Raw genomic sequence first — 55,756 nt, forward strand, 5'->3', positions numbered from 1 at the left:
GTCAGCGGGAGGCGAATTCTACAGCGTTACAACCGCGTGTCAAACTCTTTTTTCTCACCGCTGTCGATTCAGACAAACTCGACCGACTTCCTCGCTGACTTCATTCGATAAACCCTTGTAACTCATTGAACTACAAGGCTTTTTCGTTTCCGTCTGCGCCGGAAGTGGGGCGAATTATAGACACCTCAACGAGCGCGTCAACCGTTATTTTGAACTTTCTTCAGAAACGAGAGTAACGCGCCCGAAAGCCTTCTTGCCGGCCTGGCAGATATGCGTCGAACCCAGTTTGAAGATAAAGCCGCGATCCACGACCTCTCCATCTATACGCACACCACCGGAAGCCAGCAGATCACGAGCAACAGCTGCGTTCTTTACCAGGCCAGCCTTATTAAGGATGGCCGAGATCGGCATATCTTCAGCAGCGCTTACCGATATCTCCGGCAGATCGTCAGGCAGCTCGCCCTCCTTCATACGGTTGCCCGCAGAGCGGTGCGCATTGGCGGCAGCTTCTTCGCCGTGAAAACGCGCAACCAACTCTTCCGCCAGCTTGATCTTGATGTCGCGAGGATTGGCACCCGCCTCACAATCAGCCTTGAGACCCTCGATCTCCTCCATGCTGCGGAAGCTCAACAACTCGAAGTAGCGCCACATCAAAGAGTCAGGCATCGATACCAGCTTGTTGTACATGATGCCCGGCGCTTCCTGGATACCGACATAATTACCCAGCGACTTGGACATCTTCTTGACGCCGTCCAGCCCCTCGAGCAATGGCATGGTCAGGATGCACTGTGGCTCCTGCCCGTAAGCACGCTGCAGTTCACGCCCCATCAGCAGATTGAATTTCTGATCAGTACCGCCCAGTTCGATATCGGCGCGCAACGCGACCGAGTCGTAACCCTGAACCAGCGGATAGAGGAATTCGTGAATCGCGATCGGCTGACTGCCTTTATAGCGCTTGTCGAAATCATCACGCTCGAGCATGCGAGCGACCGTGTACTGCGAAGACAGACGAATGAAGTCGGCAGGACTGAGCGCATCCATCCAGGTGGAGTTGAACGCCACCTCGGTTTTGGCAGGATCGAGAATCTTGAACACCTGAGCCTTGTAGGTCTCGGCGTAGTCCAGAACCTGCTCACGGGTCAATGGCGGACGAGTGGCGCTCTTGCCGCTCGGATCACCGATCATGCCGGTGAAGTCACCTATAAGGAAGATGACCTGATGGCCCAGCTCCTGGAACTGACGCAGCTTGTTTATAAGGACGGTATGACCCAGGTGCAGGTCGGGCGCCGTCGGATCGAATCCGGCCTTGATACGTAGCGGCTGGCCGCGCTTGAGTTTGGCGACCAGTTCGGCCTCGACCAGGAGTTCATCCGCGCCGCGCTTGATCAGCGCCAGCTGCTCTTCAACCGACTTCATATCAGCCCCCAATTTAAAGGGAACCAACCATACAAGATCAGAGCCCAATTACAAGTTTTTGCCCAGCACACGCCTACGATTCCAGAAGGGATTCGTGGGGAGGGTTGCTTCGGGCAGGTTTTGGTTATATTTTATACAGTTATTTCATCTTCATCATGTCATTCATCTTTTCCATTTCACCTTTTTCAAAGTCAAAATTACCTATGATAGACACACCGCCTAAAGCGCCCCCGCTTTATCCGAAGAGTCACCTGCTCGCTGCAAGCGGCATTGCTGCCCTGCTGAGCCTGGCTCTCCTCGTTTTCCCATCCAGCGAAGTTGAAGCCAAACGAACCAATCTGGCACTCGATCTGGAAATGCCTGCAGATCCGAACGCACAAGACCAAGACGCTCCAGAAGCGGCTCAAGCCACACCTGAAAATGCCGAATCGCCCTTCGCTCAGATCGACAACGGCGAAGAGCAGACCTCCGAGACCGCCAGCAAGCAGCCCGAGCCAGCCAAAGCGGCACCGGAAGCAGCCAAGAATCCGAATCATCGGGAAGTAATCGTCGCCAAGGGCGATACCCTGTCCACCCTGTTCGAAAAGGTGGGGCTTCCGGCAACTACCGTCCATGAGGTACTGGCCAGCGACAAGCAGTCCAAGGAGTTCAGCAAGCTGCAGAACGGTCAGATCCTGCAGTTCGAGCTCACGCCGGACGGCCAGCTCAAGAATCTGCACACCAGGCTCAGCGAACTCGAAACCATCAGCCTGTCCAAATCGGCGGGCGGTTTCACTTTCAGCCGCGAAGTCAGCAAGCCCAATGTTCGTAACGCGTACGTCCATGGCGTCATCAACAGCTCGCTGTCGCAATCCGCACAGCGGGCCGGGCTGACTCACAGTATGACGATGGACATGGCCAACATTTTCGGCTACGACATCGACTTCGCTCAGGACATCCGCAAGGGTGACGAGTTCGACGTGGTCTACGAGCAGAAAGTGGTCAACGGCAAGCCTGTCGGCACCGGCAATATCCTCTCCGCCCGCTTTACCAACCGCGGCAAGACCTATACAGCGGTTCGTTATACCAACAAGCAGGGCAACACCAATTACTACACCGCCGACGGCAACAGCATGCGCAAGGCATTCATCCGTACGCCGGTGGACTTCGCCCGCATCAGCTCGATGTTCTCCATGGGCCGCAAGCATCCTATCCTCAACAAGATCCGCGCCCATAAAGGCGTCGATTACGCTGCGCCGCGTGGCACGCCCATCAAGGCAACCGGCGATGGCAAAGTCCTTCTCGCAGGTCGTCGTGGCGGCTACGGCAACACCGTGATCATCCAGCACGGCGATACCTACCGCACGCTGTATGGCCATATGCAGGGCTTCGCCAAAGGCGTACAAACCGGCTCATCGGTGAAGCAAGGCCAGGTGATCGGCTATATTGGAACAACCGGCTTGTCGACAGGCCCGCATTTGCACTATGAATTCCAGGTCAACGGCGTACACGTCGACCCACTGGGCCAGAAACTTCCGATGGCGGATCCGATCGCCAAATCCGAAAAACAGCGGTTCATGCAGCAAAGCCAGCCGTTGATGGCGCGCATGGATCAGGAAAAGGCCACCACGCTGGCCTCGAATAAAAGGTAATCCATGGCCTTCTTCTATATAGGTGTGATGTCCGGCAGCAGCCTCGATGGGATTGATATCGCCCTATTGGAGCAAGACGACCGGCCAAGACTTCTGGCAACACACTACATTCCGATGCCGGAAGACTTGCATGCGGAATTGCTGGGACTTTGCTCAAGCGGTACGGATGAACTGACACGCGCGGCAATTGCCGAGCAGAAGTGGTGCCACCTCGTGGCCAAAGGTGTTCTGCAACTGCTGGAAGAACAGAACATGGTCGCCGGTCAGATCCGCGCCATCGGCAGCCATGGTCAGACCATTCGCCACGAGCCAGCACGCGGCTTCAGCATTCAGATCGGCAACCCTGCGTTGCTGGCAGAGCTGACCGAAATCACGGTAGTCAGCGACTTCCGCCGTCGTGACATCGCAGCCGGAGGTCAGGGCGCGCCCTTGGTGCCAGCCTTCCACGAAGCGCTGTTCGACGACAACAAGGAACACCGTGCAGTGCTCAATATCGGCGGGTTCAGTAACCTGAGCCTGATCGAGTCCGATCGCCCGGTGACGGGTTTCGATTGCGGCCCCGGCAACGTCTTGCTCGATGCCTGGATTCAGTCGCAGCGCAATCTGAGCTTTGACAAGGACGGTGCCTGGGCCGCCAGTGGCCAGGTAGACCCGGCACTACTGAAAACGCTGCTGAGCGACCAATTCTTCCTGACCAAGGGTCCGAAGAGTACCGGCCGTGAAGTGTTCAACCTTGGCTGGTTGCATCATCATCTGTTCCAGTTGCCGACCCTGGCACCGGAAAACGTTCAGGCGACACTGCTTGAGCTGACCGCGCTGACCATTACCGAATCGCTACAGTCGGCTCAGTCGAGCACGATGGAACTGCTGGTCTGCGGCGGCGGCGCTCACAACACTGCGCTGATGAATCGACTGGCCGAGCTGTTACCCGACACCCGTGTCAGCAGCACAGCAAAATTCGGTGTCGATCCAGACTGGGTTGAAGCGATGGCGTTTGCCTGGCTGGCACATTGCTGCCTGGAAAGCGTACCGGCCAACCGTCCAACGGTGACCGGTGCCAGAGGCTTGCGAGTACTGGGCGCCATCTACCCTGCCTGATGCAAAGCGCCAGAACAAAAAACGCCGCTCAATGAGCGGCGTTTTTGTAACTGCAGCGTGCGATCAGATAGAGAACGATGAACCGCAACCACAGGTCGTGGAAGCATTCGGGTTCTTGATCACGAAGCGCGAGCCCTCCAGTCCTTCCTGATAGTCCACCTCGGCACCCGCCAGATACTGGAAGCTCATCGGATCGACCACCAGACTGACGCCCTCGCGTTCGACGATGGTGTCGTCGTCTGCAACGTCTTCATCAAATGTGAAGCCATACTGGAAGCCGGAGCAACCGCCACCCGTCACGAAGACACGTAGTTTAAGGCGATCATTGCCCTCTTCATCGACCAGAGACTTCACCTTGTGCGCTGCACCTGGGGTGAATTCCAAAGCCGTCGGAGTGAAGGATTCGACACTCATGTCAGATATCTCCCGGCGATAAGCCGTCGTAATGCGTAATGACGGGCATTATCCGCTTGTCCTAGAAAATCGGTCAACTATTTGCAGAGCAGCGGCAAGTGAAGCAAAACCTCGCTTGCCGCTTGATGCAGACTCTTAGGGCATCATACCGGCATGAGACAGACCCAGCCGTTCGTCCAGACCAAACAGGATGTTCATGTTCTGAACCGCCTGACCTGAGGCGCCTTTGACCAGATTGTCGATGACGGAGAGCACGACAACCAGATCACCGCCCTGCGGACGATGCACGGCAATCCGGCAGACGTTTGCACCGCGAACGCTGCGAGTTTCCGGATGGCTGCCTGCTGGCATCACATCCACAAACGGTTCATCGGCATAGCGTTTCTCGAACATCGCCTGCAGATCAACCGACGTGTCAGTGACTGTCGCGTAAAGCGTGGAGTGGATACCGCGGATCATCGGCACCAGATGCGGAACGAAGGTCAGACCGATATCACCGCCAGCCGCGCGACGCAGGCCTTGAGTGATTTCAGGCAGATGACGGTGACCTTTGACGGCATACGCCTTGAAGCTTTCGTTGGCTTCCGAGTACAGCGAACCTATGCTCAGGCCGCGCCCTGCACCACTGACACCAGACTTGCAGTCAGCGATCAGACGGGTGTTGTCGGCGATGCCTGCTTCCAGCAATGGCAGGAAGCCCAGCTGGGTTGCTGTCGGGTAGCAGCCAGGAACCGCAATCAAGCGCGCATTTTTGATTTGCTCGCGATTGACTTCCGGCAGGCCATAGACCGCATCCTGCAACAATTCAGGTGCGCCGTGAGGCTGGCCATACCACTTCGACCACTCGACAGGATCCTGCAGGCGGAAGTCCGCGGACAGATCGATCACCTTGGTGCCGGCCGCCAGCAACTCACCAGCAAGTGCGTGAGCCACGCCATGAGGTGTTGCGAAAAACACCACGTCACAGGCGCCCAGTGTTTGAACATCAGGAACGCTGAATGCCAGACCGTCGTAATGGCCTCGCAGGTTCGGGTACATGTCGGCGACGGGAAGACCGGCCTCCGAGCGGGAAGTAATCACCACCACTTCAGCCTGCGGATGCTGTGCCAACAGACGCAGCAACTCGACTCCGGTGTAACCCGTGCCGCCGACGATACCGACCTTGACCATAACCTGCCCTCAACGAAACAACTGGAAAGCGGTCGATAATATGGGCCTATGGCCTCTGCGACAACCGACAACGTGACGTATGGACACTCTAGCCTCTACTATTCGGCCACCGTGAACCTGGGAATAACCAAAAATGCTCTATCTATGGATCAAAGCGCTGCACATCATCTCGATGGTCTGCTGGTTTGCAGGTCTCTTCTACCTGCCACGACTGTTCGTTTATCACTCCATGAGCGAAGACACCATCAGCCGCGACCGTTTCTGCATCATGGAACGCAAGCTGTACAAAGGCATCATGGGCCCGGCAATGATCGCGACCCTGATCTTCGGCGGCTGGCTGATCAGCTTCAATCCGAGCGGTTACTTCAGCCAGGGCTGGATGCACGTCAAGCTTACGCTGGTGGTGTTGCTGATCGGTTACCACCATGTGTGCGGCGCGCAAGTCAAACGTTTCGCCCGGGGCGAGAACGGTCGCAGCCATGTGTTCTACCGCTGGTTCAATGAAATCCCGGTACTGATTCTCCTGGCGATCGTGATTCTGGTGATCGTCAAACCGTTCTGATACATGACTGGATGACGCTCACCCGGACGTCATTCAGATGACAGGCGCTCTGCGCTTTGCAGATGCGCCTGGCTCGCTCTCACTTCAAGACAAGGAAGCTCTATATGGCCGAAACCCACTTCAAGATCGTTTTTGAAGGACAGGTGCGTGATGGCGTAGAGCCCGAGATCGCGAAAGCCAATCTAGCGCGACTGTTCAACAGCGAAACCGCGGCTGTCGAGAAGCTGTTCAACGGTCAGACGGTCGCGCTCAAGCGGGGCTTGCCCCACGCCGAGGCCGAGCACTATATAAAAGCGCTGCACGAAGCCGGCGTCGAGGCGCGGATCGAACCGGATCCGGCGATCACCCTCACCGTCAACGAGAAAGACCTGCCCGCACCGGCCTCTCCCTACGCGCCACCTAAATCACATGTGGACCCTGCCGAGTTCGCTGAATACTCCACACTCAAGGTATTCAGCATCACCGGACGCATCGGGCGTTTGCGCTACCTGGCGTGGACACTGGTGCTGAGCGCCGCAAGTCTGGCTCTGCTCTCCATTGCCATCATGGTCATGAGTCAGTCGCTGATCGCAGGCGGGCTGCTGATCGCGATCATCGCGATGGCATTCGTGGTCATCAGCTCACTGATGGGCGTTCAGCGACTGCACGACATCGGCTGGTCAGGCTGGCTTCTGCTTCTGAATCTCGTGCCTTTTGTGAGCAGTGTTTTCCCCATACTGATGACCGTCATGCCCGGCACCAAAGGGCCCAACCAGTACGGGGCACCGCAGCCGCCCAACTCACGCGGCGTCAAGGCTCTGGCCGGGCTGTGGCTGCTGTTGATTCCCGTCATCCTCATCAGCGTCATTTCTGGAGGCATGAACACACTCAAGGAAGAACTCGAGGTGCAGACCGACGAGTACGAGCAGTCCTTGCCTTATGACGATGCCGCGCCACGTGAGAGCGTCCAGCCCAACCAGGCCGAGACCGAAAATGCGCCGGAAGAAGACAACGACCCGCAATAAAATGCGCATGGCCCGGTAGACTGCCGACCGCACTACGTTCAATGGAGAACTGCATGACCCGTTACGCCCTGATCACCGGTGCATCCAGCGGCATAGGCCTGGCCATGGCCGAAGCACTGGCGCGCCGTGGTCGCAGCCTCATTCTGGTTGCTCGCCAGCGAGATAATCTGGAAACCATCGCTCTGGAGCTGACGCAGCGATTTGGCGTGGAAGTGCTGTTTCGCGCATGCGACCTGGGCGAGCCTCTGCGGCTCTCGGGGTTTCTGCTTGAACTGGAAGACGGCGCGCATCAGATCGACCTGCTGGTCAACGCAGCAGGCATCGGTACCTGCGGCCCCTTCCTGGCGCAGGACTGGGGCGTCGAACAGGACCTGATCGACCTGAACATTCTGGCGCTGACACGTCTGTGCCACACCGTCGGCAATCTGATGGCGATTCAGGGTGGCGGACAGATACTCAATGTCGCGTCGGTGGCTGCATTCCAGCCCGGCCCATGGATGAGCACTTATTACGCAAGCAAGGCTTACGTCCTGCACTTTTCCGAAGGCTTGCGCGAAGAAGTGAAGAAAACCGGGGTCAAGGTGTCCGTGCTCTGCCCCGGTCCGACCCGGACGGCTTTTTTCCGCACCGCTCAGCTCAAGGTCGACATCGAGAAGATGATGAGCCCCGAAGAAGTTGCGCTGTATACCGTGCGCGCTCTGGCAAAGAACCGAGCCGTTATCATACCGGGCTGGCGCAACAGGCTCTGGACGTTCAGTCCACGCCTGGTTTCACGCTGGCTGGCCAGGCAGGTCAGCGGCTACATCAACAAATCCTGCTGCCCGCGCTGATCGACAAAATGGCTGGGCGAGCACTGTCTCGCTCAGTACACTCTATCGCTCTGATACCCGCACGCACCATCAACCGATAAGGAGCATACGGCTGTGGATACTTTGTTCACCAAGATCATCAATCGGGAAATCCCGGCGAAGATCATCTACGAAGATGATCAGGTGCTGGCTTTTCACGATATCGCCCCTCAGGCCCCTGTGCACTTTCTGGTCATCCCCAAGAAGTCGATCCGCACGCTCAACGACCTGACCGAAGAAGACAAAGGTCTGGCCGGACATATCCTGTTCACGGCGCAGCGTCTGGCAGTAGAACTGGGCTGCGAAGAAGGATTTCGTGTGGTCATGAACTGCAACGAGCTGGGTGGACAGACCGTCTATCACATTCATATGCACGTGCTGGGACAGCGCCAGATGAACTGGCCGCCGGGCTGAGTCAGCTTTGCGGCCCGATACACCCTTCCAGCTTCCGGCACCGAGAAGCTGGCAAGGCGGTACCCTGCCCCGCTGATTCGGTTAAACTCCTTCTCAGGATCTATCCGGAGGTGCCCATGGCTACCGAACGTCACTACTCCCCCATTGACCGCCTGTTATTGCAGGCCGACAGTGCGATGCGCACGCTGCTACCTTCAAGCGGCCACTCCCGGCGGCCGTCACCTGCGGTCGTGCAAACTGATCACAAGATGAGCGATGTCGATTCGCGCCATGTCGCGGGTCTGATGCGCATCAACCATACAGGTGAAGTCTGCGCCCAGGCGCTGTATCAGGGTCAGGCGCTGACCGCCAAGCTGCCCAAGGTGCGCAAGGCCATGGAGCACGCAGCCGAAGAAGAAATCGACCATCTTGTCTGGTGCGAACAACGCATCCATCAGTTGGGCAGTCACACCAGCGTGCTCAATCCGCTGTTCTACGGTCTGTCATTCGGAATGGGTGCAGCGGCCGGCATCATCAGCGACAGGGTGAGTCTGGGTTTTGTTGCCGCGACTGAAGATCAGGTCTGTAAACACCTCAGCGAACATCTGGAACAACTGCCCGTCGAGGACAACAAGTCCCGGGCAATTCTCGAGCAGATGCTCAGCGACGAGGAACATCACGCGGAGTCGGCACTGGAAGCGGGAGGCTTTCGCTTTCCGGCACCGATCAAGTTTGGTATGAGCATCCTGGCCAAAGTCATGACCAAGAGCACATATCGCATCTGACAAGACGTCACGCACAAAAAAGGCGCCCTTGAGAGGCGCCTTTTTTGGTGACGGCTGCTGGCCGATCCGAGTCTGTAATCAGACCGCTACGTTACGACCGTAGAAGATTTCCAGCATCTCGTGCTTGACCTTCGCGGTTACCTGCTCACGCTGCTCGGTGGACAGGTTGCTGGTCGCGTCGCCGAACAGGTAGTTATCCAGTTCGAACTCCTTGAGCAGCATTTTGGTGTGGAACAGGTTTTCCTGATACACGTTCACGTCGGTCATCTGGTAACCGTTGCGCGTGTCTTCGGACAGGTAGTTCTGGATCGAGTTGATTTCGTGGTCAATGAAGTGCTTCTTGCCTTCAACGTCACGGGTAAAACCGCGCACGCGATAATCGACGGTCACGATATCCGACTCGAACTTGTGAATCAGATAGTTCAGGGCCTTGAGCGGTGAAATGACGCCACAGGTCGACACATCGATATCCACGCGGAACGTGGCGATGCCGTCTACCGGGTGAATCTCCGGGTAGGTGTGAACTGTGATGTGGCTCTTGTCCAGGTGGGCCAGAATGGTTTCCGGCAAAGGACCTGGCGACTCTTCGATCTGGCTTTCGGTAGGCGTCACCGGCTGCTCGGAGATCAGAATGGTCACACTGGCGCCCTGAGGATCGTAATCCTGACGCGCAATGTTCAGGATGTTGGCACCAATGATATCGACAACATCGGTCAGAATCCGCGTCAGGCGTTCTGCGTCATACACACTGTTGATGTATTCGACATAAGCCTGCTGGTCTTGCGGTGTTTCCGCATAGCAGATGTCATAAATGTTGAAGCTCAAGGTCTTGGTCAGGTTATTGAACCCGTGGAGCTTGAGTTTGCTTTTCACCGTTAAAAACTCTCTATATGTGTGCGGCGCCGGCCGCGTGATCAAGCATGCCCGTCAGATGAGTCCGGCTCAGCTGCGTAGGACGGTTAACACCTCTTCGCGTTGGCGATTTTGGTTGTCTGTTCGGGCGCAACAGCAGATAACCAATGCACGCTGCGCCCTGAAAAAGTGGCGCATTATGCAGACGTCCGAAGCCGTCTGCCAGAGTGTGCGCCGTTTTTATGATCGTTGGATGTCTGAAGGTCAGGCCAGTTCGACAATTTCATAATCGTGGGTAATCTTCACACCCGCATTGCCAAGCATGATCGAGGCAGAGCAATACTTTTCTGCGGACAGCTCGATAGCCCGTTTGACCTGGGCCTCTTTAAGCCCGCGACCCTTGACGACAAAGTGCAGATGGATTTTGGTGAAGACTTTCGGATCTTCGTCTGCCCGCTCTGCCTCGAGGAAAGCTTCACAGCTCTCGACCGGTTGGCGGGATTTCTTGAGGATGCTCACCACGTCGTAATTGCTGCAACCGCCCAGACCTATCAGGACCATTTCCATGGGGCGAACGCCCAGGTTACGACCGCCACTTTCGGGCGGGCCATCCATGACCACTACGTGACCGCTGCCGGATTCGCCGAGGAACATGGCTTCGCCAGCCCATTGAATGCGTGCCTTCATCGCCAAGACTCCACTGCTGAAAAAGGGGCGCCAGCTTAGCACAGGGCCACCTATTACCTTGATCAACTGATGAAAAACGCGTTTTGCCGCTAACGTGTAGGAATATTCGCAAAATAGGCCTGCCGCTCGTCGAAAAGCTGGCGAGAATGCAGGTGCAGCCGATACCTACAGGTATGCCATTTGGCGCAGGTCCTTATTTCGGAAGTCACGCATGGCCGCAATCACACTTGCATCTAAAACAAAGAATCTGGAAAAGCTTCTTCCTCACGCACAACGCCGTCGCTACGCCGCAAAGAGCAACATCATCAATGCCGGTGATGGCTCCGATTCGCTGTTTCTCATCATCAAGGGATCGGTCACGATTCTGATAGAAGACGACGACGGGCGCGAGATGATCATCGCCTACCTCAACAGCGGCGACTTCTTCGGCGAACTCGGCCTTTTCGAACAAGCGGGTCAGGCGTCCGTGCGCAGCGCTTGGGTAAGAGCGAAGACCGAATGTGAAGTGGCCGAGATTGCCTACGGCAAGTTTCGCGAACTGACGCAGCAGGAGCCGGAGATTCTCTACGCGCTGAGCAGCCAGATGGCGGATCGTCTGCGCAACACGACGCGCAAGGTGGGTGATCTCGCGTTTCTGGATGTGACCGGGCGTGTCGCTCGCACCCTGCTGGATCTCTGCAAACAACCCGATGCGATGACGCACCCTGACGGCATGCAGATCAAGATCACCCGTCAGGAGATCGGTCGCATTGTGGGCTGCTCACGGGAAATGGTGGGACGAGTGCTCAAGGCGCTCGAAGAGCAGAGCCTGATCGATGTCAAAGGCAAGACCATGGTGGTGTACGGCACACGCTGACGTGCAAACGGGTCAGATATCCGCCAGCAACTGCCGATAGGCCGCAAGCAGCCTCGACATATCCGCCTCGGGAAACGCCTCATGCAATGCGATATGGCTTTCGGCCCGGACGCGCGCATCGAGCTCGCATATCAGGTTGAAGCGATTGACGGCCGCGACCATCTGCACCCGTTCATCGTCCACCAACAAGGCGGCGTGAGCCAGTACAACAGGCCGCGCGCCGCCCTGACTCTGACGCCAGCGCTGGGCCGTGCCAACCATCTTGCGGCCGTCAAGGTTGACGTTGAAACGACCGTCGCAAAACGCGCCAGCGACTTCACCCAGCGATGCCTGACCGCCAAGCTCATTCAGCGTATCAAGAATGGGCTGGCACAGGCGGCGGTAAGCGGTCTCGATACGGTCCCGGTCAAGGTCAGTCGAAGGCTGTGCGTAGACCAGCGCTATGTTAACGGTGGCAGATGACTGTGGTACCGGCTCGCCGCCGGTTTCCCGCAACAGGATTGGCCATCCGTTATCCGCTAGGGTTTCACTCGCTTCAACGAAGCCGGGAAGCCGACTCAACCGACGCGGCATGACCAGCGCCTGATCGTTGGGGCGCCAGAACAGCACCCCATGTTCAGCCTCGCCTGCACACACAGCAGCCAGAAGATCCTGCTCGGCCTGCAATCCTTTTTCGACACAGATGTCGATGATCGAGTCTGACATGCGCCACCTGGCTCCTGCTGCGTGTGAAGCGATCAGTCGAGTGTCGAGCCGCTCACCGGTACGCCACGCTCGGGGAAGAACAGGCGTTGCAATTCAGTACCCGGGTGTTCCGCACGCATGAATGCCTCGCCGACCAGAAACGCATACACATCGCTGATTTCCATCAATTCGACGTCGGCACGGTTGAGAATGCCGCTCTCAGTGATGACCAGACGGTCGCGAGGAACACGCGGCAGCAAATCCAACGTCGTTTCCAGGCTGACATTGAACGTATGCAGGTTACGGTTGTTGATACCGACCAGTGGGGTGTCCAGCGTCTTGAGTGCGCGATCCAGCTCATCACCGTCATGCACTTCAACCAGTACGTCCAGACCGAAGCCTTTGGCAACGGCTGCCAGCTCGGCCATCTGCACATCGTCCAGTGCCGACACGATCAGCAGGACACAGTCCGCACCCAGTGCACGGGCTTCGACGATCTGGTAAGGATCGATCATGAAATCCTTGCGGATCACTGGCAGGTTGCACGCCGCCCGGGCTTCCCGAAGATACGCATCCGCCCCCTGAAAGAAGTCGATGTCGGTCAGCACTGACAGGCAAGTTGCACCACCGGTCTGGTAGCTTTTAGCGATCTCGGCAGGCAGAAAGTTTTCCCGGATCACGCCTTTGCTGGGCGAGGCCTTCTTGATTTCGGCAATGACTGCAGGCTGCTTTTTCATGGCCTGCTCCATCAGCGCGCGGGCGAAGCCACGCGCAGGATCGGCTGCGGCAGCTTGTTGTTCAAGCTCAGCCAGGCTTACGACAGCGCGGCGGGCGGCGATTTCCTCGGCCTTACGGGCAAGGATCTTTTCCAGTACGGTTGGTACGCTCATTCTTCGTTCTCCTGCTTGAACACTGCCGTAAAGGCGCCCAACTCTTCCAGTTTTTCCCGGGCAAGGCCGGTGTGCAGCGCGTCATGCGCCAGCGCTACGCCTTCCTTGAGGCTCGTGGCGTGGTCCGCAGCATAAAGCGCAGCCCCAGCATTGAGCACAATCATTTCAGCTGCTTTCTGACCGTTCTCGGTCTTGCGGCGCCCCAAGGCATCACGGATCAATTCAAGCGATGCCGCCGGGCTTTCCACCGCCAGGCCATACAGGCTCTGGCTCTTGATGCCCAAGTCTTCAGGCTGCACCCAGTATTCGGTCACTTCGCCATTCTTGAGTTCCGCGACGAAGGTCGGTGCGGCCAGACTGAATTCGTCCAGCCCGTCCTGCGAGTGCACCACCAACACGTGCTTGCTGCCCAGACGCAGCAACACTTCGGCCAGAGGACGGCACAGCGCCTGATTGAATACGCCGACGACCTGATGGCGTACGCCGGCCGGATTCGTAAGCGGGCCGAGCATATTGAACAGGGTGCGCAGGCTCAGGTCACGACGCGGGCCTGCGGCGTGCTTCATTGCGCTGTGATGCGACTGAGCGAACATGAAGCCGATGCCGACGCTGTCGATGCAACGCGCGACTTGAACCGGCGTCAGGTTCAGATAAACACCTGCGGCTTCCAGTAGATCGGCACTGCCGCTCTTGCCCGAAACAGCGCGGTTGCCATGCTTGGCGACTGTGCAACCCGCTGCTGCAATCACGAATGCGGATGCCGTAGAAACGTTGAAGATGTTGGCACCGTCGCCGCCGGTGCCGACGATATCGACCACGCCGTCAAGCGACTGCAACTGAACCTGATCGGCCAGCTCGCGCATGACCGACACCGCACCGACGATCTCGTCGATGGTTTCGCTCTTCATGCGCATGCCCATCAGAAACGCACCGATCTGCGCCTCGGTGCATTGCCCGGTCATGATTTCACGCATGACATCGCGCATTTCGTCAGTGGTCAGGTCCAGCTGATTGACCACACGATTCAGCGCAGTCTTGATATTCATGGGAGTATTCATAAAGAGTCCTTAACCCTGACGACGGCCGCCGCGCTGCTTGAGGAAATTGGCGAACAGCTCATGGCCCTGCTCGGTCAGGATCGACTCGGGGTGAAACTGCACCCCCTCGACGTTCAGTGTCTTGTGACGCAGGCCCATGATCTCGTCAACCGAGCCGTCGTCATGTGCAGTCCAGGCCGTCACTTCCAGAACGTCAGGCAGCGTGTCCCGTTTGACCACCAGCGAGTGGTAACGCGTGACGACCAACGGATGGTTCAAACCTTCGAACACACCCTGGTCCTCGTGGATAACCGGGCTGGTCTTGCCGTGCATGACCTGGCGCGCGCGCACCACGTCACCACCGAATGCCTGGCCAATGGATTGATGCCCCAGACAGACGCCCAGAATCGGCAGTTTGCCCGCGAAGTGATTGATCACCTCCAGCGAGACACCGGCTTCATTGGGAGTACAAGGACCGGGCGAAACGACGATGCGCTCGGGGTTCAGGGCTTCGATCTGCGCGATGGTCAGCTCGTCATTGCGGATGACCTTCACGTCGGCACCCAGCTCGCCCAGGTACTGCACGACGTTGTAGGTGAAGGAATCATAGTTATCGATCATCAGCAGCATTTTGCTATTAACCTTTTGAATTTACTGACTTCGTTTACGCCTTCAGATCGCGACTCGCTCAAGCATCCGCCTTTCAGCCACATCGAATGCGGTGACAGTGGCGGGAGAACATGACGAATTGAAGACATACAGGTGCGGATCCGGCAGGGCCGGCAAGGAAATAGTCAGGCGCGCCAACGCCAGCGGGCGTGAGCCTTGATAACGCGCATCAAGAGTTTGCTGACAATCGTCACGGGAAGGGGTCTCATCGGTACGTTTCGGGACATTAGCGTACCGATGAGAGCGGTGCAATATGAATGTATCGGGCGCAGCGCTCGATAACGTCGATGAGCGAGCCTTTAAAAGGCTGCAAAAAGGCCGCGCCTCCGTGCGGAGGCGGGAAGGAGACAGGTTGTTCAGAACGCGATCTCGCGCACATAGGCCTGGCAGGCCTTGAGCGCAATCAGTCCTTGGTCGCCGTCGTCGGTGACGGCGACAATTCGTTGAGCAGCCGTTGGGTCAAGTTCGGCTCGCGTGCCTCCATGAACCAGGCCGCCGGGGTGGGTGGAGGCTGACAATCCAGCACCACCGCTCGGGGTGGCAAGGAGGACTGACAGCCGCAGATCAGCAGTAGCCAGGCGATCACGCAGGCGGACCTGAGCAGTCTGTGCATCACTCAATTCCTTGTGAAGGGTTGTGTCATTGTTTTGCAGGCGGACTTCCAGCGCCCGTCGCCTGGCCTGTTCAGCGGTTTGCCAGTCGATGGCTGCCTTGGACGCCAGTTCGCGCTCTCGCAGACAGGACATCGCCTGCTCAGACAGTTGCCGCTCGTAACGCGTGGCCTGCCATTCCCAGGCAAGCCACGCACCCATCCCGGAGCCGACCACAACCGCCAACATCACCAGGCGCAGATCCAGAGTATTCACGGCAGCACCTCCAGAGCACGTTGATAAAGCGCCTGACGATCGGCCAAACCATTGGTGCCGCCATTGATACGCCGGGTGATCATCAAAAAATCGCCCTTGTCCGCGAGCGCGTTCAGGTTGGCGCGATCCCAGAACCATGCCGCTGACATCGCAGCATGGTCGGGCCTTTCGAGCAGCTCGGGCTGGCGCAACAGATCCAGCCCCAGCGCCTCCCCGCACGCCTCATAGTTGGCCCGACCCGTGACCTGAATCAGCCCGCGACCACGGTAAAGCTGGCCGTCGCCGTCGGCGTCTGGTGTGTTGCCCAGACGCAGCGCCAACTGCCCCGTGTCGTACTTCGCCAGGTAGCTGTCGTTGCCCAGTTCACGCACGTACCGCAACTGGCCGGACTCATGACCGATCTGCGCGATGAATGCAGCTATACGCAACCGTGTGTCGATGCAGTAGCGATTCATGGCGATATTCAGGGCAGGAACGAAAACGCCGGCTTTAAGGCCGGCGTTGGGGAGGATCTGGAGGAGTTGATGAGAATCGATAGGCATGTCTCCTCCTGTCAGATCTTGGGCAATTCGTCATCACTGACGCCTTGAACAGGCGCCAGCTCTTCGACTGGCTCATACACAAACGGCTTTGCCGGAGCCACAGGCCAATCGACCTTCGCTGGATAACCTGCCAACGTTTCAAGCTGGGCAAGCTGCACGCGATAAAGGCGGAATGCGTTTAGCTCAGCTTGAACTGCTGGCAAGGCGTTCACTTGCTTTTCGGTCTCCATATTCAACGCAGTGGCGTCTTGCAGAGTATCCAGTTCAGCCACCAGTTCATTGATTCTGGCGGTCGCTGTAGCTGAAAATGCATCACGCTTGAGCATCACCAGCGCCAAGGCCGTTTGCTCGGTTGGCTCAAGCACCTCGCCAAACTCGCCAGCTACAGCACGATTGAACAGGTCGATTCCATGAGGCTCGGAGTCTTTGGGAGACGCTGCGAAAGGCACCTCACCGTAGATATCTTTCAACTCCTCAAATAACACCGATATCTCAATGGACGTATGCCCTAGATCGGACCACCGGGGGTTGCGAGCGCTTAATACTGTGTACATATATAAATACCTCTTAACTGGTTCTTTGAAAGAGAGTGCGTTCGCCGCTGGAGAAAGCGCCATGCGCACGCCAAGTGCCGACACCAATGATTCCTGAGTTATTGGTGCCGCCATCACTGGCACTCGTGGAGCTGTAAATCAGATTGTTGCCAGCTACCAGCCCGCCTTGGTTGATCGGCCCTATCGAGTTGATGACACGTGCGAAGGCATAGGAGCCGATCTCGCCAAGCCCCAACCCTGCAATCCTGTTAGCCAGATTTTGCTCACTGACCAGATAAAAAATCTGACCGTCAGATGCGCGGCGCATGTAAGGGTAGAGTGGGTTGTTACTGGCGAACCCCAGAATTGTTATCGAATCCGCAAGAGGTCGCTGCAGGTCGCGAGTATCGGACTCCGCTTTGGTGTACGCATTGGTAATGCCATACGCCTCCAACGTGGTGCCCCGATTGGCTTTGTCGTCTGGGTTGAAGTTTCTGGAATACCAAAGATTGCCCAAGTCAGTGGAATCGACCATCGCTTTCAGGTTTGATCCAGACCATCCAATCTTGATCGGATTAGCCAGTTGCCCTGTACCGCCGCCCTGCTGAACCGGTGTAAAGCCCAACTGTGGCTGCAAGTAATACACGCCCCCATCCGACTCACGACGCATATAAGGTGCATCGGCCTGGTTATTCGCCATGCCCACATGAGTGATCGAATCCCGGATCGGTCGCACCGCGTCACGAAGGTCAACTTCTGACCTCGTATAAGCGTCCGCAACACCATAGCCAGCAAGCGTCGTAGGATTACTCCCCTCTTCCACCTGCCCATACCGATTGACCTTCACCCGGCTGTAGTTCCCCGCAGCGACGCCACTGCGTCCCAGTGCACGCTCGAAGACCAAACCTGTCGTGCCCAGAACCGGAGCCGTCGTGTTGGTCAACTGCCAGACCGTACCGCCATTCCTGGTACCCGCCTGCACCGGCACAAGGTGACTTGGGGTGCACTCAGTGCTTTCATTGGCATCCTGTGCGCGGGTCCAGGCGTCGGCCGCTGCCAGGTAAATCCAGTTCTGCGCCGGGCTGTCCTGGTTCTTGACCAGTACCCGGTCACCCGCCACCAGCGTGACGTCATCAATGGTTTGCAAACCGCTGAGGCCGATCGCCATCGTCGTCGCACAGCGCACGGACTTTTTGTAGTCCGAGGCGGCGAGGCCGAGAATGGCTCGGTGCAGTTGCGTGACATCCGCTTCGCTGGGCACCAGACCGGCCCCCAGAATCACGTTCAGAATCTCCTGCGTCACCGAGTTGCCCCATTGCGCGGGAATCAGCGAGCCGGGGGCGCCGGTCGCAGGGTTTTCATCTACAAACTTGCCGCTGACCAGGCCTACGCCGGGCACACTTTTGGGATAATCCATAGGTTGTTCCTCAGTTGAAATTAACGAATTCAATGCCGTGCGCCGGTGCTGCTCGACGAATCAGGCATTCGATTGCGGTTCCGGGATTGACCCCGAACCGTTCTCCCCAGTAACTGGCGCCAAAGCGCCGACCCAGCCGCTGACGTCCGCCGGTGTTCAGGGTCCACATGAATTGCGCGACCCAGGTGCCGAAATGCGCCTGCCCGAAACGAGAACGCCCCATACGGGGCGCTCGAAGTTCAGTGACAGAGGCGTCGGGGTAGCCCTGACTGACGGCAATGCCGACATAGAACGCTGCGTTCTGCCCTCCTACGGCCACCAGCCGCTGGCGTACCGACAGGCGTCGGTCTTCGAACAGCGGCTTGAGGCCGAGGCAGGGATCGGGCAGGTTCATGACCCGCTCCCAGTCCGGGACCAGCTCGCTGACGGTGGCCGGGTCCATCTCGTTGAGCAGGTCGAAGGCGCGACCGTCGATGCGAGCGAATTCGTGGGAGAGCCCCGTAATCAGTTGCTGCACCTCGGGCACGCGCTCCGGGTCCCAGGCAGGTCCCGGCGGCAGCAGGGCTTGCAGTTGTTCGGTGTAATGCTCGGCGGTTCTTATGACGACCATAAAATTCCCCCGAACGTGAGCAACTGATTGGCAGCTGCCGTGACGTTGGCCGTCGGTGAAATCAACACATGGTCGGTTTCTCCGGTCGCCCGGCTGATGGCCTCGGCGATGTGGGTCAGCAGCAGGGTTTCACCCAGGCCCGCCTCACGGTTATGCAGATCGACCAGTTGAGCTTGAACGGCGGCGCGCACCGCCGTGGTGTCCGGCGTCAGGCCGATGGTGTAGGTCACCGGCTTCTGCACCGGTGCCAGCACGTACAGTTCGGCCGTGACCGGGCGCAACGGCTCGATGTACGCTGCCACCTGCGCCAGCTGATCCGCATCCGGCGTCGGGGTGGCATCGTCGTCGCGCATGAAAAACACAGCGACGGTGCCCGGCCCCATGTACCGGCGCACGCACCAGGCACGCGTTACGCCCGGCACGTCCAGCGCCCAGGTGACGTAGTCATCCTGATTGCCGCCGTGCGGAATGACCCGATAGGAGCGCACGACACGGGCCCTTAGCGACTCGGTGCTTTCCCGGGCGATGCCGCCGGTCAGGCCGTCGGCGATCACGGTAAAGCTGCTGTCGATGCCTTCGACAGGCTGCACGACGGTCATGACCTGCCCGGCATCCGCATTACCCAGGGCTCCCGCGTCCACCGCCTCGACAGTGGTCGTGTTGTTGCCCGCCACCGTGGTAACGCCCTGAGTCACGCGATAGAAGCGCCCGTCGCTGAACTGCAGGATCGTATCGGCATCCAGCACAGCGCCCGCTGCCGCTACAAAACGTACCGAGCCGGTGGCGGGCTGCGCGGGTTTGCGCGGTTGCCTGAGACGCAGGATGGCCTGGCGTTCAAGGGTTTCCTCATCGGCGGTGTCGGGGAGAATCTGGTCCGCGATCCAGTCCTGATAGCCATACAGCCCATAGGCCGCGCCACTGTGGGCGCGTGACAGCACCCGGGCATCGGACTGACGAAGCGCGTCACCGGCCAAGTCAACCTGCGTCCGGTTGACGAGTGCCGGTAACGTGGGGGTTTCAAACGGCATAGATCACCTGCCACTGTTCTGAAGGGTTGAAGCGCACGACCTGACCGTCCGGGACGACCAGCTCGACGCCCAGGTTCAGGCGGTTGCTCTGAACCTGTTCGGTGAGGATGTTAATGCGCTGGACGTGACCGTCCTCGATCAGCCAGCTCAACGCTTCGCGGGCATAGAACTCGGCGTCGCGTTGCGTCTGAGCGGTGAGCTTGACCCTGCGCAGCAGCCAGAGCCTGGAGCCGATCCGGTCATTGGCAACGGCCGGGTAGGTGTCGCCCCACCAGCCGAAGCGCTCGGCATCGTCAAACGGATCGTCCGCTTCGGCGCGGCGCCAGGTGAACAGGCTGATGATCACCGAACGCAGCAGCGAAGCCTGCAAGGAGCCTTCGATGATCATCAGCCACCTCCAACGGGCGGCCCGCTCTGGTCGGGACCGGAGCGCACGCTGCCATGCAGGTGAGTGATCTGGCTGATGCCGCCGGCAATCTGGTCGCCCTGGGAAATGATCTTTCCCGTCTGGGTGATTTGCGGCGTATCGAAGTTCACCGCCGTCGCCGCCTTGATGTTCAAGGTATTGGTTTCGATATCGATAACCTTGCCGCGCTTGAAGTGAAGCTTGTCGCCTTCATCGGTGTAGATCGCTACCTCGCCCGACTCCAGTCCCTGAAGGCGATAACGGCGGTCGGCGACGACCAGCAGCAGACCGTGGGAGCGGTCGCCGCCGATGAAGGCAGCGATGCCTTCGGCGCCGGCCAGCGGGTTGCTGGTGAAGCCATAGGGTTCGAAATGCTCCATGTCCCCCCTGACCTCCCCTGCCGTCAGGCGCATTTGCAGCGCCTGCATTTTGCTGCTGGCCCTTGCGAGCACAACCGTGCCCCGCACCAGCATGCGATTGAGTAGACTCATGCGAGCGTTCCTTCATAATTGGGTTGCGCGTAGCTGTAGGCGTCCTTGTTGACCGGCACCTTGCTGCGCTTTTCAGGATCACCGGGCTCGGCTTCAAACCCCTCTATCGGCCCCACCACCAGCGTGGTGGTGGTGCCCTTATCGCTGAGCGAATAGGTAATGGCTGAAATCAGCATTTCCTGATTCAGATCGAGGATCGAGTCGACGACCCGGACCAGCGTGTTATGGCGCCAAAGTGCGCCGTTGGACTGCCGCCAACCCTGCACCTTGTAAGTCGTGAGCCGCGTCTTGCCCTGGCGATGACCGCGCTCCCATTTGGCACGGCTCAACGCCAGTGCCGGTGTGATCGGCGATTCCTCATGGATGACCAGCACACGCGCAGGCGTAACGCTGCTGTCAGTGACCGAGGCCGATACTTCGGACGCCGCCTTACCGAATGTCTTGTCATTGCCCGCCTGTTGACCGATGACCTGGTACTCGGAAAAGAGTCCGGAAAAATCCAGTGGCGCAACGGCTGACAGTACGTTTCTGCCCAACTCCAGCGCGTCCACTGCATTGCCCATGCTGCCGGGTCTGGCGAGCACGACATTGCCGTACTCGTCATCGGTGGAAAATATCCGGAACACGGTCAGCAGGCGGTCGATGGACTTGAACACGGTCTCACCGGGCTCGATGGTGTGTTTCGATTTCCTCGAGGTTTCCGGTATCTCGCTGAGCACCTTCACGTTGTAGGGCGCGGCCAGCTCCCTGACGATGGTCAGCGCCGATACGTCGTTCCACTCGCCAGGCTTGTTGATCGCGGAACAGTCGATCAGGTCGGCCGTCAGGGAGCGCCCGGATATTTTCAAGGTGATCTGGTTGCCGTCATAGCTCACAGGTGTGGCGAACACCCGACCCGTCAAGATCAATTCGCCACCGATACTGACCGCACACCGGGCACCTGCCCGAACCGGCCTGACCATGTCCGTTCCAGGCCATTGCCAGGTCAGACTGATGTCAAAGCTGCGCGCCTGACGCTCGATTCCTGCGGAGATTTCCACGGTTTTCCAGCCAGCGTAATCCTTGTCATCCACCGTCAAGGTGACAACATTGGGGTCGATCATGGGTTACTCCTGAGCGATCTTGAGCGTGCCGGGCGACACGAAACCTGGATGCGGGATACGGTTGCGCTGAACCACTTCGTGCGAGCGGCTTGCGTCACCAAAACGACGGTAAGCCAGCACCAGCGCAGGCAAGGGTTCGGAAACCTTCATGTCCTGCAGGCGCACACCGGAAGCCGCCACCGCGTTGAGGTGACTGATCAGTGCATGACGCAGCGTATTGAGCGCCAGGTAATGCTCCGGATCGGCTTTCAGGGCCGCGTCCCAGATTGCCGCGCTGAGCGTGTCGCGCAGTTCGATTACGTCGTCGGCTACCGGCACATCGGCACGTTGCAAGGGTTGAACCCGTTGCTGATCCAGCGATGGAACGACCAAAATCGGTTTCGTGCTGACCGCCACCGGCATGCCGGCCACGACCCTCGCCACTTTGACGAGCAACGCGTCCTGCACCAGGTCCGCCGTGGCCTGAGCCGTCACGCCGGTATCGAGGCCTCCACCCTGATTGATCTGGTTGATGCTGGAGACCGCCTGCGCCTGCTGGGTCGCGTCGGAGATGATCGAGCGATACGGCACGGACTCGACACCCGAGGCATTTCGGGAGCCCGAGGCGCTGGACGCAACGCGAGCAACGCTGCCTACGCCACTGGAACCGCTGGAGCTGGTGCTACCCGAGCTGCCGGAACCATTGCCGGAACTTCCACCGGCATTGCCGCTGCCAGAACTCCCCGAGCCACCGCCTGTGCTGCTACCGCCAGAACTTCCACCGCCAGATACAGCAATACCTCCGCCGACAATGGTAGCGCTGCTCTCTCTGCTGCTCCGACGACTGTCGCCCTGGAAGCTGGCAAAGAACGTGGAGAACATCGTGCTCAACGTGTAAGGCGCATTGACCAGCGAATGCACCAGTGCGGTGGCATCCGAATAAACCGTCATGAGCGAGGAGAACTGCCGCTGAATCGTGGCAAAGACGCCAGACAATGTGCTGCGCAGCGCCTGAATGTTGATGCGCACCGCATCCACCGTCGCCATGACGGCACGGTAGCGCCTGAGCGCCGAATCCAGCAGTCCCTCCGACGCCTGCACGAGCTGGCGTCCGGTGTTGAGCGTCGACGTCGGAAACTTCAGCGGCTGATCCGGATAGAACTTCAGGTTCAGATGCACGATGCCGCCTTCGGTCAGGCTGTGCGTCATGTCGCAATCGCCGACCTGCACCTGCATCCGCCCCAACCACGGATGCACCAACTCACCGGCGCCCGGCGTTTCAAGCGCCTGAAGCAGCTTGTCCCTTTGTTCAAAGCAGTCCGGTCCGACAATGAATGCGGTTACCGTATGGACTTGCGATTGCTTGCCCAGCGATTCGAAGTAAGGCTCGTCACGCTGCGGAAACTCATGCAGTTGTCCTTTGCGTCCTATCGGAACGACCGTACTGCTGATGAAAAAGCCGACGCCCCGAAAAGACGCGGGCAGCAGGCTGTCACGCCATGTACTCATGATGCGGCTCCTGCGCCGAGGGTTCGATAACCCACGCTTGGCGATATCGTCAAACCTGGTTGATTGGTCTGCATCTGTTCGGTGCGCATGCCCGGCGGCGCGTTTTCAAAGCGAATATTGAGCTCGCCTTCAAGCCGTGAACCCGTGCCTGCGCCCTGTTGCAGCAACAGGCTGCCGGGGGCCGGCAGGTTAGGCGCACTCAGCAACTGGCCGGTTGCCGGGATGCCCATTGCCTGATTGATCTGCTGCTGTTTCAACTGGCTGACCTGCACAGCGTCCGCCGTCAGAAAAGCCCCTTTGCCACCACCGGGACCGGCGTTATCCACACGCCGCTCTTCAGCGAACTCGTTGAGCTTTTGAGTGGCCTTTTGCAGCAGAGACTTGTCATCGGAGCCAATACCGAACCAGTTCAGGATCGGGTCTATAAACGGCTTGATGTCCGTGAACAGACCCGAGAAGAAGGTTTTGATCGGCGTCCACTTTTCACTGATCGAGTCCATCGGCGACCAATTGAACAGCTCCTTCAGCGTTTCCATGAGAGGCGCGGTCTCGGCTTTGATGCCCTCCCAGATACCCGTGAAGAAACCACTCACGGGCTGCCAGACAGACGAAATCATGTCCATTGGCGACCAGTCGAACAGCGATTGAAAATAACCAATCACCGGTGAAGCCAAGGCCTGTATAACGCCCCAAAGCGCGCTGAAAAACTCGGACAGCGGCTGCCAGTTCGAGATGATCAAGCCGATCGGCGACCAGTTGAACAACGTTTTCATCACGTCGAACGCCGACGCAGCCAGCGTCTTGATGCCGTCCCATAGCCCAACAAAAAACGCCGATAATGGTTGCCAGTTCGAGACGACCAGTTCAATTGCCCTCCAGCCGAAGACGGTCTTGAGCGCTTCCCACAGCGCCATGACCGGCTCACGGATGGCGGCCCATACCGCCTGGAAATACGGGGCGACGGTCGACCAGTTGGCGATCAGCAGACCGGCGGCCAGCGCCAGCGCTCGCACGACCATGCCCACCGGAGACATACCGAGGACCGAACTCAGCACCCTGCTGGCGTTAGTCGCCGCGATGACGGCCACTTGCAGCACGCCAAAGGCGATCGCAGCGCCCACCACACCTTTGATGACGCCAGGGTGTTCGGCGGCCAGTGCTGCGACCTGAGAAATCATTGGCCCGATCACGGCCATTGCTTCGTTCATCGCAGGCAGAAACATGCTGCCGATATTGATGCTCAGGCGATCAACCCGATTCTCCATCTCTTTCAAGGCAACGGCAGTGGTCTGCGAGTTGGCCTGAAATTCCTGCTCGATGGTGCCTGCCGACTGCACGCCTTCACCGACTTTCGCCAGGTTGGAGCGCAGCACATCCAGATTTTTCAGCAGCGGCTTGATGGCACCCAGCGACTCTTCGCCAAACAGTTGCGTGATAACCGCCGACTGTGTGCCCGGATCGACCGTCGAGATAGCCTTCAGTACCTTCTCGATGGTCCCGGACGGGTCCTGCTGCATGCCTTGGGTCAGTTGGGTGATGTCCAGTTGCAGGGCCTCGAAAGCCCCAGCCTTGGCTGCGCCGCCTTCGGTAATCGACTGCATGAAACTCTTGATGCCCTTGGCAGCCACATCCGTCGGTACATCCACCCCGGCCAGCGTGGCGCCCATCGCGGCGATCTCGCCCGACGCCCGACCCGCCACGGGCCCGAGCGGGCCCATCGCGGTGACCATGGTCGCAATCTGCTTCTCCAGATTGTTGCCACCCAGCACGTTGATCTTCTCGGACAGTGCAGCAACCTGCGGCTGCGTCATCTCGAACGAAGAGCGCCACTTGCCCATCATTTCGCCAGACTGAGCTGCGGTCTGATCGAACGCGATGCCCATTTTCACGGCATCGGTGGCAAACCCGGCCAGCTCGGCACGCGGCACACTGGCCTTGGCGCCTTCACTGACAATCGCCGCAAGACCAGTAGCGCTTTCCGGAAGCCGTTCACTCAAGTCAAGAATGTCACGGCTCATCGCCTGGAATTGCTGCGGGGTTTCAAACGTCACCGACCGTTTCACACCGGCCATGCTTGTCTCGAAACCCATCGCAGCCTTGACCGCATCGATCAGCGGCTGCGCCAGGGCGCTTTCGCTGATCATGTCTTTGAGCGGGACTTCTCCCAAGCCGGAATCCTCAAGCCCTTGCTGAAATCCTTTGACGTTCTTGTTGACCGTCGCGAGCGTTGGAGACAGTTGATCGACGCCGGTGATCAGCGTTTTTATAGTGTTTGCCATCACTCCCCCTGCAGGATCTGGTTGATGCGTTGCGCCTGCAAGATCGACTCGGTGATGACGTCCAGCTCCCTGGACATCATCAGTTCGGGGTCGGTCTTCCAGAAGTACGCGAGGTCGTAAACGACGGCTATCAGGCCTTCAAGGTCGCTGATGCCGCTGCCATGAAAAAACTCGCGACCTTCCAGCTCAACGTGTTGATGTCGCACAGGTCCATCTGGTTGACGGACGACGGCGGGATGCCGGCGCAGACGGCGATGTACTTCGCCGCCACGTCCAGATCGAGGGATACGTCCTCGTTCTTGTCGATCCGGTAAGGCAGGGCCTTGATGGCCCGCGCTTCCTGTGCGGTGGGACGGCGAAACGTCAGTTGCGAGACGGTTTCGCCATGAGCCTCGATAGGGCTCGCCAGCTCGATGATTTCACTCATTGCCAGCTCCCCTGGCTGCCATCGAACTTCAGTTCGATGGTGCCGTCGTCGGCCTTGCTGATCGGCTCGTCGACCAGATAGGCCCCGGACAGGACGTAGGTCTTGCCGTTGTTGAACTCGCAGGTGATGGTCATATCCACACCGGTGGTGAGCAACCTGAGCGGCAGATCCGGCGTATGCACAGCGGTGAGTTTCAGCCAGGCAGCCTTGTCCGTTTCCTTGTAGTAGCCCGGAACCACTGTATCGCGCTTCACATTCATCAACGGGGCCTCACCGCCACCGGTAATGGTCAATTGGGTGCCATCCACTTTGATGTAGCAGGTACCCGCAACTTTCTGAGCCATGTTCTTTTATCTCCAGAATGAAAAAACCCGCACGAGGCGGGTTTGAAAGTGATGTTGGTGGGAAAACTTACGCCGCTTCGTCGTACTGCAGGCGGAATTGGTTGAGCAGCGCGAACACGCGCAGGCCGTTGATGTAATCCGGCGGGAACATCACGTTCACGCGACTCGGATCGTTGCTGTCGCGCTCGACGATCAGGTGCTGGGCGAACACTTCAGCGTTCTCCACATGGCCTTCTTCCTCAAGACGGGCGTACTGCGCGATCAGCTCGCCGCGAATGGTGCTCGGCGTGATGATCGGCTGACCGGCGCCGAAACGCGTGCCATCGCTGGCCAGCTTGTGGCGGCCGTACTTGCTGGTGATCACACCCTGCAGGCGGCGAATGATGAACGCCGACTGGTGCATGGTTTCGCTGTCCAGGTACGAGTTGTCGGCCTGACCATAGGCGTTCTTCTGGTACGTGGTGATCGAACGCTGAATGCGCACATAACCGCCTTCGTAGTACGCCGTGGCAATGCCGTAACGCAGCAGCGACTCACGCTCGGTCAGGGTGAAACGCTGGCTGGCCGGTGCCGGATCCAGGCCGGGCATGGTGCCGCTCTGGGTCGGACGGCTGGCATCGGCGGAAATGAACACCGCGGTGCGTGCAGCCAGTGCAGCCGCTTGCAGCCAGACCGGTTGCGGTGCTGCCATCTCGACGGCCTGAATGGTGATGTGCTGATCGTTGCGCAGTTGACCTGCCGCGACCAGCGTACCGACTGTGCCACGCTTGGCGCTGTAGACATGACCGTACAGTTGACGCGCCCAGCTCCAGCGACCGGTACTGTCATCCATCGCCGCTTTCCACGCATCCAGCGTAGTGGTGTCGGTCCACGGCAGGCACAGGAACTCGAAAGGCTCATCGCCCAGTGCCGCCAGGGCCTGAACCTGATCAGGAGTGCCGACGCCGCCGGTCATGGCAGTGACTTCAGCGGTCAGACCTGCCGGAATCGCTTCGCCATTGGTCTTGCCCAGGCGGTTGAATTCCAGACGGATGTCGTTGCCGCTCACGCCGCTCCATTTGCAGGAAAGGGTCAGCACGCCCGCGTCTACAACCGAACGGACTGGCAGATCAGGCGTGGCGTTGATCTTCACCGACAGGGCATTGGCAGCCTGAGCCGCCGTTGCGCCGTTGACCACCGTGGCCTGCACACGCACGCCACCGACGTACAGGTTCAGCAGACCGGTTTCGGTCGCAGCACCCGCTACGGTGACGGTCGCACCGGCTTTGGCACCTTCGGTGTTGAGCAGCGGCAGGCACCAGACTTCACCGGTCGGGTCGGCCTTGCGCCAGGTTTCGTACATGGCGGCGAGCATGGAGCCCTGCCCGCCGAGGTTCTTCGCCAGCGCCACGCTCGGCACCAGCACCAGCGAACCGATTTCCGGGCCGGTGACATCGTCGTTGACTTGAGCAACGATCAGACGGCGCATGCCGGCCGACGCGCTGTTGGCGGCCGAGTTGTCCATCTCCGCATAGAACAGCGGCACACGGACATCGGATGGAATGTTGTTAAAACTGATAGCCATTGTTTGGCTTCCTCTTGGTTAAGCCGTTTCGGCGGATTGAGTGGGGGATTGCTCGGTTTGAATGGTGATATCGCCGTCGTTGCGACGGCGTTGCCACCAGGCGTTGAACGTCACTGTCCGCCCTTCGGCAGGCAACAGATCGCCTGCTTCCGGGTCGGGTACCGTGCGACCTTCGGCCGGTAGAACGGTGATGCGTTGGGTCATGGTTTTACATCTCCTGAGAATTTCACTTCGATACGCCCATCCGGGCCTGGGTGTTTCAGGTTGGGGTCCGCCGGGTCGATGCTGTCCATCTCGAACGTGGCACCGGTAAAGCCCGGCAAACCGTCCAGATACGCCTCATGCCAGGTTTCTGCGGGCTGGCTTTCGAGGTTGCGACCCAGCTGAAACTGGGCGGCAAAGCCGAAGCGATAGGTCACGCGGTCACCGCTGATCTGCACCAGCGCACCGCCTTGGTATTGCATCGGTTCGTACTCGCGCTCCGGGCTCCAGCCCACCAGCGCACGCCATAGTTCGGCGCGAATCCCATGCAATTGCTCACTGGCTTCCTGTCCGCGCTTGTCACCGCCATCAAGCACCACGACCACGTCGAGCCGGTCAGTGACGGTCTGGCGAACGACGTTCTGCAAATCGTTGGCCGTGGCCAGATCGCCAGTGGCAATCACATAAGCCGAGGGATGCGCGAGCTGATCGCCGAGGGCAACCGCCGCCCAGTCGATCCCGGCGCTGATTCGCCCGGCAAAGGTCGGGCAGGTCGCCTGCAGATGGGCAACAATCGGGGTTATCTTCATGAGTGAATCCGCGTGTAAGAAATGTCGATCCGGCACGCCAGCAATGGCTGCCAGTCTGGAAGGTGTACAGGGGTGAACGCCTTGAGCTACTGGGTCGCCTTGTCCAGCACCTTGTTGGCCTTGTCGGCAGCACGACTGGCCGTGTGCGCCGCCTCACTGGCGACCGTGGCGGCGCTTTCAACCTTGCCGACGGCCTCGGTTGTGCTCTCGGCCAGCCGGTCCAGACGAAGATCGCGCCTGCCCAGCGCCGCGTCATAGGCCTTGCGGACCTCGGTCAGTTGCTGGGTGTGTTCGGCATTGGCCGACCATTGCCCGGCCTGAAACCCGAGCATCAGGCAGCCCGCGATCATCAACGCGGCGATCACCCAGACCTCGATCTGGCGCCAGGCGCGACGGGCGATGAAATCAATTACGCATCTGTGCATCGTTGGCACCTCCGAGCTGGGAACGAAGCCGGGCTATCTCGGCGCTTTGGGTGGTCACCTTGTCGGTGAGCTGCACGATGTGGCTGGTCAGGGCTTCGATCTTGCCCTCCATACGGCCGACGGCTGCGGCCAGTTCGTTGCGCTCCCTGGCGAACTGATCAGCCCGCGCTTCAGCCTCCTTGCGAATCTGTCGCTCGGAGTCGAGCAGTTCATTGAGCCGCCGGACGGTGCCGATGTCGGCGTTATCCATTGCCCGGTCGGCGGCGTCTCTGGAAAGAAACTTGCGCAGCCATAAAAAGCCGCCAAGCAGAATGGTGCCAGTGCCGCCCAGCCAGGTAGCTGTGCCTGGTCCAAGGTCGGTTGGGTCCATCTTTGCTCCACGCATAAAAAAGGCCGCACAGTGGCGGCCGGGGAAATCCATGACGGTAGTCCGCCAGGGCGGGCTTCGAGGCGGGTCACGAATGACCCGTTTCAGCCGTTGCGCGGCCTGCCTTGAGCAGCAGTTCCGAGGCGCAAATCGCATATCGTGGGACCTTTTTACCCCCCTCCGGAAAGGCTGGGAAGGGGCAATTTCGGGGTGGGTCGAGTTTGACCGGACTTCAACCCGAGTTCGACCGCAGCTGTGCAATCAACCCGGATGAGCGGTGCGAAACACCGCGTGATCCGAGACGGAATCAGGCTCTGCGCGCGACCTCCTTCTTGTGGCTTCGGGAGGCGCTACGCGCAGAAAGCGCGGTCAGAACGCTTTGATGGAGCTTGTCGACCCAGTTGCGGTAGGTTCGATCGGCGCCTTCATTAATGCCCAGCAAACGCATCTGCTCGCGCATCGGCAGCGACTCCACGTAACGCAGGTTGGCGAGCTGCGCTAATTCAGGCCCTCGGCTCCTGACCGGACTGCGTGCCATCTCGGCAACAGCGGCTTCGACTTCGCTGCTTATATAGTCCATGCCGCTGCCATTGCCGATCAGCGATCGCGAGCCCGGCGTGCTGCGGGGAATATAAGCACCCCATTCCATGATCCCGGCCATCGGACTGCTCAACCCGCCACTCAGGCCAATACGATTGCGCTGCTCGCCCCAGTGCACCATCACCGCTTCTACTTCTTCGATCATCGTGTCGCTCCTGACTGTTCAGAGAACGTCACCTGACGTCCTCGAGAAAGCCAGACAATACAATCTGTATTTTTTATACACAACAAGGCATTACAATGTGTATATTGAAGAACACCCTACAGCCTGTATGATTCGACGCATGAATAAATGGTATGAAGTCGCAAGACAGGTCATGGATACCCAGCAGATCAGCCAGGAAGAAATGGCCGAACGCATGGGGGTTACGCCCGGCGCGGTCGGGCACTGGCTGAACGGCAAACGCGAGCCCAAGATCGAGGTGATCAATCGATTGCTCGGCGAGCTGGGCCTGCCAATCCTCACCACCTCGATCCCGTGGAACGAGCCAGGACAACAGAACGTTGCGCCAACAGAGCAGCCATCGCGTTTCTATCGCTACCCGGTGATCAGTTGGGTCGAAGCCGGAGGCTGGAATGAGGCCGTCGAGCCTTATCCGGTCGGTTACTCCGACACCTTCGAACTGAGCGACTACAAAGCCAAGGGCCGAGCCTTCTGGCTGGTCGTGCGCGGCGATTCGATGACAGCACCCGCAGGCCAGAGCATTCCGGAAGGCATGTTGATTCTGGTGGACACCGGCATTGAGCCGACCCCTGGAAAGCTGGTGATTGCCAAGCTCCCGGAGAGCAACGAGGCGACCTTCAAGAAACTGGTCGAAGACGCGGGGCGCTATTTCCTGAAACCGCTCAACCCCGCCTACCCCACCATCGCGATCACCGAAGAATGCAAACTGATCGGTGTTATCCGGCAGATGACCATGCGCCTTTGATCACCGTGATGATCCCCAAGCCTCGCCCAGCGAGGCTTTTTTATGCCCGGCATTCAGGGTCCTGACTTTCACATAGGAAAGGTTTGCCGCTTGCGTGGGAAATATTACTCAACTACTGTACGCACATACAGTAAAAAGGAGTTCACGCATGCAAACCCTGACACCTGAAGCCTCGCAACATGACGCCTACCTGGCGCTCGCCCAGCGTATCCAGGACTTGATCACCAGCCCCAAAGCGCAGATCGAGCACCAGGTGCTGTTAAGCAGGGAACCCGGCGAATCCCCTGTCCACTGGGAACAAATCGTCGAGCAGATCAGCGAGGCAGAAGGTATCAACGTGACGCGCAACTTCGAAAATGGCACGGTCAATGTGTCGTGGTACGTCGAATCGGCAGACCTGTACTAATACAGAACGTATTTAAATATACAAACTGTATTGCAGCTTTCCACTACATATCGTATTGTCTGTTCGCACCTCGTCATGGAGTACGAACATGCAGACCACACGACCAAAAGCACGCTGCCCGGTGTATCTGCACCCGGCAGCCTGCGACAGACATCTCATCGAGATGATCCAGCGGCAGACCGGGCAGTTCCTGGTTCTGACCAACCCCAGCAACAAGGCCACGCCTGACATCGATACGCTTCCTGCCCCGCCAAGTGGAGACGCGGCATGACGCTGCACCTTTCATTTGCACAGACACAACCACAAGGAGTCACGGAATGAACGACATACTCGACCAGCTTCGCAAGGAATTCGCCACGCCGTGCCCATCGCTGAGTGCCGTGCGCGAGCGCTACTTCTCGCACCTGTCCAACGACCGCAATCTGTTGCGCAAGATCAACGCAGGGCGCATCGCCCTCAAGGTCAGTCGTACTGGCGGCACGCGCCAAGGGCATCCCTTCGTTTATCTGCATGACCTGGCGAATTACCTCAACGGTATCGTCACGGACAGGGCCGCATGATTTACGCCAGTGATAGGCCAACCACTGGGCGGTAACTTTCGATAGCGCTGGCGGTCATGAAGAGGCTTGCTACGTTTCCTAGACATAATAAAAAACAGGAAAGGGTCTTTTCTCATGATCACGATATCAAGGCGATGGCCTTTTGCGGCCTGTCTACTTTCGCTGGCCTGTAGCTCGGCCGTCGCCGCGCCCTACTCGACCATGGTGGTGTTCGGTGACAGTCTGGCCGATGCCGGACAGTTCCCCGACACGGACGGACCTGCCGGGTCGACGCTGCGCTTCACCAACCGGGTCGGGCCGACCTATCAGGACGGCAGCGGCGAGGTTTACAACCTCAACTCGTCCACGCTCATCGGCAGGATGCTCAACGTGCCTGCCGGCGATCTGGCCGCGTCGACTTCACCGGTCAACGCTGCGCTGGGTCTGCCGGATGGCAACAATTGGGCAGTGGGTGGCTATCGGACCGACCAGGTACTGGACTCGATAACCACGCGGTCCGACGCAGTGACGCCCATCACCAACGGATCGCAAACCGTCCTGCGCAGCCGTCCCGGTTATCTGCCGGCCAATGGGTTGCGCGCCGATCCGAACGCTCTCTATTACCTGACCGGGGGCGGCAACGATTTTCTGCAAGGACGCGTACTGAGTTCCGGGGATGCCGAAGACGCTGCAGACCGGCTCGCCGACAGCGCGCAAGTGCTGCAGCAGGCGGGCGCACGTCACATCATGGTCTGGCTGCTGCCGGACATCGGCCAGACGCCCGCCCTGAGCGGCACGGTGCTGGAGTCTTTGACGTCCAGACTCAGCGCCCGATTCAACGAACAACTGGTCAGTCGGCTGTCGCAGATCAACGCACAAATCATCCCACTCAACGTGCCTCTGCTGATCAGCGAAACCCTGGCACAACCCGCGCGATTCGGCTTCGACCCCAATGAAGACCTGGTCGGCACCTGTTTCAGCGGCGACAACTGCGACGAAAGCGCCACCTTCGGACGCTCAGGCACAACGCCCGACCCCACCAAGCTGTTTTTCAATGACCGCGTCCACCCGACCGAAGCCGGTCAGCGCCTGCTGGCCGACTATGCGTATTCGTTGTTGTCGGCGCCTTGGGAAATTACCCTGCTGCCCGAAATGGCCAACAGCACCCTGCGTGCCCATCAGGACGAACTTCATGCCCAGTGGCTCACTGACTTTGGCAACTGGCAGGCGGTCGGCCAGTGGCAAGGTATCCTCTCGGCGGGCGGTCAGAAACTGGACATCGATGCCCAGGACACCTCGGCCGATGCTCACGGAAAGGGCTACAACCTGACGATCGGCACCAGCTACCGCTTCGCTGAAAACTGGCGCACTGGAGTCGTTGCGGGCGCTTATCGACAGAACCTTGAAGCGGGTCCGCGCGATTCGGATTACAAACTCAACAGCTACATTGCCACCGCGTTTCTGCAGTATCAGGCCAATCACTGGTGGGGCGATCTGGCAGCCTCTGGCGGCAAGCTGGATTACGAAAGTGCCGAGCGCAAGTTCGCGCTGGGCGTGAGCGAGGGTCAGGAGAAAGGCGATACCGATGGCGAAATGTGGGCCGTAAGTGCTCGGGTCGGCTTCGACATCGCGGGCACGGCCAGCCGCTGGCACCTGTCGCCGTTCATCAGCGCCGATTATGCGCACATCGATGTGGACGGCTACTCCGAAGAAGGCGCTCGTTCGACCGCTCTGACCTTCAGCGATCAGACTCGCAAATCCAAACGGGCAGGCGTGGGCTTGCAGGGCAAGTTCCAGGTCACGCCATCGACACAGATCTGGGGAGAAGTGGCGCGTGAGCGGGAGTTTGAAACCGATCAGCAGGACGTAACCCTGTCGCTCAACAGCGTATCGTCCATCGACTTCACGCTGGACGGCTACACCCCGCAGCGCAACCTGAACCGCGCCACGCTGGGCGTCAGTCAGAAACTCACTCAGGACCTTACGCTGCGCGCCAACTACAACTGGCGCAAGAATGATGACGTTACCCAGCAAGGAGCGAACGTGGCGCTGAGCCTGAATTTCTGATCGGATGCCGGTTGCTGACCGTTCCTGCACAGAGCGGCGGAACGATCAGCAGCTCAGGTCTCAGGCGAAGCGAGCTGGAGCGCTCACTCCGCCGCGGTCTGCTCCGCCAGCGCCACCGCCCGGAACATTGCGCGACGTTTGTTGAGCGTCTCTTCCCACTCCAGCGCAGGCACCGAGTCCGCCACAATCCCCCCGCCCGCCTGCACGTGCAACTCGCCGTTCTTGATCACTGCGGTACGAATCGCGATGGCGGTGTCCATGTTGCCGTTCCAGGCAAAGTAGCCCACTGCCCCGCCGTACACGCCGCGCTTGACCGGTTCCAGCTCGTCGATGATTTCCATGGCGCGAATCTTCGGTGCGCCGGACAGGGTGCCCGCCGGCAGAATCGCTCGCAATGCATCCATCGCCGTCAGACCTTCCTTCAACTGGCCGGTGACGTTGGAGACGATGTGCATCACGTTGGAGTAACGCTCGATGACCATCTTCTCGGTCAGCTTGACTGTGCCAATTTCCGAAACACGACCGGTGTCGTTACGACCCAGGTCGATCAGCATCAGGTGCTCGGCGATTTCCTTGTCATCAGACAGCAGGTCTTTTTCCAACGCCAGATCGGCTTCCTCGTTGGCACCGCGTGGGCGTGTGCCTGCAATAGGGCGCACAGTTATCAGGTTGTCCTCGACCCGCACCAGCACTTCCGGCGAACTGCCGACGACATGGAAGTCGCCGAAGTTGAAAAAGTACATGTAAGGCGTCGGGTTGAAGCAGCGCAAAGCCCGGTACAGATCGATGGGCGCAGCCTTGAAGTCGATGGACATGCGTTGTGACGGGACGACCTGCATCACGTCGCCCGCCAGAATGTACTGCTTGATCGTGTCGACAGCGGCTTCGTAATCACCCTGGCTGAAACTGGAGCGGAACACCGGGTCGGGCGCAGGCGGTCGATCCAGGTCCAGGCCACGACGCGGCGTAATGGGCTGGCGCAGTTTGTCCATCAATTCATCAAGCTGCTTGCGGCCGTGCTCGTAGGCATCCTGCTGCGCCGGATCGACCAACACGATGGCGTGCATCTTGCCGGCCAGGTTGTCGAACACCACAACGGCATCGGACACCATCAGCAGGATGTCAGGTACGCCCAGCGGATCCGGGTTCGGGCAGTTCGCCAGACGCTTCTCGACATACCGCACGCAGTCATAACCGAAGTACCCGACCAGCCCGCCGTTGAAACGCGGCAGACCGGCAATGGTCGGCACGTTGTAGCGCGCCTTGAACGTTTCGACGAACGCCAGCGGGTCTTCGGACTCGTGAGTTTCGATCTCGACGCCGTCTTGGGTAATGCTGACGCGGTGACCGTGGACGCGCATCACGGTGCGGCATGGCAAACCGATGATCGAATAACGACCCCACTTCTCGCCGCCCTGCACAGACTCCAGCAAATAGGAGTTCGGCTGATCGGCAAGCTTCAGGTAGATCGACAACGGCGTGTCGAAGTCAGCCAGGGTTTCGCGGGCAAGCGGGATGCGGTTGTAGCCGTCAGCGGCCAAACGCAGGAATTCTTCACGGTTCATGAGCAACCTCGTGGTTTGAGGATAAATCGGTCAGTAAGGCAACGTACCGGCAGGCCGGCCAGGAACAAGTCAGGCGCGCCAACGCCAGCGGGCCAGGGCCTTCATGACTTTCATCCAGAGTTTGCGAGTGACCACCACGATGGAATCTCTAAAGGAGGGACGTTCGATGTCGGGCAACAGTATCTCAGCGTCCTGATCCAGGCAACCGGGAATCAGCTTGCGCAGATCATCGATCACCATCGCCGGACACTCCTCGGCAATCGGGCGACCGTGGTTGTAGCCATAGCTCAACGCAACGCAGGCTACACCGGCAGCCTTGGCAGCCTGTACGTCGGTCCGCGAGTCGCCTACAAACAGGGACTGTGAGGCGGGAACACCCGCCATCTTCATGACGAAAAACAACGCCGCAGGATCAGGTTTTTTCTGGGGCATGGTGTCGCCACCGACGATCCAGCGAAAGAACCGGCCCAGCTTCATTTCATCGAGCAAGGGCGCGACGAAGCGCTCCGGCTTGTTGGTGATGAGCGCCATCTGCACGCCCATTTTCTGCAACCATTTCAGGGTTTCACGAACGCCTGGATAGACCATAGTGAACTCGTGTTTCTCCGCGTAGGCTTCCATGAAAATGTCGAGACCGCGCTCGGCCAGGGCATCATCGACATCGCTGTGATCGATGTCGTTGGCCAGCGCGCGGCGCACCAGCACCGGCGCGCCGTTGCCGACCCAGGCACGCACCGACTCGAGACCCGCCGCCGGGCGCCCGAGTTCAAGCAGCATTTTGTCCACGGCAACGGCCAGGTCCGGGACGGAGTCCACGAGGGTTCCGTCCAGATCGAACATGATCAGCCTGGGCAGTTGACCTGCGAACAGCTGCTCGAAGCCGCTCATGCGCGGGCTGACGCCAGTTCGGCACGCATTTTTTCGATCACTTCGCGGTAATCCGGAGCGTTGAAAATGGCAGAGCCGGCCACGAAGGTGTCAGCACCGGCGGCAGCGATTTCGCGGATGTTGTTGACGTTGACGCCGCCGTCGATTTCCAGACGGATATCACGACCCGACGCATCGATCAGCGCCCGTGCTTCACGCAGCTTGTTCAGCGTGCCGGGAATGAACTTCTGGCCACCGAAACCCGGGTTGACGCTCATGAGCAGGATCATGTCGACCTTGTCCATGACGTATTCCAGCAGGTTCAACGGCGTCGCCGGATTGAACACCAGACCCGACTTGCAGCCGCCCTCGCGGATCAATTGCAGTGAGCGGTCAATGTGCTGCGTGGCTTCAGGGTGGAACGTGATGTATGTGGCACCGGCCTCGACGAAATCGCCGATGATGCGGTCGACCGGGCTGACCATCAGGTGCACATCGATGGGCGCTGTAACGCCATACTTACGCAGCGCGCTGCACACCATCGGACCAATGGTCAGGTTCGGCACGTAGTGGTTGTCCATGACATCGAAATGCACGAAGTCCGCACCTGCGGCCATTACATTGTCGACTTCCTCACCCAGGCGGGCGAAGTCAGCGGAAAGAATCGATGGGGCAATAACGAAGGGCTGCATGACGCACCTGTTTGAGCAGAATCACGGTGGCGCGCATTGTACTCCAACGTTTCTGGATATGTCGCAGATGCACTCTGGATGTTTTTGTGAGGCATTCAGCGGCTAAATATCAGAAACCGCTTCATGCCTGACACAGGTCCTCCCACAATCTGGTGTCTGCTGCGCAACGGCCTCAAGCCGCCTGTGTCCTCAACTTCTCGCTACGGCCACGCAGCCACTCCAGCACCAGCAGCAACAGAACAGAAAAACCGATCAGCAAGGTTGCGGCAGCGGCAATGGTCGGGCTGAGGTTTTCGCGAATGCCGCTGAACATCTGACGCGGCAGTGTCGCTTGCTCGGGACCCGCCAGAAACAGCGTCACCACCACTTCATCAAACGAGGTCGCGAAGGCGAACAGCGCACCGGAAATCACGCCCGGCGCGATCAAGGGCAAGGTCACCCGGCGGAAGGTCGTCAGTGGCGATGCGCCCAGGCTGGCGGCCGCACGCACCAGATTGTGGTTGAACCCCTGCAGGGTCGCCGACACCGTGATAATCACGAACGGCACACCCAGCACCGCATGCACCAGAATCAGCGAGGTGTAGCTGTTACCCAGTCCAAGCGGCGCGAAAAACAGGTAGCTGGCAACCCCGACGATGACTACCGGCACGACCATCGGTGAGATGACCAGCGCCATGACCAGCGCTTTGCCGGGGAAATCGCCCCGAGTCAGGCCAATCGCCGCCAGCGTGCCGAATACCATGGCCAGAAGGGTCGCGGCCGGGGCGACAATCATGCTGTTCTTCAGCGCACGCATCCATTCGGCGGAATTGAAGAAGTCCTGATACCACTGCAAGGAAAAACCCTGCAGCGGATAGACCAGAAAGCTGCCGGAGTTGAACGACAGCGGAATGATGACCAGCACCGGCAGCACGAGGAACAGCAGCACCAGCGCGCAGATGATGCGCAGCGCGTAATACCAGATGCGCTCGATCGGCGATGTATAGGAATTCAGCATGGTGACGCTCCTCAGCTCAGACGCAGGCGGCTGGCGCCGACCAGCCAGCTATAAATCAGATACAGCACGATGGTCGCCAACAGCAGCAGACCGCCCAGCGCCGTGGCCATGCCCCAGTTGATGCTGGTGTTGGTGTAGAACGCGACAAAGTAGCTGACCATCTGATCGTTCGGGCTGCCCAGCAGGGCCGGGGTGATGTAGTAGCCAATCGACAGAATGAACACCAGCAGGCACCCGGCGCCGATCCCGGCGTAGGTCTGCGGGAAGTACACGCGCCAGAAGCTGGCGAACGGATGACAGCCCAGCGAAATCGCGGCGCGCATGTAGGTCGGCGAGATGTTCTTCATCACGCTGTAGATCGGCAGGATCATGAACGGCAGCATGATGTGCACCATCGAGATGTACACGCCGACCCGGTTGAAGACCAGCTCCAGCGGCTTGTCGATGATGCCCATCGCCAGCAGCGCGCTGTTGATCAGGCCACTCGATTGCAACAGCACGATCCACGCGGCCACACGCACCAGAATTGAAGTCCAGAACGGCAGCAGCACCAGAATCATCAGCAGGTTGCTTTGGCGTGACGGCAGGCTGGCAAGCAGATAGGCCAGCGGATACGCCAGCACCAGGCAGATGACGGTAATGACCAGCCCCATCCAGAAGGTGCGGGCAAAAATGTCCAGATAGATCGCTTGATCCGGGGTCGCGGGGGCCACTTCACCGAGGTCGTCGATGCGATGATCCAGCGCGGCCAGTACGTAATAAGGCGTGATACTGCTGGTGTTGCGGCGCACGGCCTGCCAGTACGCAGGATCGCCCCAGCGCTCATCCAGCGCTTCAAGTGCTTCTTTATAAGAGGCAGGCTCAGTCTTGAACGGCAACGCACGAGCGGTCTTGCTCAGCAGGCTGCGATAGCCGGCCAGCTCGGTGTTCAGACGCCGGGACAGATCGCCCAAGGTCGAATTCTTGCGGGTTTCAGCCAGGTCCAGGCTCATTGACTTGTAGACCGACTCGGGCGGCAGCCCTTTTCCATCCCATTTCTGGACTTCGATCACGGTGCTCGGCAAGGCAGTAACGACTTCCGGGTTACCCACGCTCTTGTAGAGCAGCGCACCGATGGGCACCAGAAACACCAGCAGCAGAAAGATCACTAGCGGAGCGATCAGTGCCTGGGCCTTCCAGCGATTGACTCGTTCTGCACGCGCGAGACGTTGCTTCAAGTTGGGGCTGGCGCCTTCAGTCAGGGGCACGGCGGTGGCCATAGCGAACTCCGGAATCTTTCAACGAAGAGGGTGTTCCCTGGATAGGGAACACCCGGATCTAACACAACGTAACGCGATTACTTGGCGGCCCAGGCGGTGAAACGCTGCTCCAGGGATTCACCGTTATCTGTCCAGAAGTCGACGTTCATCTGCACCTGATCCTTGATGTTCTCAGGGGTCGTCGGCATGTTCTGCAGGGTTTCCTTGTCCAGCAACGGAACCGCCTGAGTATTGGCCGGGCCGTAGGCAATGTTCTGCGAGTAGACCTTCTGCTGTTCCGGGCTCAGGCTGTAAGCGATGAATTTTTTCGCCGCTTCAGCATTTTTCGATCCCTTCGGAATGGCCCATGCGTCGAAGTCGTAGACGCCACCGGTCCATACCACTTTCAGGTTGCTTTCTTTCTGCACGGCGGCGATACGACCGTTATAGGCCGAGCTCATCACCACGTCACCGGAGGCAAGGTACTGTGGCGGCTGTGCGCCAGCTTCCCACCATTGAATGTTCGGCTTGAGCTCGTCGAGCTTCTTGAAGGCGCGGTTCTGACCGTCCTTGCTGGCGAGCACTGTGTAGACGTCTTTCGGCGCAACACCGTCGGCCATCAGAGCAAACTCCAAAGTGTACTTGGCACCCTTGCGCAGGCCACGCTTGCCCGGAAACTTCTTGGTGTCCCAGAAATCCGCCCAGCCGCTCGGTGCGCTGGCAACCTTATCAGCGTTGTAGGCAAGCACCGTGGACCAGACGAAGAACCCGGCACCGCAGGTCGTGATGGCGCCCGGTACATAGTTTGCGGCGTTACCCAGATCCGAGGGTTCAAGTATTTCGAACATGTCTTCGCTGCAACCGCGCGCCAGCTCCGGCGATTCGACTTCTACCAGGTCCCAGGACACGCTCTTGGTGTCGACCATGGTTTTGATCTTGGCCATTTCACCGTTGTACTCACCGGCAATGATCTTGCCATTACCCGCCTTTTCCCATGGCGCGTAAAAAGCTTTTTCCTGGGCGGCCTTGTTGGCACCGCCGAAGGAAATGACCGTCAGGTCTGTGGCTGCCATGGTCTGCGCTGCGCACATCATGCCCAGGGTGATGGCGGTGAACTTCAATGATTTCAGCATTAATTCGTTTCTCCACGAGCAGTGTTGGTAAGCGATTGGAATGGGCGATTGATTCGCCTCTGTTATTGCTTTTATCGATAGATCAATGCACTTGCTGCAAGGGGTCGAGCGCGCGAACGTGCTCGACTTGCCATCCGATGGGCACCACGTCGCCAACGCTCAGCGCCGGGTCCAGCTCGGCAATGGGCTGCTTGACGAAGAAGTCGGTCTTGCCTGCCACCTCCAGACGCACACGCACATGGTCGCCAAGGTAGATGAACTCGGCCACGCGACCCGAGAAACGATTGGTGCAGCTTTCGCTGCGGCCATTGAGGTGAATGCGTTCGGGACGAATGGACAGCGTGACCGGACCGCCCGGCTGACCCACATTGATTGCCAGCGCATGGACTTTCTCGCCGCGCTCCAGCTCGACGACACAACGGTCGCCGTCCTGACTGACCAGACGGCCGTTGAGGCGGTTGTTCTCGCCGATGAAGTTGGCCACAAACGTGTTTTTCGGCTCTTCATACAGGCTGCGCGGCGGGGCGATCTGCTGGATTTCGCCCTGGTGGAACACCGCTACACGGTCAGACATGGTCAGCGCTTCGCCCTGATCGTGGGTCACGTAAACCACGGTCACGCCGAGGCGTTGGTGCAGGTGCTTGATCTCCATCTGCATGTGTTCGCGCAACTGCTTGTCGAGCGCCCCCAAGGGCTCGTCCATCAACACCAACTGAGGTTCGAAGACCAGCGCACGCGCCAGGGCCACGCGCTGTTGCTGACCACCGGACAACTGGGCCGGGTAGCGGTGAGCGAAGCTGTGCAACTGGACCATTTCCAGCGCGCGCTTTACTTTCTCGCCAACGTCGGTCTTGCTCATGCCCCGCACCGACAGCGGGAACGCCAGGTTCTCGACAACCGTCATGTGCGGAAACAGCGCGTAGTTCTGGAACACCATGCCGATGTCGCGCTTGTGCGGCGGCACGTTGTTGATGGCACGACCGCCGAGAAGAATCTCACCGGCGGTGGGGGTTTCGAAACCGGCCAGCATCATCAGGCTGGTGGTCTTGCCGGAACCGGAAGGTCCGAGCAGGGTGAGAAACTCGCCTTTGCGAATATCCAGGTTGAGGTCTTTGACGATCAGTGCTTCGCCGTCGTAGCTCTTCTGCACACCACGAAAGCTGACCAGAACATCACCTGCTCCAGCGCTTGTATCGACGTCGCTCATTACCCACACCTTTGTTTTGTCTGCGTGGCATCAAGACTAGAACAGCCTCGAGGCCCCGGAAATCGGGGGTAAGGAGAGATTAGCCTAGGCGGGCTGGAAGGCTTGGGGTAGGGATTGCCCTACAGGGATGGCGGGGATGGATATGTCTTTGAAACTGCGCAGAACCCAGTGGAAGCGGACCGGCCGACGCTGCGCTTGTCCGCAAAGGATAGCCAACCCTGCACATCTGCGTCACTTGACCCATTTTTCGCGGACAAGTCCGCTCCCAAGGGTCGGTGTCCAGAACGCTGATGCATGTCGTTTTCAGACTCAGAGCAGCTTGTGTTCCATCGCGTATTTCACAAGATCAGCCAGCGAGTTGAGCTTCATTTTTTGCATCAGGCGCGCCTTGTGGGTACTGATGGTCTTGCTGCTCAGTGCCAGTTGCTGAGCGATGTCGTTGACGTTCGCGCCCTGGGCCAGTCGTTCGAATACCGAAAATTCGCGCTCGGACAGCAGCGAGTGCAACGGGCGGTTATCGGTGAGGCCCACTTCGAACACCATCCGGTCGGCCAACTCGGGGTCGATGTAACGCCCGCCTGCCGCCACGCGACGAATCGCCGTCAGCAGCAGCGCCGGATCGCTGTCCTTGGTGGCGTAACCTGCGGCACCGACTTTCAGGGCACGGGCTGCCATCTGCGCCTCGTCGTGCATCGACAGCACCAGAATGGCCGGCGGATTGTTCAGGGCACGAATTCTCGGGATCGCTTCCAGTCCGTTGACGCCCGGCATGGAGATATCCAGCAGCACCACTTCGCACGCCACGTGGCGTAGCGTCTCCAGCAGTTGCTCGCCATTGCTCGCCTCGCCCACCACCTGCAGGTCCTTGGCCAGACCGATCAACTGCTTGATGCCCTCACGCACGATGGTGTGGTCTTCGGCTACCAGTACACGGATCACTTTGCTCGCTCCTGTCCAGCGGGGTCCAACGGAATGTAGGCGCGCAAGGTTGTGCCCTCACCCAGCTCGCTGTCCAGCTCCAATCGGCCGCCCAGCATCAATACGCGCTCGCGCATCCCGACCACGCCGAACGACGCCGACCTGCCAGGCTCGATGACGAAGCCTTTCCCATCGTCGGCGACGGTCATGCACAGCATGTCGCGCTGAAGTGTCAGGCTGATCTCGACCGTGTGCGCCTGTGCATGACGCATTACATTGGTCAGCGCTTCCTGAAGAATCCTGAACATCCCCGTCGCCTTGGCATCGCTGAGCGCTGGCAGATTGTCCGGGACCTGAACCAGGCAAGGGATCTGCGTGCGCGCCTCGAAGCGCCGGGCCTGCCACTCGATCGCCGACGCAATGCCCGCATCGAGAATCGGCGGCCTCAGCGCGGTCGCCACATCGCGCACCAGTTGGAACAACTGCGCGATCAGCTTCTTCATGCTGCCCAGCCTTTCGCTCAGACCTGGGTCCAGATCAGCGTAAGCCAGTTCGCACATTGAGGTTTCCAGTTTGAGCACGGTGAGCATTTGCCCCAGCTCGTCGTGAACCTCGCGGGCAATTCTGGCTTTCTCTTCTTCACGCACGCTTTCCAGGTGAGCCGACAGTTCACGCAACTGATCATGGGCACGACGTCGCTCGCTGACATCGCTGAGGAAAACCACCAGATATTCCGCCTCACGAAAGCGCAGAAAGCTCAGCGACACATCGACCGGCAATACGCTGCCGTCGGCGCAGACACAATTGGTCTCGAACAGCTGCGGGCTTTCTTCCGTCGAGCGAGCGTTTTTCCACAGGTTGAGCCAGCGATCCATGTGCAGACTGGGGTCGAAATCGATCAAGGGGCGTTCAACCACCTTTCCGGACGCATAGCCGAGCATGTTCTCCGCCGCCCGGTTGGCGTAACGCACGCGGCTGTCCCAATTGACCCAGAGAATGCCGACGGTGCTCTGGTCGATGGAAAACTGCGCCAGCCGCAGCGATTCCTCCCCTTGCACCCGGCGGGCGATGTCATCGCGGGCCGTGAGCAATTCCTGCTCAAGTGCCTGCTGCTGGCGCCGCTGCCAGACCACGATGGCGAAACAGGCCAGCAGCATCACCAGCAGCAGGATGCAGAGGTTCTGCCAGAGGCCCGGTGATTCACTGAACTGCGAAGGCGTCAGCGGCATCCAGCGAGTGTGCAACTGATCCAGTTCTCTGGCCGGTATGGCACGCAATGCTTCACCAATGATATCCGCCAGTTCAGGGGCATCCCGGCGTGATGCCACCCTCAGCAACAGCGGCAAGCCGATGTCGCCCACGACCGCAAGACCCGCAAACTCGGGTTCGCGCAGCAGACGACTGAGCTGGGCTTCGTCAGCCACGGCGTAGCGCGCCTGCTGGCTTAGCAACAACTGCAGCGCCTGACGCTCCAGCGGTACGCCTTGCAGATTCAGGTGCGGGTAGTTGGTGCGCAGGTAATCGGCCGTGACACTGGGCATACGCACCGCAACCCGCGAAAGGCTGTCGAGCTTGTCCAGATCCACAGCAGTGCTGCCGTCCCGTTCGCCGATCAGCAACTGGGACACACGCAAATAGGGATCGGAAAACAGCCAGAGCTTCAATCCAGCAGGCGTCTGGGTCAGACCGGGTGCAACGTCCACCTCACCATCGGCCAGCGCTTTCTCGAGCGCAGCCTGATCAGGGAAGTTTCGCCACAGCAGCTCCACAGGCAGCGTGGCCGCCAGGGCGTTCATGAACTCGACGTTGGCACCCGACAACTGCTGCAGGCGCTGATCGAACTGCGCGTAGGGCGCACGCAGTACAAGGCCGACGCGCAGCGGGACATGCTGTCTCAGCCACTCGCGCTGCACCGTGTTCAATTGAGCACGCGCAGCAATGTCAGGCGCATCGAGCTGTGCATTTGCCGTCTGCGCCATCAAGAGCACAGACAGGCAGCCGATAAAACCGATGCGCCGAAGACGAGTTAGCAACGTGTCGTTCTCATGTAGAGGTCATGCGCCCAGGCTCACGCCTGACAAAAGCCGATCAACCCATTAGGCTGCCGGTATAGTTTCTGGCTTGGAATATCCGATGTCCCACACCATTCGCGCAATGTTTCCTGCATTGTTTTTGTCATTGATCGTCCCTTGTGCCCTGCCCGTCCTGGCAGCCGACGCGCCAAAGGACGCTGCCAAAGATGCGCCCGTAGAACGTGCACCACTGCCCAGTCGAGCGCAGGAAGATGCCATCGCGCTTGAGCGTCAGTTGCCCAAAGAGGATCAGCAGCAGTTACAGGCGGGCGACGAAAGCTTTCTGGCGCTCTGGAAACCGGCCAACACCGATGAGCCCAAAGGTGCCGTCATTATTCTGCCTGGCGCAGGCGAATCGCCGGACTGGCCCGACGTGGTCGGCCCGCTGCGACGCAAGTTCCCCAACGTTGGCTGGTCCAGTCTGAGCGTTACCTTGCCGGACGCACAGGATAATGCGCTCATGCCCCGCGAGACTGACGCAGCGACCGGCGACGCCAGTGCTGAAAAACCCAAGGAAGCGCCAAAGGACGCGCCCGCTAAAGATGCGGCCGCCGAGGCAGAGGCCCAGGCCAGTGCCGACACGGCCAAGGCAGCGGCTGATGAAGAACGCAACAAGGCTCAGGCCGAACGCGTGTTTGCCCGTATTGATAGTGCAATTGCCTTCGCGCAGCAGAACAAGGCGCACAGCATCGTATTGCTCGGCCACAGTAGCGGCGCTTATTGGGCGATGCGCTACATGAGCGAACGCCCATCGCCTCTGGTGCAGAAACTGGTGATGGTGGCCGCACGCGAACCACTCGACACCCCACCGTCACTGCTGGACATGGTGCCCACACTGAAGGTCAACACAGCCGATTTCATCTACAAGAACCCGCCTCAACAGGCCGCAACCGCCCGCCTGCAAGCCAGTAAACGCGAGAAGGGACCGGGGTTTACGCAAATCGGGCTGATCAACATTGCAGGCAATGCAGAGACCGAGCAGGAACAGCTGTTCCGCCGGGTTCGCGGCTGGGTAGAAGCCAAATAAGGCCCGTGATGCTGCTTACTGTCTTGAGACGCGTTGCCCTGTAGCAATCACCAGACCGTGGGCGCGGCTTGCGGGCGATGCGTTTTTTCAGGCGTTGTGTCAGTGACTGACACGACGCCTTCGCCGGCAGGCCGCCTCCCACGAACAGTGCTATTCAGCACACCGCCCATCACTGAAACCCGCGACGCGCCTTGATGACTCGATAGGCGTTGTGCAGTTCGCTGGTTTTCTCGGTGGCCACACGAACCTGCAACGAGCTGGCGCCCGAGCCTGCAATCTTGTCCGGGTGATGACGGCTGAGCAGCCGCCGATAGGCACGCTTGATGGTCGCAGGATCCGTGTCGGCCTGCACGCCCAGTAACAGCATTGCCCCCTTGTAAGCGTCAGTACTGCCAATCGGCGGCCGCTTCATCGGATCATGTTCAGTTGCCAGTGCTTCGATCTGCGGTTCGGTCCAGCCCAGCCACATTCCCCACACACCAATCAGCTCACGCTCAGCACGTGACGCCTTGCCGTCGGCCCACGCCATTCGCCAACAGGCACGTAACAATCCTTCGGCCTTGTCCGGTTGATCGCGCAAACCCCGCAGATAACTGCGCAGCCCGTCGGAGCCGTCCTTGCCACGCTTGAAGGCATTGATTGCAAGAAGCTGACCCGCCTTGTCCATGCTCAGGCGTTGCATCTCGACCCGCGCCTGATGGATATGACTGGCAACCACACGCCCGTCACATTTGGCCAGGCGTCCCAGTAACACAAACAGCAGTTCATCGTCATGAACGGCCGGGCGACCACCCAGACGCTCACGCAGATGCGCCCAGCTGTACAACTTCAGTCGACGGTCCAGCGCCTGCCCCAGCAAGGCACCCAGCATCGCACCGGGTATGTCGGCAATCGCGTAACCGATGCCGGCACCGGCCAGCGTGCCCGGCCAGATCATTCAGTACGTCCCGCCAGCAACTGCTCCACTTCAGCCAGCCGTTCATGAGTACCGACATCCACCCAGCGCCCGCTGAAATGCTCGCCGCTCACCTGCCCTTCACGCATGGCGTCACGCAGCAACGGCGCCAACTTGAACGCGCCTGCCTCGCACCCGGCGAACAGTTGAGGATGCAGAATCGCGATGCCGCTGTAGGTGAGGCGCTGCCCGGTCGAGTCGTCATCGCGAACCTGACCGTCGACCAGAGAGAAATCCCCCGTCGGGTGATGCGCCGGATTATCGATCAGCACCAGATGCGCAAGCCCCGCCAGCGGCCGACGAAGCGAAACGAAATCGTAATCGGTCCAGATGTCGCCATTGACCACCACAAACGGCTCTTCACCCAGCAAAGGCAGGGCGCGAAAAATACCGCCACCTGTCTCAAGCGGCTCGCCTTCTGGGGAGTAACGGATGTTCAGGCCGAAGCGCTGGCCGTCGCCGAGCCAGTCTTCGATCTGCTGTCCCAGCCACGCATGGTTGATCACCAGATCATGAAACCCGGCCTCGCGCAGGGCATTGAGGTGATATTCAATCAAGGGCACACCGCCTGCACGCACCAGAGGTTTTGGCGTATGCAGGGTCAGCGGGCGCAAGCGCTCGCCTTTCCCGGCAGCGAGAATCATCGCTTTCATGCAGTCCTCTTCAACACAATCGGTACCTTTTTCAGAATGAGTCAGACGGATGTTTCGGCAGGTTGCTGAAGACTGGTGAGCAACTGGCCCAGTTGCGCCAGCTCCGGACGTCGCGAAAGAACGGCTTCTATATAGGCGAAAAAGCGTGGAACGTCGCCCAGATAACGAGGCTTGCCATCGCGGTGGCAGATGCGCGCGAAAATCCCGATGACTTTCAGGTGACGCTGTACACCCATCAGATCGCTGGCACGCTCGAACGCGGCGAAGTCTTCATGGACCGGAATGCCCAACGCCCGTGCCTTGTTCCAATAGGTGTGCAACCAATCACTGACACGCTCCTGCGGCCAGCTCAGGAACGCATCCTTGAACAGGCAAGTGATGTCGTAAGTGACCGGACCGTACACGGCATCCTGAAAATCCAGCACACCCGGATTGGGCTCACTGATCATCAGATTACGGGGCATGTAATCGCGGTGCACCAGAACCTTGGGCTGAATCAGCGCACTTTCGATCAACAGGTCACTGGCCTGCTGCCAGTCAGCCAGTTGAGCCTCGTCCATGTCGATACCCAGATGGCGCTTCACGTACCACTCGGGAAACAGCTCCAGTTCGCGACGCAACAAGGCCACGTCATAGCTGGGCAACGGCGCGTCCATCGGCAACTGCTGATAAGCCAGCAACGACTCGATGGCATCGGCAAATAACGCATCTGCGTTATCGGCATCGATGACGTCCAGATACGTCTGGCGACCCAGGTCATTGAGCAGCAAAAAGCCCTGCGCGAGATCTTCCGCATAAATTTTCGGAACATTTATGTCGGACTTTTCCAGTAAATGCGCGATATCCACAAACGGTTTGCAGTTTTCCTGAGGTGGCGGCGCGTCCATCACAATAAAAGTTCGCCCTTCGCCCTCCCAACGAAAATAACGACGGAAACTGGCATCGCTACTGGCCGCAGTCAACGTGGCCGGGGGTACGGCGCCCCAATTCTGCGCAGCGAACAGCGCTGGCAACTGCTCATCGAGCCAAACTTTGAGGGATTGCAGGCGTATATCTTGATCTGGCATTACAAGGGTCTCCGACGGCGCTAGCCGTCAAGCGGGTCATGCTTTATTATCCGGAATCTTTTTCAGCCCATCGAGAGGCGTGCGGCCCCCCCGCGGGCAGATGGCGCGCAGGAAGCCCGGACTAATAAGATGGCATTGAAATCCCCCGCGTTTCGTAAAAAATTTCCGTTGCTCGTAACCGGCAGTCTGCTGGCGATGCAACCTCTGGCCACTCAATTCGTGGTTGCCGCGGAACAGTATGACTGCTCAGTCTCTGCTTCGGGTGCCTGGAATTGTGCGCCTAAATCCGGCACCGCTGCCGTTGACCTGCCTCCGCGCCCCGTGCACAGCACGACGTCGGTCAGTTCCAACGGTACTGTGACCTCGGAAAGTACTTCCGCCGGCGAACCGGTTGCGACCACGCAACTGGTGACCGAAGCCAAGGGCAAAGGCCTGAGGTCGCGTAGTGCTGACTACAGTCACCTCGATTGGGTTCCTCGTGAAAAACTCACCGCAGCACAACTGGCCGAAACCGGTCCGTATTGCTCGGGCGCTTACGTAGAACCGATTCGCCCGGGCATGGACGACAAGACGCCGATGAGCGAAGCGCCGATGTTTGTCGGTGCCAAGGCCTCGCGTTACGAGCAGGAAGCACAGGTTGCGACCCTTGCTGGTGACGTCGTCCTGCGTCAGGGCAGCATGCAGGTACAGGCTCAGGAAGCCGCCCTGCATCAGGCCGAGAACCGTGGCGAGCTGAACGGTGACGTGCGTCTGCGTGACAATGGCGCGCTGATCGTCGGCGACAAGGCCGAACTGCAACTCGATACCGGTGAAGCCCGTGTCGACAACGCCGAATACGTCCTGCACAAGTCGAACATTCGCGGTAATGCTCTGTACGCCAAGCGTGCCGAGAACGCGATCATTCGTCTCAAGGACGGCACGTACACCACGTGCGAGCCGAACAGCAACGCCTGGACGCTCAAAGGCAACAACATCACGCTGAACCCGGCCACCGGTTTCGGCACCGCGACCAACGTGACGCTGCGGGTCAAGGACATACCGGTACTCTACACGCCGTATATCTACTTCCCGATCGACGACCGTCGCCAGTCAGGCTTCCTGCCGCCGAGCTTCTCTACCAGTACCGACACCGGCTTCATGCTGGTCACGCCGTACTACTTCAACCTGGCACCTAACTACGACGCCACGTTGTACCCGCGTTACATGGCCAAGCGCGGTCTCTTGATGGAAGGCGAGTTCCGCTACCTGACCAAGAGCAGCGAAGGCCAGTTCGGCGGCGCGTACCTGAACGACGAAAATGATGATCGCAAGCTGCAGTCGGATTACGACAAAACGCGCTGGATGATCAACTGGCAGCACAAGGGCGGGCTGGATTCGCGCTTGATGACAAAGGTCGACTACACCGATATCAGCGACCCTTATTATTTCCAGGATCTGGAAACCGATCAGATTGGTGTGGAAAGAACCGACTTCCTCAACCAGCAAGGCTCCTTGATCTATCGTGGCCCAAGCTACACTGCAACGCTCAATGCTCAGGCTTACAAGCTGGCAACCGTTTCCAAAATTACGCCTTACAACCGTCTGCCTCAGATTTCCCTGAACGGTGTACTGCCATACAGCCCTGGCGGCCTCAAGTTCGAGTATCAGACAGAAGCCGTTCGTTTCGACCGGGATCTGCGTGACGGCACCTTCATCAATGAAGACGGTATTGCCGAGCGACGCCTGGACTCAAACATTTCCGGTATCGCGCGAGCCAACGGCGACCGACTGAATCTGGCTCCGGCAGTCAGCCTGCCGATGAACTGGAACTACGGCTTCCTGACGCCGAAGCTCAAGTATGTCTATACGCAGTACGCGCTGGATCTGGACAGCCAGGGCAAAAACTCGCTGTTGACGGACGAGGAGTACAGCAGCAGCCAAAGCCGCAGCGTACCAATCTTCAGCGTCGACAGCGGCCTGTACTTTGATCGTGATACCCAATGGTTCGGCAAGAATTATCGCCAGACCCTTGAGCCTCGACTGTTCTACCTCTATGTACCGGAGAAGGATCAGACCGACATTCCAGTATTCGACTCTGGCGAAAGCACGTTCAACTATGCATCGCTGTTTCGTGACAACCGGTTCTCCGGCTCCGACCGCATCGGTGACGAGAACAAGTTGTCTCTGGGCGTGACCAATCGCTGGATCGAAGAAAACGGCTTCGAACGTCAGCGCTTCAGCATCGGCCAAGCGGTGTATTTCGCAGATCGCAAGGTTCAACTGCCGGGAGTGGTCTTTGAAGACCGCGACGACGCGCAGGCCAAAGTATCTCCTTACGCTCTGGAATATGAATACCGCTTCAACCGCGACTGGCGCTTCAACTCCGACTTCAACTGGGATCCGGACAGCAAGAGCACCCGTTCGGGCAGTGCGTTTTTCCACTACCAGCCTGAAGACACCCCGAACAAGGTCGTCAACCTCGGCTACCGCTATCGCAATGACCAGATTCGTTACGACGAAAGCACTGGCCGCTGGATCGTGGGCGGTGGCGACTACGGTCGTCCGGGTGATCCGAACTACGTGAAGGATTACTACAAGATCCAGCAGCACGACTTCTCGGTCATTTGGCCGATTGTGCCGCAATGGAGTGTTATCAGCCGCTGGCAGTTTGACTACAACCGTAATCGTACACTCGAGGCGTTCGGCGGCTTCGAATACGATAACTGCTGCTGGAAAATGCGCCTGATCAACCGCTATTGGATTGACTACGACGAATCCAGCCAGGCCGAGCCTCAGAACGAAAAAGGCGACCGCGGCATATTCCTACAAATCGTGTTGAAGGGACTCGGCGGCGTGACCGGCGCCAAGGTAGAGAGCTTCCTCGACAAAGGCATCCAAGGTTATCGTGAACGTGAAGACCAAGCTTTCTGATTGTCTGCGCCCGCTGATGCTGGGCGCGTTACTCCTGAGCGGTGCTGTGCATGCAGCGGTTCAACCTCTGGACAGTGTCGTGGCCATCGTCGACAACGACGTGATCATGAAAAGCCAGATGGACCAGCGTGTTCGTGAAGTTCAGCAAACCATTGCCAAACGCGGGTCGGGCGTACCGCCTGCCGAAGCACTGCAGCAGCAGGTTCTGGATCGTCTGATCCTGGAAAACCTGCAGCTGCAGATCGGCGAGCGTTCCGGCATTCGTGTCACTGACGAAGAACTGAACCAGGCCATCGGCACCATCGCTCAGCGCAACAACATGAGCGTTGACCAGTTCCGTGCAGCATTGGCCCATGACGGTCTGTCTTACAACGATGCACGCGAGCAGGTTCGTCGCGAGATGATCATCAGCCGTGTGCGTCAGCGTCGTGTCGCCGAGCGTATCCAGGTCTCCGAGCAGGAAGTGAAGAACTTCCTGGCTTCCGACTTGGGCAAAGCTCAGTTGTCCGAAGAGTTTCACCTGGCCAACATCCTGATCGCCACGCCTGACAGTGCATCATCCGATGCCATTCAGGCTGCTGCGCGCAGGGCCAAGGACGTTTACGACCAGTTGAAGAAAGGTGCCGACTTCGCTCAGATGGCGATTGCCAAATCGTCGAGCGAAAGCGCGCTGGAAGGCGGCGACATGGGCTGGCGCAAGGCGGCCCAATTGCCACCCCCATTCGGCGACATGCTCAGCTCGATGCCGATTGGTGACGTGACGCCTCCGGCGCGCACACCCGGTGGTTTCATCATCCTCAAACTGCTGGAAAAGCGCGGTGGACAAGGCCAGGCACAGATGCGCGATGAAGTGCATGTGCGCCACATCCTGATCAAACCAAGCGAAATCCGCAGCGAAGAAGAAACCAAGCGTCTGGCTGCCAAGATCTATGACCGCATCGAAAACGGCGAAGACTTCGGCGAACTGGCGAAAAGCTTCTCCGAAGATCCCGGCTCGGCACTCAACGGCGGCGACCTGAACTGGGTCGATCCCAATTCGCTGGTTCCGGAGTTCCGCGAAGTGATGACCGAGACGCCTCAGGGTGTGGTCTCCAAACCGTTCAAGACCGCTTACGGCTGGCACGTTCTGGAAGTCCTGGGCCGTCGCGCCACGGATGCCACCAGCCAGGCTCGTGATCAGCAAGCGTTGAACGTGCTGCGTAACCGCAAGTACGACGAAGAGCTGCAAACCTGGTTGCGTCAGATCCGTGACGAAGCCTACGTTGAAATCAAGCTTCCTGGCGCAGCCCAGGCTGCTCGGTGAAACCCAAGCGCTTCGCTCTGACACCCGGCGAGCCGGCCGGCATAGGCCCTGACCTTTGCCTGCTGCTCGCCACGCAGCCTCAGCCACACCCCCTGATCGCCATTACCAGCCGCGACCTGCTCAATGAGCGGGCCGCGCAACTGGGCGTGGCCGTCAACCTGCTCGACGTTACGTCAGACGCCCTCCCCGATTTGCCAGCACCTGCAGGCAGCCTGTATGTCTGGGACACGCCACTGGCAGCGCCGGTGGTCACAGGTGAACTGAACACGGCAAACGCCGGGTTCGTGCTGCAAACCCTGACACGCGCCGGGCAAGGCTGCCTCGACGGCCTGTTCAGCGGCATGGTCACCGCCCCGGTGCACAAGGGCGTGATCAACGAAGGTGGTTTCGCCTTTTCCGGACACACCGAATTCCTCGCAGAACTGACCCACACCGAACAGGTAGTGATGATGTTGGCCACTGGCGACTTGCGTGTCGCACTGGTCACCACCCACCTGCCGTTGCGCGACGTGGCCGACGCAATCACCTCGGACCGGCTGGAACGCGTCACGCGCATCCTGCATGCCGATCTGGTGAACAAATTCGGCATTCCTCACCCGCGCATTCTGGTGTGTGGCCTGAACCCGCATGCTGGCGAAAGCGGGCATCTGGGACGCGAGGAAATCGACATCATCGAACCGACTCTGGAGCGTCTGCGCAGCGACGGCCTGGACCTGCGTGGTCCGCTGCCTGCCGACACTCTGTTTACCCCCAAATATCTGGAGCACTGCGATGCGGTGCTGGCGATGTACCACGATCAAGGCCTGCCCGTACTCAAGTACAAAGGCTTCGGCGCAGCCGTCAATGTGACACTGGGCCTGCCGATCATCCGTACGTCCGTCGACCACGGCACCGCGCTGGACCTGGCGGGCAGTGGCAAGATCGACACCGGCAGCCTGCACGTCGCACTGCAAACCGCCTACCAGATGGCCGAGACCCATTCATGACCGAGCTATACCAACACCGGGCGCGCAAGCGTTTCGGGCAGAACTTCCTGCACGACGCAGGCGTCATCGACAAGATCCTGCGTGCGATTCGTGCCAAACCCGAAGACCGTCTGCTGGAAATCGGTCCGGGCCAGGGCGCACTGACGGAAGGCCTGCTCAACAGCGGAGCCCGTCTGGACGTCGTGGAACTGGACAAGGACCTGATCCCGATCCTCAACAGCCAGTTCGCCGGCAAGCCGAACTTCAATCTGCATCAGGGTGATGCGCTGAAGTTCGACTTCAACAGCCTGGGTGCCGAGCCGCGCAGCCTGAGAGTCGTCGGCAACCTGCCTTACAACATTTCGACGCCGCTGATTTTCCACCTCTTGCAAAACGCCGGTCTGATCCGCGACATGCATTTCATGCTGCAGAAGGAAGTGGTCGAGCGTCTTGCCGCAGGCCCTGGCGGCGGCGACTGGGGTCGCCTGTCGATCATGGTTCAGTATCACTGCCGCGTGGAACACCTGTTCAACGTCGGCCCCGGCGCGTTCAACCCGCCGCCCAAAGTGGACTCGGCCATCGTGCGCCTGGTGCCTCACGAAACCCTGCCCCACCCGGCCAAGGATCATCGTCTGCTGGAGCGCGTCGTACGCGAAGCCTTCAACCAGCGCCGCAAGACCCTGCGCAACACCCTGAAACTGCTGTTGAGCAGCGACGACATCACCGCTGCCGGCGTAGACGGCAGTCTGCGTCCGGAGCAACTGGACCTGGCCGCTTTCGTTCGTCTGGCCGACAAGCTGGGCGAGAAAGCCGTCGCGGAGTAAGTATGGGTAACAGGTAAACGGCGGGCGGCCATTGGTCATTTTCCGTTTACTTGTCCTAGACTGATGCTGCTGTTGAGTGCTCCGTTTTTTTCGTTATGGATTTCAAGGCCTACTGAATGTCCGATTCCCGTTATCAGGTCGACGTCAGCGTCGTCACGCGCTTCCTCGCAGAACAGTCCCAACCCGAGCAGAATCGCTTCGCGTTCGCCTACACCATCACGGTCCAGAACAATGGCCAGCTACCCGCCAAGCTGCTGTCCCGGCATTGGGTCATCACCGATGGCGACGGTCACGTCGAAGAAGTCCGTGGCGAAGGCGTGGTGGGTCAGCAACCGCTGATCAAGGCCGGGCAGAGCCATACGTACAGCAGCGGTACCGTGATGACGACCAAGGTCGGCAACATGCAGGGCTCGTATCAGATGCTGGCCGAAGACGGCAAACGCTTCGACGCCGTCATCGCCCCGTTCCGCCTTGCCGTACCCGGTGCCCTTCACTGATGGCGGTATATGCCGTCGGTGACCTGCAAGGTTGCCTTGATCCGCTGAAGTGCCTGCTTGACGATGTGCGGTTCGACCCTGAGAACGATCAACTCTGGCTGGTGGGCGATCTGGTCAACCGCGGCCCACAGTCGCTGGAGACACTTCGGTTCCTGTACAGCATCCGGCAATCGGTGGTCTGCGTACTGGGCAATCATGACCTGCACCTGCTGGCCGCCGCACGCAGCATCGAGCGCCTGAAAAAAGGCGACACACTGCGCGAAATCCTTGAAGCACCGGATTGTGACGAACTGCTGGGCTGGGTACGCCAACAGAAACTGATGCATTACGACGAGTCGCGTAACGTGGCCATGGTCCACGCCGGGATCGCACCGCAGTGGTCGCTGAAGAAAGCGCTCAAGCATGCGGCCGAAGTCGAGCAGGCTCTGCAGGACGACAATCTGTACGAACCGTTTCTGGATGGCATGTACGGCAACGAGCCAGCCAAGTGGGACAATGACCTGAACGGTGTCACACGGCTGCGAGTCATCACCAACTACTTCACGCGCATGCGTTTCTGCACCAGCGATGGCAAGCTCGACCTCAAGGGCAAGGAGGGCGTCGAGACCGCGAAACCTGGCTACGCGCCCTGGTTCAGCCACAAGAACC

61 protein-coding genes (1 of these 61 cut by a window edge) are annotated in these 55,756 nt (G+C 59.2%); 20 read left to right on the plus strand and 41 right to left on the minus strand.

The genetic code is table 11. The features are described from left to right. Positions 1-204 precede the first annotated feature (204 nt). The gene (gene tyrS / locus KDX39_RS25115; RefSeq protein ID WP_210042198.1) at positions 205-1,416 is read right to left on the minus strand and encodes a tyrosine--tRNA ligase; all 1,212 of its coding nucleotides are present in this window, start codon (positions 1,414-1,416) and stop codon (positions 205-207) included. A gap of 203 nt (positions 1,417-1,619) precedes the next feature. Here tyrS and KDX39_RS25120 point away from each other — a divergent pair, with 203 nt between their 5' ends. Continuing rightward, positions 1,620-3,047 carry a peptidoglycan DD-metalloendopeptidase family protein gene (locus tag KDX39_RS25120; RefSeq protein WP_231662240.1) on the plus strand — a complete coding sequence of 476 codons (1,428 nt, stop codon included), beginning with the start codon at positions 1,620-1,622 and terminating at the stop codon, positions 3,045-3,047. 3 nt (positions 3,048-3,050) lie between these two features. After that, positions 3,051-4,145, plus strand: coding sequence for an anhydro-N-acetylmuramic acid kinase (locus KDX39_RS25125; RefSeq protein WP_099228542.1), 1,095 nt, complete (start codon positions 3,051-3,053; stop codon positions 4,143-4,145). A gap of 63 nt (positions 4,146-4,208) precedes the next feature. Here KDX39_RS25125 and erpA read toward each other — a convergent pair whose 3' ends face one another. Then, positions 4,209-4,559, minus strand: coding sequence for an iron-sulfur cluster insertion protein ErpA (erpA, locus tag KDX39_RS25130; protein WP_004885454.1), 351 nt, complete (start codon positions 4,557-4,559; stop codon positions 4,209-4,211). Between the two features lie 135 nt (positions 4,560-4,694). Then, entirely contained in the window at positions 4,695-5,729 is a 1,035-nt protein-coding gene (gene argC, locus KDX39_RS25135; RefSeq protein WP_184322160.1) for an N-acetyl-gamma-glutamyl-phosphate reductase, read from the minus strand. A gap of 133 nt (positions 5,730-5,862) precedes the next feature. Here argC and hemJ point away from each other — a divergent pair, with 133 nt between their 5' ends. The 5 genes from hemJ to coq7 all read left to right on the plus strand — a co-directional run bounded on the left by hemJ (position 5,863) and on the right by coq7 (position 9,321). Next, on the plus strand, positions 5,863-6,291 hold the full coding sequence (gene hemJ / locus KDX39_RS25140) for a protoporphyrinogen oxidase HemJ (RefSeq protein WP_231662241.1): 429 nt from the start codon (positions 5,863-5,865) through the stop codon (positions 6,289-6,291). A 104-nt stretch (positions 6,292-6,395) separates the two neighbouring features. Further along, the gene (locus tag KDX39_RS25145) at positions 6,396-7,295 is read left to right on the plus strand and encodes a DUF805 domain-containing protein (protein WP_231662242.1); all 900 of its coding nucleotides are present in this window, start codon (positions 6,396-6,398) and stop codon (positions 7,293-7,295) included. Positions 7,296-7,348: 53 nt separating this feature from the next. After that, positions 7,349-8,125 carry an SDR family NAD(P)-dependent oxidoreductase gene (locus KDX39_RS25150; RefSeq protein ID WP_231662243.1) on the plus strand — a complete coding sequence of 259 codons (777 nt, stop codon included), beginning with the start codon at positions 7,349-7,351 and terminating at the stop codon, positions 8,123-8,125. A gap of 93 nt (positions 8,126-8,218) precedes the next feature. Continuing rightward, complete coding sequence (locus KDX39_RS25155; RefSeq protein ID WP_231662244.1) at positions 8,219-8,557, plus strand: histidine triad nucleotide-binding protein; 339 nt, start codon at positions 8,219-8,221, stop codon at positions 8,555-8,557. 116 nt (positions 8,558-8,673) lie between these two features. Further along, entirely contained in the window at positions 8,674-9,321 is a 648-nt protein-coding gene (gene coq7, locus KDX39_RS25160; protein WP_099228547.1) for a 2-polyprenyl-3-methyl-6-methoxy-1,4-benzoquinone monooxygenase, read from the plus strand. A gap of 78 nt (positions 9,322-9,399) precedes the next feature. On the opposite strand, the gene speD is transcribed toward coq7, so the two are convergent. After that, positions 9,400-10,194 carry an adenosylmethionine decarboxylase gene (speD, locus tag KDX39_RS25165; RefSeq protein ID WP_004885441.1) on the minus strand — a complete coding sequence of 265 codons (795 nt, stop codon included), beginning with the start codon at positions 10,192-10,194 and terminating at the stop codon, positions 9,400-9,402. Between the two features lie 243 nt (positions 10,195-10,437). Then, positions 10,438-10,860, minus strand: coding sequence for an OsmC family protein (locus tag KDX39_RS25170; protein WP_231662245.1), 423 nt, complete (start codon positions 10,858-10,860; stop codon positions 10,438-10,440). 211 nt (positions 10,861-11,071) lie between these two features. On the opposite strand from KDX39_RS25170, the gene crp reads away from it, so the two are divergent. After that, positions 11,072-11,716, plus strand: a complete 645-nt coding sequence (gene crp / locus KDX39_RS25175; RefSeq protein ID WP_099228549.1) for a cAMP-activated global transcriptional regulator CRP — start codon at positions 11,072-11,074, stop codon at positions 11,714-11,716. A gap of 12 nt (positions 11,717-11,728) precedes the next feature. Here the strand turns inward: crp and KDX39_RS25180 are convergent, their stop codons facing one another. The 24 genes from KDX39_RS25180 to KDX39_RS25295 form a co-directional block, all read right to left on the minus strand. Further along, the gene (locus tag KDX39_RS25180; protein WP_184322165.1) at positions 11,729-12,421 is read right to left on the minus strand and encodes a lipoate--protein ligase family protein; all 693 of its coding nucleotides are present in this window, start codon (positions 12,419-12,421) and stop codon (positions 11,729-11,731) included. 32 nt (positions 12,422-12,453) lie between these two features. Next, positions 12,454-13,290, minus strand: coding sequence for an indole-3-glycerol phosphate synthase TrpC (gene trpC, locus KDX39_RS25185; RefSeq protein ID WP_231662246.1), 837 nt, complete (start codon positions 13,288-13,290; stop codon positions 12,454-12,456). After that, a complete protein-coding gene (gene trpD / locus KDX39_RS25190) occupies positions 13,287-14,336 on the minus strand; it encodes an anthranilate phosphoribosyltransferase (protein WP_099228898.1) in 1,050 nt (349 codons plus the stop codon). The genes trpC and trpD overlap by 4 nt, the downstream gene beginning before the upstream one ends. A gap of 21 nt (positions 14,337-14,357) precedes the next feature. Continuing rightward, complete coding sequence (locus tag KDX39_RS25195; protein WP_231662247.1) at positions 14,358-14,957, minus strand: aminodeoxychorismate/anthranilate synthase component II; 600 nt, start codon at positions 14,955-14,957, stop codon at positions 14,358-14,360. A gap of 395 nt (positions 14,958-15,352) precedes the next feature. Beyond that, positions 15,353-15,862 (minus strand): lysis system i-spanin subunit Rz, encoded by a 510-nt coding sequence (locus tag KDX39_RS25200; RefSeq protein WP_231662248.1) that lies wholly within the window; start codon positions 15,860-15,862, stop codon positions 15,353-15,355. Next, the gene (locus tag KDX39_RS25205) at positions 15,859-16,404 is read right to left on the minus strand and encodes a glycoside hydrolase family 19 protein (protein ID WP_231662249.1); all 546 of its coding nucleotides are present in this window, start codon (positions 16,402-16,404) and stop codon (positions 15,859-15,861) included. Before KDX39_RS25205 ends, KDX39_RS25200 begins: the two co-directional genes overlap by 4 nt. A gap of 11 nt (positions 16,405-16,415) precedes the next feature. Continuing rightward, a complete protein-coding gene (locus KDX39_RS25210) occupies positions 16,416-16,958 on the minus strand; it encodes a tail fiber assembly protein (protein WP_231662250.1) in 543 nt (180 codons plus the stop codon). 13 nt (positions 16,959-16,971) lie between these two features. Next, complete coding sequence (locus KDX39_RS25215) at positions 16,972-18,354, minus strand: phage tail protein (protein WP_231662251.1); 1,383 nt, start codon at positions 18,352-18,354, stop codon at positions 16,972-16,974. Positions 18,355-18,364: 10 nt separating this feature from the next. Beyond that, positions 18,365-18,964, minus strand: a complete 600-nt coding sequence (locus KDX39_RS25220; protein WP_231662252.1) for a YmfQ family protein — start codon at positions 18,962-18,964, stop codon at positions 18,365-18,367. Next, positions 18,952-19,992: a baseplate J/gp47 family protein gene (locus KDX39_RS25225; RefSeq protein WP_231662253.1), complete on the minus strand. Its 1,041-nt coding sequence runs from the start codon at positions 19,990-19,992 to the stop codon at positions 18,952-18,954. Before KDX39_RS25225 ends, KDX39_RS25220 begins: the two co-directional genes overlap by 13 nt. Beyond that, complete coding sequence (locus KDX39_RS25230; RefSeq protein ID WP_231662254.1) at positions 19,982-20,380, minus strand: phage GP46 family protein; 399 nt, start codon at positions 20,378-20,380, stop codon at positions 19,982-19,984. Before KDX39_RS25230 ends, KDX39_RS25225 begins: the two co-directional genes overlap by 11 nt. Next, positions 20,380-20,889 (minus strand): phage baseplate assembly protein V, encoded by a 510-nt coding sequence (locus KDX39_RS25235; protein WP_231662255.1) that lies wholly within the window; start codon positions 20,887-20,889, stop codon positions 20,380-20,382. The genes KDX39_RS25230 and KDX39_RS25235 overlap by 1 nt, the downstream gene beginning before the upstream one ends. After that, the gene (locus KDX39_RS25240) at positions 20,886-21,992 is read right to left on the minus strand and encodes a phage baseplate assembly protein (RefSeq protein ID WP_231662256.1); all 1,107 of its coding nucleotides are present in this window, start codon (positions 21,990-21,992) and stop codon (positions 20,886-20,888) included. Before KDX39_RS25240 ends, KDX39_RS25235 begins: the two co-directional genes overlap by 4 nt. A 3-nt stretch (positions 21,993-21,995) precedes the next feature. Then, a complete protein-coding gene (locus KDX39_RS25245; protein ID WP_231662257.1) occupies positions 21,996-23,480 on the minus strand; it encodes a DNA circularization protein in 1,485 nt (494 codons plus the stop codon). Further along, positions 23,477-25,759: a phage tail tape measure protein gene (locus tag KDX39_RS25250; RefSeq protein ID WP_231662258.1), complete on the minus strand. Its 2,283-nt coding sequence runs from the start codon at positions 25,757-25,759 to the stop codon at positions 23,477-23,479. The genes KDX39_RS25245 and KDX39_RS25250 overlap by 4 nt, the downstream gene beginning before the upstream one ends. After that, positions 25,759-25,965 carry a hypothetical protein gene (locus KDX39_RS25255; protein ID WP_122320310.1) on the minus strand — a complete coding sequence of 69 codons (207 nt, stop codon included), beginning with the start codon at positions 25,963-25,965 and terminating at the stop codon, positions 25,759-25,761. Before KDX39_RS25255 ends, KDX39_RS25250 begins: the two co-directional genes overlap by 1 nt. Next, positions 25,890-26,186: a phage tail assembly protein gene (locus KDX39_RS25260; RefSeq protein WP_004885402.1), complete on the minus strand. Its 297-nt coding sequence runs from the start codon at positions 26,184-26,186 to the stop codon at positions 25,890-25,892. The genes KDX39_RS25255 and KDX39_RS25260 overlap by 76 nt, the downstream gene beginning before the upstream one ends. Further along, positions 26,183-26,530 carry a phage tail tube protein gene (locus tag KDX39_RS25265; protein WP_231662259.1) on the minus strand — a complete coding sequence of 116 codons (348 nt, stop codon included), beginning with the start codon at positions 26,528-26,530 and terminating at the stop codon, positions 26,183-26,185. Before KDX39_RS25265 ends, KDX39_RS25260 begins: the two co-directional genes overlap by 4 nt. A gap of 67 nt (positions 26,531-26,597) precedes the next feature. Continuing rightward, entirely contained in the window at positions 26,598-28,094 is a 1,497-nt protein-coding gene (locus KDX39_RS25270) for a phage tail sheath subtilisin-like domain-containing protein (RefSeq protein ID WP_122689876.1), read from the minus strand. Between the two features lie 18 nt (positions 28,095-28,112). After that, on the minus strand, positions 28,113-28,298 hold the full coding sequence (locus tag KDX39_RS25275; protein ID WP_231662260.1) for a DUF2635 domain-containing protein: 186 nt from the start codon (positions 28,296-28,298) through the stop codon (positions 28,113-28,115). Then, positions 28,295-28,885 carry a phage tail terminator protein gene (locus KDX39_RS25280; protein ID WP_184322178.1) on the minus strand — a complete coding sequence of 197 codons (591 nt, stop codon included), beginning with the start codon at positions 28,883-28,885 and terminating at the stop codon, positions 28,295-28,297. Before KDX39_RS25280 ends, KDX39_RS25275 begins: the two co-directional genes overlap by 4 nt. Positions 28,886-28,971: 86 nt before the next feature. Then, a complete protein-coding gene (locus tag KDX39_RS25285; protein WP_099228569.1) occupies positions 28,972-29,310 on the minus strand; it encodes a hypothetical protein in 339 nt (112 codons plus the stop codon). After that, complete coding sequence (locus KDX39_RS25290) at positions 29,291-29,680, minus strand: chemotaxis protein (protein WP_099228570.1); 390 nt, start codon at positions 29,678-29,680, stop codon at positions 29,291-29,293. Before KDX39_RS25290 ends, KDX39_RS25285 begins: the two co-directional genes overlap by 20 nt. A gap of 304 nt (positions 29,681-29,984) precedes the next feature. Beyond that, a complete protein-coding gene (locus KDX39_RS25295) occupies positions 29,985-30,422 on the minus strand; it encodes a hypothetical protein (protein ID WP_231662261.1) in 438 nt (145 codons plus the stop codon). 172 nt (positions 30,423-30,594) lie between these two features. Between KDX39_RS25295 and KDX39_RS25300 the strand changes: the two genes are divergently transcribed. From KDX39_RS25300 to estP, 5 genes are all read left to right on the plus strand, one after another. Then, entirely contained in the window at positions 30,595-31,206 is a 612-nt protein-coding gene (locus tag KDX39_RS25300) for a LexA family protein (RefSeq protein WP_180274356.1), read from the plus strand. Positions 31,207-31,354: 148 nt separating this feature from the next. Further along, entirely contained in the window at positions 31,355-31,612 is a 258-nt protein-coding gene (locus KDX39_RS25305) for a DUF1654 domain-containing protein (protein ID WP_184322181.1), read from the plus strand. Positions 31,613-31,700: 88 nt separating this feature from the next. Next, positions 31,701-31,883, plus strand: coding sequence for a hypothetical protein (locus KDX39_RS25310; protein WP_231662262.1), 183 nt, complete (start codon positions 31,701-31,703; stop codon positions 31,881-31,883). 46 nt (positions 31,884-31,929) lie between these two features. Then, positions 31,930-32,172, plus strand: a complete 243-nt coding sequence (locus KDX39_RS25315; protein WP_231662263.1) for a pyocin activator PrtN family protein — start codon at positions 31,930-31,932, stop codon at positions 32,170-32,172. Positions 32,173-32,286: 114 nt separating this feature from the next. Further along, complete coding sequence (gene estP / locus KDX39_RS25320) at positions 32,287-34,218, plus strand: esterase EstP (protein ID WP_231662264.1); 1,932 nt, start codon at positions 32,287-32,289, stop codon at positions 34,216-34,218. Between the two features lie 83 nt (positions 34,219-34,301). Here estP and trpE read toward each other — a convergent pair whose 3' ends face one another. The 9 genes from trpE to KDX39_RS25365 form a co-directional block, all read right to left on the minus strand. Continuing rightward, the gene (gene trpE / locus KDX39_RS25325; RefSeq protein WP_231662265.1) at positions 34,302-35,783 is read right to left on the minus strand and encodes an anthranilate synthase component I; all 1,482 of its coding nucleotides are present in this window, start codon (positions 35,781-35,783) and stop codon (positions 34,302-34,304) included. A gap of 69 nt (positions 35,784-35,852) precedes the next feature. Further along, on the minus strand, positions 35,853-36,671 hold the full coding sequence (locus tag KDX39_RS25330) for a phosphoglycolate phosphatase (RefSeq protein WP_231662266.1): 819 nt from the start codon (positions 36,669-36,671) through the stop codon (positions 35,853-35,855). Further along, positions 36,668-37,342 (minus strand): ribulose-phosphate 3-epimerase, encoded by a 675-nt coding sequence (rpe, locus tag KDX39_RS25335; RefSeq protein ID WP_099228579.1) that lies wholly within the window; start codon positions 37,340-37,342, stop codon positions 36,668-36,670. The genes KDX39_RS25330 and rpe overlap by 4 nt, the downstream gene beginning before the upstream one ends. 172 nt (positions 37,343-37,514) lie before the next feature. After that, positions 37,515-38,339: an ABC transporter permease gene (locus KDX39_RS25340; protein ID WP_231662267.1), complete on the minus strand. Its 825-nt coding sequence runs from the start codon at positions 38,337-38,339 to the stop codon at positions 37,515-37,517. An 11-nt stretch (positions 38,340-38,350) separates the two neighbouring features. Further along, entirely contained in the window at positions 38,351-39,598 is a 1,248-nt protein-coding gene (locus KDX39_RS25345) for an ABC transporter permease (RefSeq protein ID WP_231662268.1), read from the minus strand. Positions 39,599-39,675: 77 nt separating this feature from the next. Then, the gene (locus tag KDX39_RS25350; RefSeq protein ID WP_231662269.1) at positions 39,676-40,710 is read right to left on the minus strand and encodes a polyamine ABC transporter substrate-binding protein; all 1,035 of its coding nucleotides are present in this window, start codon (positions 40,708-40,710) and stop codon (positions 39,676-39,678) included. A gap of 82 nt (positions 40,711-40,792) precedes the next feature. Next, positions 40,793-41,917, minus strand: coding sequence for an ABC transporter ATP-binding protein (locus KDX39_RS25355; protein WP_231662270.1), 1,125 nt, complete (start codon positions 41,915-41,917; stop codon positions 40,793-40,795). A gap of 309 nt (positions 41,918-42,226) precedes the next feature. Continuing rightward, positions 42,227-42,856: a response regulator gene (locus KDX39_RS25360; protein ID WP_004885362.1), complete on the minus strand. Its 630-nt coding sequence runs from the start codon at positions 42,854-42,856 to the stop codon at positions 42,227-42,229. Continuing rightward, entirely contained in the window at positions 42,853-44,814 is a 1,962-nt protein-coding gene (locus KDX39_RS25365; protein WP_231662285.1) for a sensor histidine kinase, read from the minus strand. Before KDX39_RS25365 ends, KDX39_RS25360 begins: the two co-directional genes overlap by 4 nt. 154 nt (positions 44,815-44,968) lie before the next feature. Between KDX39_RS25365 and KDX39_RS25370 the strand changes: the two genes are divergently transcribed. Next, positions 44,969-45,934, plus strand: a complete 966-nt coding sequence (locus KDX39_RS25370) for an alpha/beta hydrolase family protein (protein WP_231662271.1) — start codon at positions 44,969-44,971, stop codon at positions 45,932-45,934. A gap of 169 nt (positions 45,935-46,103) precedes the next feature. Here KDX39_RS25370 and KDX39_RS25375 read toward each other — a convergent pair whose 3' ends face one another. The 3 genes from KDX39_RS25375 to KDX39_RS25385 are packed head-to-tail and all read right to left on the minus strand — an operon-like array spanning position 46,104 to position 48,609. Then, positions 46,104-46,871, minus strand: a complete 768-nt coding sequence (locus KDX39_RS25375) for a TerB family tellurite resistance protein (protein ID WP_231662272.1) — start codon at positions 46,869-46,871, stop codon at positions 46,104-46,106. Continuing rightward, entirely contained in the window at positions 46,868-47,542 is a 675-nt protein-coding gene (gene murU, locus KDX39_RS25380; RefSeq protein ID WP_231662273.1) for an N-acetylmuramate alpha-1-phosphate uridylyltransferase MurU, read from the minus strand. Before murU ends, KDX39_RS25375 begins: the two co-directional genes overlap by 4 nt. A 41-nt stretch (positions 47,543-47,583) precedes the next feature. Further along, the gene (locus KDX39_RS25385; RefSeq protein ID WP_231662274.1) at positions 47,584-48,609 is read right to left on the minus strand and encodes an aminoglycoside phosphotransferase family protein; all 1,026 of its coding nucleotides are present in this window, start codon (positions 48,607-48,609) and stop codon (positions 47,584-47,586) included. 129 nt (positions 48,610-48,738) lie between these two features. Here KDX39_RS25385 and KDX39_RS25390 point away from each other — a divergent pair, with 129 nt between their 5' ends. From KDX39_RS25390 to KDX39_RS25415, 6 genes are all read left to right on the plus strand, one after another. After that, a complete protein-coding gene (locus tag KDX39_RS25390; protein ID WP_231662275.1) occupies positions 48,739-51,519 on the plus strand; it encodes an LPS-assembly protein LptD in 2,781 nt (926 codons plus the stop codon). Then, complete coding sequence (locus KDX39_RS25395) at positions 51,500-52,822, plus strand: peptidylprolyl isomerase (RefSeq protein ID WP_231662276.1); 1,323 nt, start codon at positions 51,500-51,502, stop codon at positions 52,820-52,822. Before KDX39_RS25390 ends, KDX39_RS25395 begins: the two co-directional genes overlap by 20 nt. Next, positions 52,819-53,808: a 4-hydroxythreonine-4-phosphate dehydrogenase PdxA gene (gene pdxA / locus KDX39_RS25400; RefSeq protein WP_231662277.1), complete on the plus strand. Its 990-nt coding sequence runs from the start codon at positions 52,819-52,821 to the stop codon at positions 53,806-53,808. The genes KDX39_RS25395 and pdxA overlap by 4 nt, the downstream gene beginning before the upstream one ends. Beyond that, entirely contained in the window at positions 53,805-54,611 is an 807-nt protein-coding gene (rsmA, locus tag KDX39_RS25405) for a 16S rRNA (adenine(1518)-N(6)/adenine(1519)-N(6))-dimethyltransferase RsmA (protein WP_099228591.1), read from the plus strand. The genes pdxA and rsmA overlap by 4 nt, the downstream gene beginning before the upstream one ends. Positions 54,612-54,727: 116 nt before the next feature. Further along, entirely contained in the window at positions 54,728-55,108 is a 381-nt protein-coding gene (gene apaG, locus KDX39_RS25410) for a Co2+/Mg2+ efflux protein ApaG (RefSeq protein WP_025993453.1), read from the plus strand. Further along, positions 55,108-55,756, plus strand: partial view of a symmetrical bis(5'-nucleosyl)-tetraphosphatase gene (locus KDX39_RS25415; RefSeq protein WP_231662278.1) — the 5' portion only. Its footprint extends 254 nt past the window's final position; only the first 649 of its 903 coding nucleotides appear in the window; the start codon lies at positions 55,108-55,110; its stop codon lies beyond the right edge, outside the window. Before apaG ends, KDX39_RS25415 begins: the two co-directional genes overlap by 1 nt.

The organism is Pseudomonas sp. CDFA 610, assembly GCF_021147865.1.
In the GTDB taxonomy this organism is placed as follows: domain Bacteria; phylum Pseudomonadota; class Gammaproteobacteria; order Pseudomonadales; family Pseudomonadaceae; genus Aquipseudomonas; species Aquipseudomonas alliivorans.

Excerpts from the sequence above, each read along its gene's own strand:
- KDX39_RS25180 (WP_184322165.1), bottom strand. The coding sequence starts at position 12,421 with ATGTCAGACTCGATCATCGACATCTGTGTCGAAAAAGGATTGCAGGCC.
- KDX39_RS25270 (WP_122689876.1), bottom strand. The coding sequence starts at position 28,094 with ATGGCTATCAGTTTTAACAACATTCCATCCGATGTCCGTGTGCCGCTG.
- KDX39_RS25355 (WP_231662270.1), bottom strand. The coding sequence starts at position 41,917 with ATGAGCGACGTCGATACAAGCGCTGGAGCAGGTGATGTTCTGGTCAGC.
- trpE (WP_231662265.1), bottom strand. The coding sequence starts at position 35,783 with ATGAACCGTGAAGAATTCCTGCGTTTGGCCGCTGACGGCTACAACCGC.
- KDX39_RS25315 (WP_231662263.1), top strand. The coding sequence starts at position 31,930 with ATGAACGACATACTCGACCAGCTTCGCAAGGAATTCGCCACGCCGTGC.
- trpC (WP_231662246.1), bottom strand. The coding sequence starts at position 13,290 with ATGAGCGTACCAACCGTACTGGAAAAGATCCTTGCCCGTAAGGCCGAG.
- KDX39_RS25350 (WP_231662269.1), bottom strand. The coding sequence starts at position 40,710 with ATGCTGAAATCATTGAAGTTCACCGCCATCACCCTGGGCATGATGTGC.
- KDX39_RS25275 (WP_231662260.1), bottom strand. The coding sequence starts at position 28,298 with ATGACCCAACGCATCACCGTTCTACCGGCCGAAGGTCGCACGGTACCC.
- rpe (WP_099228579.1), bottom strand. The coding sequence starts at position 37,342 with ATGCAGCCCTTCGTTATTGCCCCATCGATTCTTTCCGCTGACTTCGCC.
- hemJ (WP_231662241.1), top strand. The coding sequence starts at position 5,863 with ATGCTCTATCTATGGATCAAAGCGCTGCACATCATCTCGATGGTCTGC.
- KDX39_RS25210 (WP_231662250.1), bottom strand. The coding sequence starts at position 16,958 with ATGTACACAGTATTAAGCGCTCGCAACCCCCGGTGGTCCGATCTAGGG.
- KDX39_RS25375 (WP_231662272.1), bottom strand. The coding sequence starts at position 46,871 with ATGATCTGGCCGGGCACGCTGGCCGGTGCCGGCATCGGTTACGCGATT.
- KDX39_RS25310 (WP_231662262.1), top strand. The coding sequence starts at position 31,701 with ATGCAGACCACACGACCAAAAGCACGCTGCCCGGTGTATCTGCACCCG.
- KDX39_RS25205 (WP_231662249.1), bottom strand. The coding sequence starts at position 16,404 with ATGCCTATCGATTCTCATCAACTCCTCCAGATCCTCCCCAACGCCGGC.
- coq7 (WP_099228547.1), top strand. The coding sequence starts at position 8,674 with ATGGCTACCGAACGTCACTACTCCCCCATTGACCGCCTGTTATTGCAG.
- KDX39_RS25125 (WP_099228542.1), top strand. The coding sequence starts at position 3,051 with ATGGCCTTCTTCTATATAGGTGTGATGTCCGGCAGCAGCCTCGATGGG.
- KDX39_RS25285 (WP_099228569.1), bottom strand. The coding sequence starts at position 29,310 with ATGCACAGATGCGTAATTGATTTCATCGCCCGTCGCGCCTGGCGCCAG.
- KDX39_RS25295 (WP_231662261.1), bottom strand. The coding sequence starts at position 30,422 with ATGATCGAAGAAGTAGAAGCGGTGATGGTGCACTGGGGCGAGCAGCGC.
- apaG (WP_025993453.1), top strand. The coding sequence starts at position 54,728 with ATGTCCGATTCCCGTTATCAGGTCGACGTCAGCGTCGTCACGCGCTTC.
- KDX39_RS25305 (WP_184322181.1), top strand. The coding sequence starts at position 31,355 with ATGCAAACCCTGACACCTGAAGCCTCGCAACATGACGCCTACCTGGCG.
- KDX39_RS25330 (WP_231662266.1), bottom strand. The coding sequence starts at position 36,671 with ATGAGCGGCTTCGAGCAGCTGTTCGCAGGTCAACTGCCCAGGCTGATC.
- trpD (WP_099228898.1), bottom strand. The coding sequence starts at position 14,336 with ATGAATATCAAGACTGCGCTGAATCGTGTGGTCAATCAGCTGGACCTG.
- KDX39_RS25370 (WP_231662271.1), top strand. The coding sequence starts at position 44,969 with ATGTCCCACACCATTCGCGCAATGTTTCCTGCATTGTTTTTGTCATTG.
- KDX39_RS25235 (WP_231662255.1), bottom strand. The coding sequence starts at position 20,889 with ATGAGTCTACTCAATCGCATGCTGGTGCGGGGCACGGTTGTGCTCGCA.
- crp (WP_099228549.1), top strand. The coding sequence starts at position 11,072 with ATGGCCGCAATCACACTTGCATCTAAAACAAAGAATCTGGAAAAGCTT.
- KDX39_RS25225 (WP_231662253.1), bottom strand. The coding sequence starts at position 19,992 with ATGCCGTTTGAAACCCCCACGTTACCGGCACTCGTCAACCGGACGCAG.
- KDX39_RS25345 (WP_231662268.1), bottom strand. The coding sequence starts at position 39,598 with ATGGCCACCGCCGTGCCCCTGACTGAAGGCGCCAGCCCCAACTTGAAG.
- erpA (WP_004885454.1), bottom strand. The coding sequence starts at position 4,559 with ATGAGTGTCGAATCCTTCACTCCGACGGCTTTGGAATTCACCCCAGGT.
- KDX39_RS25290 (WP_099228570.1), bottom strand. The coding sequence starts at position 29,680 with ATGGACCCAACCGACCTTGGACCAGGCACAGCTACCTGGCTGGGCGGC.
- KDX39_RS25170 (WP_231662245.1), bottom strand. The coding sequence starts at position 10,860 with ATGAAGGCACGCATTCAATGGGCTGGCGAAGCCATGTTCCTCGGCGAA.
- KDX39_RS25240 (WP_231662256.1), bottom strand. The coding sequence starts at position 21,992 with ATGATCGACCCCAATGTTGTCACCTTGACGGTGGATGACAAGGATTAC.
- KDX39_RS25230 (WP_231662254.1), bottom strand. The coding sequence starts at position 20,380 with ATGATCATCGAAGGCTCCTTGCAGGCTTCGCTGCTGCGTTCGGTGATC.
- murU (WP_231662273.1), bottom strand. The coding sequence starts at position 47,542 with ATGAAAGCGATGATTCTCGCTGCCGGGAAAGGCGAGCGCTTGCGCCCG.
- KDX39_RS25145 (WP_231662242.1), top strand. The coding sequence starts at position 6,396 with ATGGCCGAAACCCACTTCAAGATCGTTTTTGAAGGACAGGTGCGTGAT.
- KDX39_RS25265 (WP_231662259.1), bottom strand. The coding sequence starts at position 26,530 with ATGGCTCAGAAAGTTGCGGGTACCTGCTACATCAAAGTGGATGGCACC.
- KDX39_RS25220 (WP_231662252.1), bottom strand. The coding sequence starts at position 18,964 with ATGGTCGTCATAAGAACCGCCGAGCATTACACCGAACAACTGCAAGCC.
- argC (WP_184322160.1), bottom strand. The coding sequence starts at position 5,729 with ATGGTCAAGGTCGGTATCGTCGGCGGCACGGGTTACACCGGAGTCGAG.
- KDX39_RS25120 (WP_231662240.1), top strand. The coding sequence starts at position 1,620 with ATGATAGACACACCGCCTAAAGCGCCCCCGCTTTATCCGAAGAGTCAC.
- estP (WP_231662264.1), top strand. The coding sequence starts at position 32,287 with ATGATCACGATATCAAGGCGATGGCCTTTTGCGGCCTGTCTACTTTCG.
- KDX39_RS25385 (WP_231662274.1), bottom strand. The coding sequence starts at position 48,609 with ATGCCAGATCAAGATATACGCCTGCAATCCCTCAAAGTTTGGCTCGAT.
- rsmA (WP_099228591.1), top strand. The coding sequence starts at position 53,805 with ATGACCGAGCTATACCAACACCGGGCGCGCAAGCGTTTCGGGCAGAAC.
- KDX39_RS25390 (WP_231662275.1), top strand. The coding sequence starts at position 48,739 with ATGGCATTGAAATCCCCCGCGTTTCGTAAAAAATTTCCGTTGCTCGTA.
- KDX39_RS25300 (WP_180274356.1), top strand. The coding sequence starts at position 30,595 with ATGGATACCCAGCAGATCAGCCAGGAAGAAATGGCCGAACGCATGGGG.
- tyrS (WP_210042198.1), bottom strand. The coding sequence starts at position 1,416 with ATGAAGTCGGTTGAAGAGCAGCTGGCGCTGATCAAGCGCGGCGCGGAT.
- KDX39_RS25215 (WP_231662251.1), bottom strand. The coding sequence starts at position 18,354 with ATGGATTATCCCAAAAGTGTGCCCGGCGTAGGCCTGGTCAGCGGCAAG.
- KDX39_RS25280 (WP_184322178.1), bottom strand. The coding sequence starts at position 28,885 with ATGAAGATAACCCCGATTGTTGCCCATCTGCAGGCGACCTGCCCGACC.
- KDX39_RS25250 (WP_231662258.1), bottom strand. The coding sequence starts at position 25,759 with ATGGCAAACACTATAAAAACGCTGATCACCGGCGTCGATCAACTGTCT.
- KDX39_RS25195 (WP_231662247.1), bottom strand. The coding sequence starts at position 14,957 with ATGCTGCTGATGATCGATAACTATGATTCCTTCACCTACAACGTCGTG.
- KDX39_RS25340 (WP_231662267.1), bottom strand. The coding sequence starts at position 38,339 with ATGCTGAATTCCTATACATCGCCGATCGAGCGCATCTGGTATTACGCG.
- KDX39_RS25365 (WP_231662285.1), bottom strand. The coding sequence starts at position 44,814 with ATGGCGCAGACGGCAAATGCACAGCTCGATGCGCCTGACATTGCTGCG.
- KDX39_RS25260 (WP_004885402.1), bottom strand. The coding sequence starts at position 26,186 with ATGAGTGAAATCATCGAGCTGGCGAGCCCTATCGAGGCTCATGGCGAA.
- KDX39_RS25245 (WP_231662257.1), bottom strand. The coding sequence starts at position 23,480 with ATGAGTACATGGCGTGACAGCCTGCTGCCCGCGTCTTTTCGGGGCGTC.
- KDX39_RS25150 (WP_231662243.1), top strand. The coding sequence starts at position 7,349 with ATGACCCGTTACGCCCTGATCACCGGTGCATCCAGCGGCATAGGCCTG.